This is a genomic window from Litoribacter ruber (genome assembly GCF_018500185.1).
Lineage (GTDB): Bacteria > Bacteroidota > Bacteroidia > Cytophagales > Cyclobacteriaceae > Litoribacter > Litoribacter ruber.
In genome coordinates this window covers 403,700-461,370 of record NZ_JAHBGI010000003.1, presented here as the reverse complement: position 1 = coordinate 461,370, position 57,671 = coordinate 403,700, and the positions used below count along the sequence as shown (strand labels likewise).

Here is a 57,671-nt window from a genome sequence, read left to right as displayed (position 1 = left end):
AACTTCTTAAAGATACTAAACTTTCTATTTACTCTGAACCGCCCGCTGTCTTCCAAGGTGATGTTAGCGAACGTATTCTTTTAGTTCCTTCATATTAAAGGACAAATAAATTGATTCTTCAATAGACCAATACTCTCCTTTAAGAAAATAGACTGGACGGCATGGCAGTTTCATAATGGAATCTTGGAAAAGCTTGTTAGTTGCGGGATGCGTGGAGTGCACGATTTTCACTTCCCTTATTCTTCCTGTTTTATCTGACTTAACATTCACTGAGACTTTTATTGATTCCCCTTTCAAATCTTCTATTTCATTAGGATTAAAATTCTTTAAATCTTCCTTATCTGAATAATCACATTCAAAAGACTCAGTTTTTGTTGAATTGACAACTCTTCCTTCTTTAATGGTAAATTTTATTTCCTGTTTATAAATTGGAGTATAAAATGACTGTTCATAAACTTGGTTTTTCCCTGCCCAATAATCTCCATCAACAAAATCTGCTCTTATTAATCCATCGGTAAATTTTATCCCTAATATTTCTTCTATCAATGGATTTAATTGTTTTTCTGAATGGCAATCAAGTACGTTGGATAAATACAGAACATCGTTAATTATTCTCCATTCTGCTCGAAAGCCCTTCCAACAATCAGAAGAAACTACATATTCATCTTTCCTTAACCTCAGGATTTTATCACTTATTCCTTCAATCTTATCTAGTGGAGAATCATAAAAATTTAAAGTGTCCTTTCCAAAAAATAGGACATCACGAATTTGGGAGGTCGCTTTTGATTGATTTGCAACCATAATCAGAATCAAAAATATGTAGATGGGTTTCATCATATGTTCGCTAACGGTTTACGGCTTTGCGATGTGGCGGCATTTTAGCACAAAAGTTCAATAGAATTACTGATGTTGAATCTTGCACAAATGTTTCATAGTAGCACTTCACCCGCCATATTGCAAAACCGATGTTATGCGGTCGGCTTTCGATTTCAGTCAGTTTTATCATTGTCTTTAACAGCAATTTGTCCCGGCTTGAATGGATGGACATTTCACTGTTCCATAGCTACAAAATACACAACAGTCGCCCTGTTTTGGCTTTAATACCTTTTTGCAGCTTTCGCACTCGTAAAAATATTGGCAAGCGTCTGTCGGCATAGTTTCTTCTTTCTTATGTCCACATTCAGGGCAAGTGATAGTTGATTGCAGGATTATGTTCATTTTATTTCTTTTTTGTCGGTTACGGAATAGCCTGTTTTAGTTATGGCTTTTTCTATCTCTTGAATGTCGGTTTGAGTTCTATCAAATTCTATGATTGCGTTGCCGTTGTCGTAAGAAACATTCGTCTTAATTATTCCTGTCAGTTTATTTACTTCGTGATTTACGTTTTCTTCACAACCTGCACAAGTCATTCCGTTAATTGTAAATTCTGCTGTTTTAATGTTTGATTGGTCGGTTATGATTGTTTGACTTTCTGTCTTTGGAAAGAATATGTGGACATAACTTGGAAACGCAAGCATCAGTCCTGCAAAAACTGTTACGAAACCCAAAAACTTTTTTGTCTGAATAAAGGGTGTTTTTTCAGTTGTGTCGCAGCAGTCAATTTGTTTTTGAGGTTTCAGTTTTTGATACCAAGCAAACGCAAGAACCAAAACTGTCAAGCCAATTAAATATGGTCTGAATGGGTCAAGCCAAGAGAAAGTAGAAGCAAGTCCACTTGTTCCAGCCAACAGAGCCAAAACAGGTGTAATGCAGCATAGTGATGCCGAAATTGCTGTCAAAAGTCCAAGTCCTGCAAGTTTATTATCTGATTTCATTTTCTTACTGTCAATGTCGTTGGTTGTTGTCTTTTAAGCTGCCGCATAACGTTTTGGCGCTTGGCGCAGTGGCGGATTTCGGAGCTCTAAACTGTCAATACACCACAAAAGTTGATGCGAGGTAGAATGTTCAATTAACCACTTCACCCGCCATTGAGCCAAACGCCTGTTACCTGCTGTGCTTTCTATTTCCATATTTCCCACCACTTTTTTTCTGTTTTATTGTCTGTCGATTTAGATTTTGTCAATGAAGAATGAAAGAAGTATAACGTTGTTGATGGCTCGCAGTCAGGTTTTACAATTACTCCACTTTCAACTAACTTATTAAAATCTTCTTCAAGTTTTTCCTTGTCAAGATACTTTTTGTATTTGTCTGGTCGTGAAGATACAAACTCACCAAGACGCCATAAATCAAAACCATCATAGCGTTGCTCTGGAAGAAATGCAAAATCAAAATCTACGGAAGTGTTGTCGTCAAAGTCAACCGCTAAACCAATTCCGTGAAATGCATAACGTTTGATGTGATACTTTTTCAAACTACCTACTTGCGGATAAATTTTGTCGTGTCTGTATGCCGTCAACAAATCTGTTCTGTTGAATTCTTGCTTAAAAGCATTCATTACTCTTTCAACATTTTCTTGGTAGTCAGTTATTAGGTCAACAAGGGTGTAAACCTTAAATGACTTTCTTAACTCTGTCACAAGTGGATGGATTTCGTTAGCTAAATCTTCACCGTCCTTATGAATGAAGTCGTCCCAGTCGCAAGTGGGAGCAAACCACAACCATAAATCATTCAATTGGTCGGTGTCACCTGCTTTAAGTTTGTTTAAACTTTCTCTAAGTGCTGAATGAAATTCTTGTGCAGATAAAAAATTGTTGGAGTATCCACCCGAAAACTGTCCCGCTAACTTCTCTGCCTCGTCAAGAAGTTTTAAAAGTCGTTCAAGTTTTGAGTTGTCTAATGTCATTTATTTTGTCTGTTTACTTTGATGTTATCAGGTCGTTCAGCATTGCAGGTAACGTGATTCAGCTTGGAGACGGCGGGCATTCGGAGACGTTCGCTTCATGCCTACTCCTAACTCCTTAAAGGTACTGATTTTCATAATTACTCGATACCGCCCGCTGGATCCAAGGTGATGTTACCTGCCGTAATTATCGCACTTTCTTTACAAGACTTCCTTTGTTGTCGTAATATTCTTCTGTCATAAGTTGATGGTCTGATGAATATTCAAGCCACTTACCAAGCCTTATGATGTCATAATTACTTCTCTTTCCAAAGGTTGTTACTTCTTTGATTTTTGTTCCGACGTCTTCGCGTTGTTTCCACACATAAGTGTTTACATGGGTTTCCAATAAAGGTGCGTATAAGGGTCGCTCATAAACAACCTCACCTGAATAGTCAGGTCCATACATTTTATAGCACCACAACACAATGTCAATTCCTTCTATTGGTTTGTCAGCATATAAATTTTCATCCAATGGATACCGATTAATTGTTTTGTTCACTTTGAAGTAAAAGTGGATTGTATCGTTGTTGTAGTTCCAATATTCAGAACATTCTCTTGTCCCGTAGTCAAGATTAGGATACATTTTGACTACGCCTTTTAGTTTCAGGTTTTTAATCGAAACAAATTTTCCGTTGGGAAGTCTACCTTCAAAGTCTTTGGTCAAATGAACCTTTGTAACATATTCTGTGCCGTCGTCCTTTTGAACAATTAGCCCTTTTGTTTGAGTTAAACTATAACCCTTGTCATTTTCAAACCTTGAGTCCGAACTAATACAGTTTTTTCCTTGCTCCATGATTTCTACATCAACAGTTTGCAGCGTACTGCTTTTCATTATGTCGGCAAGTGTGGTCTGGCATGGACAAATACTCTCAACTGTAGCTTTTGCAACAAAGGAAGTGTCAACCTTGAAGGTCTTTTGTTCAAATTGATACTCCTGATCCTTTTTTGTCTGTACAGAGCAACTAAAGAAAAGTGTCGGAATGAAAACGGTCAGGAATATTATTTTGTATGGCATCTCTTTTATTATGGCAGGTAACGGAATTCAGCTTGGAGACGGCGGGCATTCGGAGCCGTTCTCTTCCAACCTACTCTTAACTTCTTAAAGATACTGATTTTCATAGTTACTCGATACTGCCCGCTGGATCCAAGGTGATGTTATGGACTGTTTTTTATTAACTGCCTTTCAAAGAAGTAAAAATACTTGACGATATTGTCATATTTTCCTACAAACAATCCATCAACTATTGAAATTTCTATACCATTTGGATATTCCACAACCATATTATATCTTGGGTTACCAGCTGGACTTGATAATTTTTCTTCTGGATAATCCACAATCTTAGCAACTTCTAATAGGTCATTTATTTCGTCAATTATTTTATTATCCAATTTAAAACTCTTTTCTCCTTCTATTTTCGTGTATGCTATTCCATTGTAATTGACTGTTCCATCTGAAAAAATGTATACTTCAAAAATTGGACAAATACCATGACAAGGTTCAACCTCAAAATAAAGCTTTTGAAAATCCATTCTTTGTTTAGGTTCATATTTTAGGAATTGATAATCTACATCATCAATTTTTAATGTCAATTCATTTTCCTTTTTCAGTTTTATATAGCAAGTATCATAGCTATATTCAAAATATTCATCTTTGTTGTCAACGATTAACATTTCATTATTAACAGTGAACTCGAACATGCCTGGAGCATCATAAATTGGATGCAACATTACAGAATCCCTGAATAATAGAATTTTGTCATCGTTAAACCAAAAACCATTTAGTTTTTGAGAAATATGTTCTTCTTCTCTTTTATTGCATGAAAGGAGAGTCAGAAAGAAAAATATGTAGATGGGTTTCTTCATCGTTTTTGAAATAGTCCATAACGTTTTGGCGCTTGGCGCAGTGGCGGATTCCGGAGCACTAAACTGTCAAAACATCACAAAAGTTGATGCGATGTAGAATGTTCAATTAACCACGTCACCCGCCATTGAGCCAAACGCCTGTTAGGTGCTGGCGTTTTAGTCTTTAGTATGTTTTCCGTCTTTGTCAAGCAGATTCTATTTTGTTTCTTCTTTCATTATATTCTTCTTTAAAAAGTGTAGGTGCAACCAAGTCAAGTAATGGAGGTTGTTTCCATAAACTTCGTTTATGGAAATACTTATCAATAAACATTGAGAATGGAACAAGTTTAGACATTCTCATTTGTATGTATTCTTCCAAATACTTGTCATATTCTTCTTGAGATTTGAAGTTTCTCTTTTTTTGTTTCTCTATTTTTTTGTTGTCGTGATAAATGTTTAAGATTTCATGTAGTGCAATGTCGTTGGCTAATCCAACCTGATTGTAGATAAGTGAATCAATATTTACTACAGATAATGGCTTAACATGATGAATAAATAAACCTTCTTCCGCCAACTCTAACAAAGCATCCTGAAACCAAAAATCGATAAGTTCATTAAATCCCGGAGTGTCGTATTGATGGTCGTGTGTAAGCAAAACTGGATAAATGAAAATTTCTTTATAGTGATAATCTGTATCAGCAGAAAATTCATTTTTTAGAACTCTGCGTATGTTGTTTATCAATTGCATAACAGCCTTTGACTTTATTTTTCCATCTGGCAATTCTTCATAGTCCAATACTCTTCCAAACTCTTCTTCATACACATTGAAGTCGAAAGACATTTTTTTATTTGCTGCAATTAAGAAGTCTTTTGATTCAACAAGTAAAATGTTTTTGCCCTTTCTTACATAATAATCAGGTGCAGCGACAATTTTCATATTTTCCAATTCTTTACCTGAAAACCGAATACATTTATCAGGATATATACTTTCCATTACATTGTAGCAAAGTATTTTTTCTGAAAATTCGTCACCGTAGAAACTTTTAATTTCCTTAATCTTTTGAGCTGATGGAAGAGTTTTATTTACATCTCTCAAAAGGAAATAAACACCTTTGAAAATCTTTTCAACCACAAATAAATTGAAGATTATGCGGTAAACGCCATCTTTTACTTTGTAAAACGGCTTTGCTCTAGTTGTAAGAAAATCATTTTGGTCAAGTTCATCATTTTCCTGAATCATTAGCTTTTCAATAAAAGCACAGCCTTGTTTAAAATTGTCTCCTGGTTCTACAACAATGTCGGTATGTGCTTCTCTTTCATTCTTTATTGCAGGAATGGTTAATGGCAAAAGACTTTTTAAATAGTCTTGCCATGTTGGGCAATTAAAATAATTTAAAAATGCAGCTAATAGGGGTTTGGTTTTTTCATGAGATTCAAGAAACTGAAAGAGATAAATAGCCTTAATCATTTGTGTTGTCCAAATCTGATTGATGTCGTAGTTTGATTTATCCGAAACAGGATATTGCATACAAAACAGCATCATTGGAATTTTTAATTCTTCATCACTTTCCTGTGCTGATGGAAAGGCAACAGCTTGTTTTTCGGTAAATTCAGTATTTAAAGCCAAGTAAGCCTTAAACAAATTAACTTCTAACTCAGCTTGTGTTTGGGTTTCAGGCTCTTCAGGCTTTGAAAAGTAATATTCAAAAAGTCTCAAACTAGAATAAGTGTTTATTATTCCTATTCTAACACCTTTCTTTTCAAATTCCTTTATTCTGTCATAAACTTGGTTTGCAAACTCGTTGTTTTCTGTTCGGAAAAACATTCCAAGAAACTCCTTATTGTCGTCAAACTTTGATTTATGATTTTTGAAACCTAAAAAGAAAGCCGCTGCATTTAAAATCATTTCTCTGCTGCTTCCCGCCAAATACTGTTCAAAAGTTAGTCTTTCTTCTGTTGGAAAGGCAACTTCAAATTCTAGGATTTGTTCCATGCTAACTGAGTTGGCAATATATGATTTGTCTGTCGTCAAAATGGGTTGCTTTTTTTTATGTCGGTCATTTTGTTATTACACGGTAGTTCTCTACGCTTGCACCTAACGGGATTCAGCTTGGAGACGGTGGGCTTTCGGAGCCGTATTCTTCAAGCTTACTCCTAACTTCTTAAAGATACTGATTTTTATAGTTACTCGGAACCGCCCGCTGTATCCAAGGTGATGTTAGCGAAATGTTGCTTTTTTCACTTTCTTGCTTGATACATAGCAAATGCTGTATTTTTTACATATTCATTTGGGTCATTTTGCATATTATAAACGATTTCTAATGGGGTTATTTTATTTGATGCAACTGCCATGCGAACCTTAAATTCAGAATCAGTCGAAAGCTTAATTAGTAATTCTTTTGAATTAGTCTTCCAAGCAATATTTCTTCTAACTTCTATATTTTCTGATTCCGACAATCTTTCTTGAAAAGAGCTGGGGAGATTTTGATGAATAGCTATGTTTGAAATAGCTCTGATATCTTCTTTTTTCTTCGCTTTTTCATAAAGCTTGATAACTTCTGTTGAATCCAAAGATTTATCCTCTGTTAATTCGTATAAATTAGAACTTTGGATTTTCCGCAATTCTGTAATTCCTGTTAATAAAACAATTATAAGTCCTGATAAGATATATAGAATCAGTCGTTTTGATTTATGTTTGGAAAATAAAACTACTAAAGAGGTTATGGCCAGGGTAAGTGCAGCAAAAAACAAAAACAAATTAATGAGTAAGCCTGGTAACATGAATAAAATAAACAAATTACTTTCATTTATCTCAAACCCATTAATTTCTAGAAGCAGGATATAAGTCAATACCGCAACTAATCCTATCGCAGCTGAGAATATCAACCGAGTACTTTCTTTGTAAAATTTCATTTAGTCATCACTTTCGTTGGTGTACTACCTTCCTGCAATTTTCGCTAACTTGTTTATACCCCTCACGCTTATGAGGCTTATCCCCCCAATTTCGGGGGGATAAGCCTCATAAAGCAGAGGTTTTTGTCAGGGTATAATGATACTAAACTTTTCTTACAAATCTTCAAACGGTGACCTGATTTTTTGAAGACTTTTTATACTTACGTGCGTATAAATCTCCGTGGTTTTGCTGCTGCTGTGGCCCAACAGCTCCTGTATATACCTTAAGTCTGTGCCGTTTTCAAGATGGTGGGTGGCAAAGGAATGCCTTAACCAGTGCAGGGTTACCGGTTTATTGATCATGCTTTTGGCCAAAGCCTGTTTCAGTACGTTCTCCAGACTTTTTTCGCTGTATTTTTGCCCCTGATTTTGCCCCTCAAAAAGATATTCGACAGGCTTTTCGACCTTGTAATATTCCCTCAGCAATTCTATTATTTTATCAGGCAAAGGCACAAACCTGTCTTTTCGACCTTTGGATTGCCTGACCTTCAGCATTTTTCTTTTAGAGTCTATATCCAGTATCCTTATATTTAATAATTCACTTCTCCTTAATCCACAAGCATATATCAAGGAAAGCATTGCCTTATGCTTGATGTTTTTGTGGGCGTTAAGTATTTCCTTTACCTCCTCTTTACTTATAACGTTTGGAAGCAGTTTGGGCTTTTTCGGCCTATATACGATCTCCGGATCCAACTTCCTCTGCTGCCTGTTGCTGAAAAACAGCTTCACTGCATTGACGACCTGACTTTGGTAGGAAGCCGAGTACTTTCTGGCAAGCACATATTCCTTGTTGAAACGCTCCAAGTCTTGGTTGTCTACATCCTTGAGCGGCTTGTTCTTCAAAAACCTGAAAAAGGTGGTAAGGGCGCCAGAATAGGTTTCGATAGTGGATTCAGCATACCGCTTGTTGCGCAGCCAGTCAATAAAGGCAGCCACTTCTTTTGCTGATTCTGTATCCAACGGTTCGAGCTCTGGAATTAAAGGAGCAGGTTTTGGTATGGCTACTTTCTTCAATTGTGAATAGTCCAGCCAAGCTTTTCCCCGCAAAGCCTTTAAAAGCATGTCAAGCTGATTGTCGGAATATGGTACATACCAAACTTTCTGGAATGTGTCCCAATGACAATCAGGTAACAGTTTTACCGCTTGTTTTAGCTCTTCATCATAGGGGAAAATTAACTGGATAACGGGTGTTTTGTGATTAAACCCATTTTTCAAAAAGATCTTCTTCATATTCAAAAAAATTAGCTACCTAATTTAATAAATCTTTTTGATTATTAGATGAGCTTTCTTCTGTCATCGGTCCTGCCTCTGCCGAGTCAGGCAGGCTTCGGTCTTCCGTCCACTCAACTCAAGGATGATGGCAAGCAGTCCCTAAAAGGCCTTTTAAGCGCTATTCCAAACTGCTTTGCCAAACCCCAGCCTCCACCACATACGCCGCGTCAAACTTCCGTCTCCCCACTTCAAATTCCTCGGGTCCTGAGCAGATCAGGAACTCGACGCCCAGGGCGATTGCGTAAAATGCAAAATCCCCATCGGGCAGTTCGGCTGCCAACTCCAGGTCGATCGGAAGGGATTCCACGGGGATAGTATGGGACTCGGTCAGGTTGCTTGGTGGACTGTCGTTTTCACCCAGTGGGCCAAACTTGGTGGCCAGGAGGAAAAACCTCAGATGGGTGGCCGCACTGGGCAGCTGCAGATCCCCTGCCGCACGGAGCTGTGAAAAACTGACCTTCCAAGTCTGCTCCGTCCTTTCTATCCTTGGTTTGACCTTTACCACGTTGGAGAATTTGGATTTGTCGTTGAACTGGAAGTTTCTCATCAAGTCCCAGCCTCCTTTGAGCAGGGTACGTTCCCCACGGGAGTTTTCGGGGTCTGACTTCAGGATCCGGTTTAGGACACTGGAGAGCCTACTGTGCAGTTTGTTTGGCGCACAGCGCAGACTACCCGGCCATAGGGCCAGCTTGAGCTGGGATACCATGCTGGCAGCGCTCCCAAACTCGGCCATGTTTTCCCTGGTCCGGGCAAAACCGGCCTCCTTGAGGATCCGCTCCCTGCTGGCCCCGCCCTTGGTCTTGGCAAAATACCCGTCTTTGTTCTTGTAAAAAACAACCTCACCCAGCTTGCCGGTGAGCTTGATCAAGCCTTCTTGTTTAGCCATATAAGTTTAAGTTTAAAGGGACACGGAGGTTCCTACGTTGAAAATGGGCCACAAAGTCACACAAAGTTTTAAATAAGTATCACAAAGTCTCAAAATAACTTAGTGCGACTTTTTATTTGAACTTCTTCGACTTCGTGGCTTGTTTTTTTCCGCGATGCAGCTTCTATGTAACTTCTTTTTTAACTCTGTGCAACTCTGTGTCCCTTTTTTCCGCATACGGATTCCGTGTCCCTTTGATGGACGTCATACAGTCCCCAAGTACACGCTGTTGGACAGGTTGTGGGTGATGAGACTGGATTTGCTTCGGCTGTTGCGGCAGCTGAAGGCGATGTAGGCGTGGAGCTTGCCACGCCGCTCCTCCGGTATGGGCACATCCATCAGCAGGCTTTCAGCCGATCGCGGAGGGCCCTCCACCAGGTAGTAGGGCATGCTTTCCTCCAGGTCGTACAGGAGAACCAATACCTGATCCTTTGCCTTAGCATTGCCCGCGCCCACATTGTTTTCCCAGGTGAATTTCACCCTGCCATCCTCCGTCCAGCCCACTTGGGGAGCTTTGGGGCCGGTCAGGTTGCCTGAACTGATCAGTATTTGGTTGGGGGCAAGGGCCAAGCCGGTGTCGTGGTGGACCAGCGCATGGTTCATGATCTGCCCCGAGGCCTCGTGGTACCCTGTCCGGGCGCCCCTGATGCCGTGTTGGTGAGTGAAGTAAACCAGCTGCCGCAAAGGTTCCAAAAACCAGCGGGTGAGCCGAAGCTTTTCCTGTTGGTGCAGTTGGGCAGGGGTTGAAGGCTTTTTTTCGCTTTTGTCTTTTTTAGCGGGAGCCGATCTTACGTAGGTGACCCCGTTGATGGTGTAAAAAATCAGGTTGCCCACTTTACCGTTCAGGCCCTGATACTGTTCTGGTGCTTTCGCCATGAGAAATTTGGATTAAGAAATGGTTATAAAAAAGTACGCTACTCCAGGCTTCCACTCAATTCCGCAACCTTGTTGCCCGATTAAAAAACGCCTAATCCATATCTGAGGTCAAAAGCCAAACGAATATAGCAAAAACATTTGATATTCCAAATATATACGCAAATATATTTCAGATTTTGCAATAATCTGAAACAAAGATTATTCTGCAATGCACTGGCAAAACTAGAAGTTGCTTAGAAGATGGTTAGAACATGCTTAGAGTATGGTCAGAAGAATATATGGATTTAGTCTAGGTTATTACTCATTTTCCAAATAATGTAAAATCAGTTTGAGAGCAGGATTTTCTGGTTTGACAGAGGGAGGATGCGGTACTGGACCAAACCCTTGTTAGGCTTTGTGCCCCATTTTAATTTGAATGGTGTAAAGTAGTTTGGGTCCGAATAGAGGCAAGTCTGCAGTTAAGCAGTTAAGGATTAGTTTTTTGGACGGAAAAGGAAACGGTTTTTTTAATGTAAACATTCTAGGGTTTTAGTTTTCTTAACATCTCTTAGGTTTCATTAAGTCTAATCTGGGAATGGAATCTCTACCTTTGGTCTATAGGAAATTTTAATTACATGATTATGAAGAAATATTTTACTCTTTTTATACTTTCATTCCTGATATTCGACGGTGAGTTGATGGCCCAGCAAACCATTGAATTAGAGCTGTATGGAGGCTCGGCTGTGTCTCATTTTAGTGCGGAGGTGGGTATGCATCGTGAGGAATTTTTCTTTGGGGCAATTAATTTTTATTCGAAATGAGAAGTTTTATAATGTTAATTTTTGCTGTGGCTACCGGCAACGTGTGGGGGCAAGGGCAGGTAAGTGGATATGTGGAGGATAAAGGCAGCGGTGAAAAGCTTTTTGGCGCTACCATTTTGATTGAAGGAACTGGCCGCGGTGCCCATACCAATTTCTACGGCTTTTTTAGCCTTAACCTTCCCGATTCCACTGCTATTTTAAGGGTGTCGCATGTGGGGTACAAAACCCAAACGGTAAACTTGGATATGGCTGCTTCCAGGAAATTGACTGTGGGGCTACAGCCACTGGATGATCTTGACGAGGTGGTAGTGGAGGAAAACAAGGAGCTTTCCTTCGAAAGGCAGGTGCAGCTCTCCTCGATCAATATGCCGGCCCGGCAACTCAAACAGTTGCCTGCAGTAGGCGGTGAAATAGATCTGATCAGGGGGATCCAACTCATGCCGGGGGTGCAGGGCGGAAAAGAGGGACTTACGGGCATGTATGTAAGGGGTGGCGGCCCAGACCAGAACCTGATTCTTCTTGATGGCATCCCCCTTTATAACGTAGGGCATCTGGGAGGGATATTTTCTACCTTCAATCCAGATGTGGTGGCGGATGTCAACCTGATGAAGGGTGGCTTTCCTGCCCGGTATGGGGGGAGACTGTCCTCTGTGCTGAATGTGAAAATGAGGGACGGCAACCGAAATGAAATGCGCACGGAAGGGGCGGTGGGGCTGGTCTCAGCACGGATCAGCAATGAGGGGCCTATCAATAAAGGCAAGGGTTCTTATATCGTGGCTCTTCGGAGATCTTATGTCGATATGTTTACCAGGCCTATAGCCAGAATTGCCTCGGGAGGGAGCCATGGTTTTGGTTACACATTCTATGACTTCAATGGCAAGGCGAGTTATGACCTGTCTCCAAAAGACAAAATTCAGGTGACTGCCTACAGCGGCCACGACAGGGGAGTGGTGAATGCGAGGGATACGAGCAACATCAGGTCAAGTAATTATTTCAAATGGGGAAACCAATTGGCCACTGTAAGGTGGAATAGGGTTATTTCCGACCGGCTTTTCTCTAATACCACGGTGGGCTATACCAATTATATTTTTGATATCGCCACCGATCACAGCAATCCCGAGGAAGAGCATTTCTATCATTTTGGTTACCAATCAGGGATCAGGGACTGGAATCTGAAATATGACCTTGAATATTACCACAGCAAAAGCCACCTGTTTCGGGTAGGAGCCCAGGCCATCCATCACAAATTTACCCCTGGGGTCAATGCCATAAGGAGCACAGATCAGGGTGTCCAAATGGATACTACTTTTGGATCGCAGAATGTGAATGCCTGGGAGCTTTCCTATTATTTGGAAGATGAATGGACGCTCAGCGACCGGTTTAGTGCCAACCTCGGAGTTCATTTCAATAATTACTTCGTGGAAGGTGAACAATATTTTTCGGCACAGCCGAGAATGACTGCGCGATACCAAGTAGGCCCAAGATCGTCTTTAAAAGCCGGGTTTGCCCAGATGCAGCAAAATGTCCACCTATTAAGCAGCACCGGTGTGGGGATCCCGACGGATTTATGGGTGCCTGCCACCTCCCGCACCCGGCCGCAGCAGTCTTGGCAATACACGCTAGGATACCATAGGATGTTGGATAAAGGTTGGGAGTTTTCTGTGGAAGGTTATTACAAAAACATGACAAACCTTATCGCCTACTCCGACGGCGTCAACTGGCTGGAAGGTGCAGCGGACTGGCAGGATCAAATTGAAAGAGAAGGAGAGGGACGGGCCAGGGGCATTGAGGTGCTGCTTCAGAAAAAGGAGGGCCGGTGGAGTGGATGGCTGGGGTATACCTTGGCCCAGTCAGAACGCAGGTTTGACAACATTATGGATGGACAGTTCTTCCCTGACCGTTTTGACCGAAGGCATGATATAGGCTTGACAATGGCTTATCAGGTGAATGACAAAGTGAGCTTTTCAGCCTCTTGGACTTATGGTACAGGGGAGGCCATCACCTTGGCAGAAGGGCGCTACCAGGCCTATACTGAGCCTCCGATTGGGCTGTCAGGTGGATTGACGGGTCCTAATCGATATGTTGAGCATTATGAGGGCAGAAATAATTTTAGAATGCGGTCCTACCACAGGGCAGATTTTGGGATAAGATTCTCCAAGGATAAAAGATGGGGTGAGCGAACCTGGAATTTAGGCTTTTACAATGTATATAATCGTGCAAACCCCTTTTACTATTATTGGTCGGGAGGCACCAATTTCTTTGGCGTAAATGCGGGAGGCACCATGAGGTTGAGGCAGATGGCCCTATTGCCCATCCTTCCAGCATTCAGTTATGAATTCAAATTATATTGATGATGAAAAGATTATTTTGGGGATTGATTCCCATGGCTTTGTCGGGTTGCATGGGATGGATAAATCAGGAGGTGGAAATAGACCTGCCCGGACATGAATCAAAGATTGTGTTGAATGCCCTGCTTAAGGATGGGGATACCCAAGTGAGGTTGGGAATACATAAATCGTATGGTATGATGGATGAGGGCTCAATAAAGGATGGTTTGCCCAATGCCAATGTGCAGATGAGGGTGAATGGGGAATTAATAGAGCGGTTTAGCTTTTTTGGGGGAGAGGATGACTACACGGCTCCCTATCGCATTCACGTAGGGGATAGCGTAGAAGTGGAAATTGACGCCCCAGGATTTGCCTCAGTTAGCAGCTCCACAGTGGTGCCCGTGCCGACCGAGCTGATTTCTGCCAGGTTTGGAGGTGTAGATAGGGGATTGGGAAGTGTGCCACAAAGGGAAGTGTTTTTCAGAGTTGCTCCGCCAGTGGAGGGCAAAAGCTATTATGTGCTTAAGTTTGCCCAGCAAAGAGAGGGTCAGCCGATGAGGACGGCCATACAGTTGACCTCCAACATTCCTTTCATCACGCCCATGCATCCTTTTAATGTTGGCTTTGAGTCTACTCCCACGCAGGGGACCGAAGCTGAGATGGTGGTTTTGGTAAGTGAGCTCTATTATTCAGGGACCCAAGAGGGTTTGGAAAGTTACCTGATATTGGAAACGGTGAGCAAGGAGTATTACGACTATGTGACCACCTATTATTATCACTATACCAACCAGAGCCCCGATATTTTTGGTGGCGAGCCCACCCCCATGCCCAGCAACATTACTAACGGCTACGGCATCTTCGGTGCGGCATCGAGTCATATGGTTAGGATTGAGTGATGGGGGATGTCGGATGTCGGATGACAGATGTCGGATGCCTGATGAAGGGTGTCGGATGTGGGATGAAACACTGCTTCGCGGAAGCAAAAGGGACACCCACCCCGGCGGGCAGGCGGTGTTTCGCAGAGTATTAAATGGGGTTTCACGGAGTTTTCTTTTTCGCAATAATTAGAAGAGACCTTGAAGCACTAAATTTTGCAACCACGCCAGATGAGATGAGATCATGATTTCTCGCAGCGCCGCAGCGAAACCGCAGCGGTCGCGGCGAGAAATTGGTTTCAGATACCTTAATTTTCTTCTTTCCGCATCTTGCTTTCTTGGCGGTGGACATTTTTCTTCGGCTATGAGAGAAACCTTTCCTACGTATTTGGTTTCTTCATGAAGTCAAAGGCTCCTTTTCGTAGGTTGATGTTATGTTCTAAGTAGGCTTTGAGGCAGGCGAGGAAGTTGGCCCAGCCTTCGGTGTTTTCGATTAGCCATTTTAGGTTGGCTTCATTGATATCCTTTTCTTTTTCTTCTACCCGCACAATGACTGATTTGTCCGGTTGTACTTCCAAACTTATTTTTACAGTCGTTTCCTTATCCCAGACAAAACTGATAGAGAGATTCTTCTCGATGGCAACTTGGTTAACAATACATTCATAATCTGGGAATTCCGGGAATTTCCAAATGAGTTCATTTCCCTCCTCAAGCCATCCGGAAGTTTCAGAAAGGAAATACTGGGTAATCTTTTCAGAATTTACAATGCCATCAAAAATCTCTTCAATAGGCTTTTGTATTTGTATAGCGGCTTTTGGAGTTAATTTCATAATTCTATTAGATCAAAGCTTGTAGCTTGAAAAACTATTATCTGGATCTACCTTCAAGAAATACAATAAGATATTAGTGTCCACACACAGCCTATGTCCACTCATTTCTTAACTTTTTCTGATATTCTAATGGGTCGATGTCGATTTTAAGTTTTCCTGCATATTTCCAAATATCTCTCTTTGAAGATTTTGAAACAACTTCATCAACCCGTTTTTTTATTTCTTCTTTAGAAGTCCCTTTTTTTATGATAGTCACAATAATTAATCCTTTTAACCAATATAACAATTCTTTATCAATTTTGATTGGGGTGGGGGTAGAATTCTTCATTGTGCCATTCCTCTTGCATTTCACGCCGAAGAATCTGAAATTGTAGTCTTTACCAACCCTAAAAACCAGTACACATGACACTGACACATGCGCTAAATAAAACCGACTTTGGATCGAAGGAGAATATTGGGAAAGTGATTTCGGAACAGGAAGCCCTTGAGCTGCTTTCCGATTGGGTGAAAAATGACAAATTGGCCTTTCACATGAAGCAGGTGGGCCATCTGATGAAAGCATATGCCTTACAGCAAGGATATGAAGATCAGACTGTCCATATGTGGTACCTAGCTGGGCTCCTTCATGACGCGGATTGGGACCAGTGGCCGGATGAGCACTGCAGCAGGATCATCGAAGAACTGGAGTACAGGGAAGTGGATCCACGGATCATTAAAGCCATTGCCTCTCATGGTCCTAGGTATTTTGGAGTGAAACCCGAGTCTGAAATGGATAAGATGCTTTATGCCTTTGATGAGCTTTCCGGCTTTGTCCACGCCTATTCCCTGATGAGACCCCAAGGTTACGAAGGTATGGAGGTGAAAGGGGTGAAGAAGCGACTTAAGGATAAAAGTTTTGCCGCCCAAGTAAGCCGCGACGACATCGCTGACGCCAGTGAAAGATCCGGAATACCGGTGGAGGAATTGATCAAATTTGTAATTGTGAATCAGCTGAGAGGGGAGTGAAAAAACCTGCCAGTTTTTTTTGAAAATTCGAAAACCTGGCAGGTTTAATCATTAAAATACGCTCTTGACAATACCCCCATCTACCCGCAGGGCGGCGCCGTTGATGCCGGAGGCTTTTGGGCTGCAGACGAAAGTCACCATGTCGGCGATCTCTTCAACTTTCAACAGACGACCCAAAATTGAGGTGGGGCGGTTTTCTTCCATGAATTTCTTCATGCCCTCCTCTATGTCCATGTCCGAAAACTGTTCCTTGATCAGTTCCCTTACACTTTCTGTGTCGGTGGAGCCGGGCATCACGGCATTTACCGTCACGTCTGTGCCGGAAGTGAGTTCTGCAAGGTTTCTGGAAATGGAAAGCATCATGGTTTTAGTGGCCCCATAATGCGCCATATTGGGATCAGGGTTGACGGCCGTTTCGGAGGATACAAAGATAACCCTGCCGTTTCCTTTGTCAATCATCTTTTTGCCATAATGCTGGCTCAGCCTTACCGCGCTCATGATATTGACATCGAAAATGGTCTGCCAGTCCTCTTCTGTTTCTTCAAAAAAAGGCTTGGCCTCATAGAAGCCTACATTGTTGATCAATATGTCTACATCGGGATATTGCTCGATAATTTTATCGCAATCTTCTTTTTTACCCAGGTCACCAATAGCTTTTTTAAATTTGGTGCTGTTGGTTTTTTCCTGCAGTTCGTTGATGGCTTCACTGACTGATTCGTCAGACCGCCCATTGATAATCACTTCTACGCCCTCTTTGGCTAGGGATTCGGCAATCGCAATTCCAATCCCTCCCGATGAGGCTGTGACAAGGGCTGTTTTGTTCTCCAATTGTAAGTCCATAATTTATAAGGTTGTGGTTTAAGTAAATAACTGCTTATATAAAAGGTTAGAGCTGGAATTGTTTAGATGGGAATAGGGCGGGAGACTGGAGGCCGAAGCCTGCCTGACTCGGCAGAGGCAGGACCGAAAGCTGTACGCGGAGAGGATGGGCACCCACTCCGCCAAAAAAAAGCCACCCGAATTGGGTGGCTTGATGTTCTTTGATGGGAAGTATTAAGATTGTCTTTCTTCGTTTTCGGAGTCGATGGAATCTTCGGTTACGGCTTCGAGTTCGGTTTCCTCTTCAGGGTCGGCATCTTTTTCAGCTCTTGCTTTTTCGTTTTCCGAACGCACCTGGTCGCGGCGGGCCTGCTCCTCCTTTACCTCACTCACAGGTCTCAGGTTGGAAGGAGGGGGAGGCAGAAGCTCCTCGTCATCTTTTTCGTATGGGAATACCTCTACAATCGGGCTTTCCACAATGTCAGGCACATTGAAGGAAACCAGCATGTTGCTCATGGATTCGTAGATCCTTTCATAGGCCTCTTTTACATGGTGGGCGGTGATCAGCATGTACTGGGTCACCTTTTTCTCCTTGCCGCTGTCGGCATCGGCCACCACGTAGGTGATTTTACATTTGTGCCAAATGTCGATGTCATCGTAAGGGAAAACATCCACAATATTGCTTTTGCCGATACTGGTCACCTGGAAATCCCCACGGATCACACTGCCCAACATATCGTAAATCCTGGCTTCAGCTTCGGTAAAGGATACCGCATCCACCAAATACTGTTCTGACACATTTTTGAGCAGTCCCTGCTCATTTTCCTTCGCGTATTTTACTTTACACAAAAACCAAGTTCTCATTGAATTCTATCTTAAGATTGACTGGCTAAGGTAAACATGAATTTGAGAAAGCGCAAAAAGATGCGGCGGATTAATTGGCAGAATTTTTTCTGTATAATTGAAAACATCATTTTTATTACTTTATATTAGTCAAAAAAGACACCCTACATGTGGAATAAACTTTTTTACAGTTTCCCGATACAGCTCTTGATTCTGCATCTGCGCAAAAACATCCTGCTGATCGGTATTTGGGTGCTTCTTGCGGTCATCGCACTCGAGGGGTTTGGCAAGGTATTGGGCATTCCATACCTCTTTCTGGATCCCGAATACCTCAACGAAGTCAGCTGGGTGGGTTTTTTCCTTGTGGGGATCGGTTTTGCCATCTATACGATGGCCTTCCATATGACGGTATATATCATGGATGCCTCCAAGTTCAAGTTTCTGGCCATCCTGCCCCGTCCCTTTCTGCAGTTTTGTGTGAACAATGGTATTATCCCGCTGCTCTTTTATGGGGTCTATATTTTCGCAGTCATCCGGTTTCAGCTGGACAATGATCTGGAAAATAACTGGCTGATTGCCCAGTTTTTACTCGGATTTATTGGTGGTACTTTGCTGACTTATATATTGCTTTTCACCTATTTTGGGTTTACCAATAAAGATTTCTTTTTGCTTTTTGCCGATACTCTGGATAAAAAGCTCCGAAAAACTTCCATCCCTCGGGCCAATGTGATCAGCAGGTACAAGGATCGGAAGAAAACCCGTGAAAAGGTGTTGACCTATCTGGATACTTCTTTAAAACTTCGGGAAGTAAGGCAGGATTTGTTCAGGTTTGAGGGAAACCAGTTGCTGCGGGTTTTTGACCAAAACCATCTCAACTTGTTTATTCTGCAGACCTTCCTGGTGATCTTTATCTTATTCCTTGGTTTTTTCAGGGAGGAAAAGTTCTTGCAATTTCCAGCAGCGATGAGCTCCACGCTGCTCTTGGCCATCCTGACCATGGGGGTGGGGGCAATCAGCTTTTGGTTGCGGGGATGGGCCACACCTGTTGCCATAGCCTTTTTCGTGGTGATCAATATGGCATCAAAAACCCCTTTGCTCAACCGGCCCCATACGGCTTTTGGACTGGACTATACCATAGATCCCAAAAAATACAACCTGGCCACGGTAAATGAAATCCTGCACCAGGATACCGTGCAAAAAGACAGGGAAAGAACATTAGAAATCCTTAACCGCTGGAGGTCCAATTTTCCCGAAGGGGAAAATCCCAAAATGGTGATGGTGGCCACCAGTGGAGGAGGGCAGAGGGCCGCGCTGTGGACGGTGAATGTGCTGCAACATGCGCATAAGCACACTAATGGAAAACTGTTTGAGCAAACCCGTCTAATATCCGGTGCCTCAGGCGGAATGATAGGGGCGGGATTTTTCAGGGAGCTATACCTCCGATCCTTGCAGGACCCAATGCTGGATATCACTGATTTCACATATTTGCAGCAAATTTCCTCGGATAACCTGAACCCTATTATTTTCACCTTATTGGTCAATGATCTGTTGATCAGAAACCGCTATTTTGATTATAACGGGAGAAAATATCTCCAAGACAGGGGGTATGCCTTTGAAAGCCAGCTTAACATCAACACAAATGGGATTTTGGACAAACCTATCAGGGAGTATGAAAAACCTGAAGGGGAGGCCCTAATTCCCATGATGCCTATCACCCCGCTGATTATCAATGATGCGCGCAAATTGTTTATCTCGCCGCACTCCATGAGCTACATGGGTATTTCCATGGGAAGGGCGGATGGATTTAGGGAGAAAAGCCAGGGAATTGATTTTAAAAGGTTTTTTGCAGCCCACGATGCTGATAACCTTAGGTTTATCAGTGCATTAAGGATGGGGGCCACCTTTCCCTTTATCACGCCAAATATACAGCTGCCCTCTGAACCTCAGATGGAGATCATGGATGCCGGGCTTTCTGATAATTTCGGGGTGCAGGATGCCATGAGGTTCCTGTATGTTTTCAATGACTGGATCAGTGAAAATACCTCCGGTGTGGTGCTGCTGACCATTAGGGATTCTGAAAAGTTTACCGACATCGAGCCCAAGCTTCCTCCTTCCATTTCCCAAAAGCTGGTAACCCCACTCAAAAATATTTACATCAATTGGGATAATGTGCAGACGCTTCACAACGAGGTGCTGTACAATTATATGAAGGAAATCCTCGCTGTGGAGATGGAAAGAGTTGAATTTGAGTATAGCACCCGCTCCTATTTGGAAGAGCGGGAAGGCTACCTGGACAAACCGGAGGAGCTCAAGCAGGAAGAGGTCGAAATCCAGCGGGCATCGCTCAACTGGCGATTGACCGCCAGGGAAAAGCGCTCTATAATCGAAAGCATCCACAGCCCTTTTAATCAAAAGTCACTCAGGCGACTCGAGGAAATGTTTGGGTCGGATTAATTGACCTCCAGTTCCTCTTCCAGCATTTTGATTTGCTCTGGTTTACCTACCACATAGACGATATCGCCAAGCTTGAACCTGGTGTCTCCGGTGAGATCGGTGAAGGTTCGTCCCTTGCGTTTGATGGCTACAATATTGAGCCCCAGGTCTTCTCTGATATTCATGTCCTTCAGCTTGACACCGATGTAATCCCCGGAATCCTTTTCCACCTTGAGACTGACAAAATTGATCTCCGGCAGGTCAAAACCAAACTCTGATGAAGCCGTGCCGGTGGGGCTGCGGAACATTTCATAATTATGGCTTCGGACTTCCTTGGTGAAATCTTCCACGTCATGCCGGGGCACCAGGTACTTGTTGAGCACCCGGGTAAAGATTTCGATGCTGGTCTCAAACTCCTCCGGGATGACCTCGTCGGCGCCGAGTTTGATATTCTCATCAATTTCATTGACATACCTAGTTCTTACCATTAGGAAGGCATTTTGGTTGAAATGGCGCACATTTGCGATGATCCCTTTGGTGGCATCACTATCCGATATAGCCACCACTACCACTCGAGCGCTATGGATGTTGACATGCTCCAAAACGGATTCATTTGCCGCGTCGCCATAGATAATGGGTTCCCCGTTGGCCGATTCTGTGCGCACGGTTTCGGGGTTCATCTCGATGATGGCATAGGGGATATTTGCCCTTTTGGCTGCGCGGGAAAGGTTCCGGCCATTGAGTCCATATCCTATGATGATCAGATGGTCTTTGAGCTCGTTGTCTTCTGCCAGACCAGGAGCTGGTTCAGAGTTTCCAGTTTTGATTTTCCTTTTCAGTTTGGCCGGCAGAGGTACCCTGCATAGCTTGTAGGCAAAATGCACCCTTTTCTTTAACACAAAAGGGGTGATGGCCATGGTGAGGATAGAAATTGCCAAGAAATATTGGTAAGTGGTATCATCTAGCAGGTTGTACCTAAAGCCCTCTTTTGCCAACAAAAGGGAAAATTCCCCCACTTGAAAAAGGGAAAAGCCTACTATAAAGGCCTCCTCCAGCGAGGCACCTATGGATTTGACGGCTATGGAGGCTATGATAAACTTTACTGCAAATGTTAGCAACACGAGTCCGGCGATGATGAAAAAATGCTCATAGAGGAAGGTGACGTCAAACAACATCCCCACAGACACGAAGAAAAAGCTCAGGAAAATCTCCCTAAAAGGCAAAATTTTACCCGTGGCCTGGTGGCTGTAGTCGGATTCGCTGATGATCAAGCCAGCCAAAAATGCCCCAAGTCCTAGGGAAAGACCAAGTAGTGAAGTCAGGTAAGCTACCGCAAAACAGGTAACAATGATGGTCAAAAGGAAAAGCTCTGCATTCCTTGTTTTGGCTACCCTAAAGAGGAGGTTGGGCATCAGGTATTTGGCGCTCAGGATGGTAAGCAAAATCACCAAGGCTCCCTTGAGGGCCATGTACATCAGGGAAAGGGCGACATTGTCCGACTCTCCAGCCAGCATCGGGGTGAAGAGCATAAAAGGCACGATGATCACATCCTGAAAAATCAGAATGGCCAAGGTGGTACGCCCCGAAATGGTATTCACCTGTCCGGCTTCTTGGAGAAGTTTGAGTACTATAGCGGTACTACTAAGTGCAAACAGGAATCCGAAAAAAACGGCAATGTTCCAGTCGAAGCCCAAAAAGTAAGTGAGTAGGGTAGTGGCAGAGATAGTCAGCCCCACCTGCAGGGCGCCACCAATGAAGACGGCTTTTTTGATGCTCAGGAGGCTCTTGAGGGAAAACTCCATCCCTATGACAAATAGCAGTAAGATGACGCCAATCTCTGAAAGTACTTCCACAGCAGTGGAGGCCGTCACCAAAGAGAGTCCATAAGGGCCCGCAATAGCCCCTGTAAGCAGAAACCCTATAATAGTCGGGATTTTAAACCTGGTAAAGATCAGGATCACCAGCGTGGCCAATCCAAATATTACCACTATATCCGAAAGCAGTGGGAGTTCGACAGATGCTAAAATTGGAGTCATGTAGTGGTGGTCGCAAATTAGGTGAATTACAAAAATAAGCTAAAAGCTCGAAAGTGGCGGGATAAAAGAAAAAAATGGGGGGGGAGGAGGAATTCTGAAATTGGAATTGAAATGGGGCACAAAGGGCACGAAGTTTAAAAGAAGTAACGCAAAGGCTGCTTCGTGAAAACATATTAGAGGGCGAGATTTTAAGCCCTCCTTTTACTAGCCCATAATTTATTAAATGGATGTTGAATTAGAGAATACCATTCCCACTTTTTTAATCTTAGTACATAGTACTTCGTACCTAGTACAATTTTTCAATACGCAAACCCAAACCGCTTATAAATAAAATGCATCAGCCAAGCTGGACCGATCAGGAGGAACTGTACGTCTTTGATGAAGGAGGGTTTTTTGCCCTCTATTTTGTGGCCGTAGAATTGGAAAATCCAAGCCAGGATGAAGATGATCAGACTGACTGCCCACAATGGGACCGGTGAGAGGATGGATATCAGATTGGCTACTGCCAGGCAGATGGCCGAAAATAAAAACATGCCCAGTGCCAGGGGAGGCGAAAGCAGCGCATAATAGATCAGTACAATGGCCAGCACCAATGTCGCCCAGTTGGCGAAGTTGCCCAACAGGGGCTGGAGATTTTCCAATGGACCCTGGGGAATGCTGAAAACCAGACCGACAATGCTGAAAAATATAGCCGGCACACAGACCCAGTGGATAGTTTTGTTGGTAGGGTTCTGGTGGGTCACCCCGTATTCAGCCAGTAATTCATCAATTTTTCTCATATTCCCATGGGTATAAATGTAGCTTGTATTTTAATCCATCCATTAATATACTAAATTGGGCTGAATATTTAGAAACAATTTTATGAATAGATGTCGGATGTCAGATGCACCACAGGTTCGGTCATCCTGCATCTCACATCGAACATCCGACATCGGTCATCTGACATTTAACATCATATGCTAAGCTACTGGGAAAAGAAAAACTTTATCAATTACGATTTCATTGTGGTAGGAGCCGGGATTGTGGGGCTCTCCACGGCCATTCACCTCAAGGTCAAGTTCCCCAAAAAATCGGTTCTGGTGTTGGAAAGGGGGATTTTTCCGAGTGGGGCAAGTTCCAGAAATGCAGGTTTTGCTTGCTTTGGAAGTCTTACCGAAATCTTGGACGACCTCTACCACATGGATGAGGACGAGGTACTGGAACTGGTAGCCAGAAGGTTTAGCGGCCTGTCGGAAATCAGGGAGGTTTTCGGAGACCATGAGTTGGGCTATGAGTCCTTGGGCGGTTATGAGATGTTCAGAGAAGAAGACCATCGCAGCCTGGAAAAAATTTATCTGGTCAACTCCCTGCTGAAGGATCTATTTGGGGAGGATGTTTTTCATATGGAGAAGAACGTAAAGAAATTCGGTTTTTCCCCCGCCGTGAAAGCTGTTGTGAGGAATGACCTGGAAGGGCAACTGGATTCAGGTAAGTTTCTTAAAGCCCTTTGGCGGAAATGCCATTCCTTGGATGTGCAATTACTTACAGGGGCCGAGGTGACAGGTATCGATCGGGAAAATGGGATTGTAAAAGTGGATAACCCAGTTTATAGTTCCCAAATTGAGTTTTTTGGCCAAAAAATTGCCATTTGCACAAATGCATTCACCAAACAGCTTTTGCCTGAAATCGACATGAAGCCCGGCAGGGGTACTGTGCTGGTGTCGGAACCTATACCCGGGCTGGCCTGGAAGGGGGCTTTTCACTTTGATAAGGGTTATACTTATTTCAGAAATGTGGAGGACAGACTTTTGATAGGTGGAGGGAGAAATATGGCCTTTGAAGATGAGGAGACGGATATTTTTGGTGTAAACCAGGTGATCAAAGACTATCTGGTCAAGCTGACCAACGAGGTGATTTTTCCGGGGCAGTCAGTGAAATTCGAGATGGAGTGGTCAGGCATCATGGCCTTTGGCAGCAATAAAACTCCCGTAGTGCAAAAACTTGATGAACGTACAGGGGTTGCCATACGAATGGGCGGAATGGGAGTAGCAATAGGTTGGCAAGCCGCCAAAGAGTTGGTAAACCTGTTTGAAAAGGCATAAAATCCATTATTTTTTATTAATTTCAACGTTTGTAAAATACTGAAGTACACTTGATGTTGACAAAACAGAAGCAGCCAAGCTTATTAGAAGCATTATTCCCGATAGCATTTCTTATAGTTTTATTGGTCATCAATATTGGCATTTTTGGTACCGACGGGCTTTCCGGCTCCAACCAGATGGTCTTGGTGATTTCCTCTGCTGTCGCGGCACTGGTTGCGGTTTTCAGACTAAAAATACAATGGGAAACCCTGCAGGACGGGATCGTCAAAAGCATCAGTGCGGCCATGTCGTCCATCTTGATTTTGCTGCTCATAGGTTCCCTGGCAGGAACTTGGATGCTCAGTGGGATCGTGCCGGCCATGATCTATTACGGCCTTCAGATTCTAAACCCCACCATATTCCTAATTGCCGCCTGTATTGTCAGCGCCATAGTATCCATCGCTACGGGAAGTAGCTGGACGACCGTGGCCACGGTAGGGGTTGCCCTGCTCGGTATTGGAAGGGCGCTGGGTTTTGAGGAGGGCTTGATCGCGGGTGCTATTATCTCTGGCGCTTATTTTGGGGATAAGATGTCTCCCCTTTCAGATACCACCAATTTGGCCCCGGCCATGGCGGGTACGGATCTTTTCACCCACATCAGACACATGGCCAAAACCACCGTGCCTTCCATCATTATTGCCCTGATCATATTTGGAGTGATAGGCTGGATGAGCAGTGCGGAGGGGTCCGTAAGACAGGTGAAACAGATTTCTGAGGTGATCTTGGAAAGGTTTCAAATCTCTGGCTGGCTATTTATTGTACCTGGGGTGGTACTGTTGATGATATTGAAAAAAGTGCCCGCTGTGCCAGCTCTGTTGACAGGAGCTTTGCTTGGCGGGGTGTTTGCCATAATTTTCCAACCCGATATCATTGTGGCGCTTGCCGAGGAGCCTGATAAAGGCTTTGCCTACCAGGCCTTCAAGTCGGTGATGATGGCCCTGTATGGAGAAATCAGCGTGGTCACCTCCAACGAAGTGGTAAATGAACTGCTGATCACAGGAGGAATGGCCGGTATGCTCAATACCATTTGGCTAATTATCTGTGCGATGATTTTTGGGGGAATTATGGAGGAGAGCGGCATGCTAAAGGTTATTGCCGAGGCAGTGATCAGAAAAGTACATTCCTTGGGCTCCCTTATAGCTTCCACAGCCGGTACCTGTATGTTTTTCAACATCACTACTTCCGATCAGTATCTGGCCATTTTGGTGCCGGGAAGGATGTATGCCGATATTTATAAGAAAAGAGGTCTGAAAGGAGAGAACCTCAGTAGAACTTTAGAGGACAGTGCTACTGTTACCTCTGTGCTGGTGCCCTGGAACACCTGCGGGGCGACTCAGGCGTCCGTTTTAGGCGTGGCTACCTTAACCTACCTGCCGTATTGTTTTTTCAACATAATCAGTCCGTTCATGACCATCCTGTTCGGTTACCTGAACATCGGCATCAACTATTACTCGAAAGAGGAGATGGAGGAAATCAAAGAAAAAGAAGAAGTGGCTGTATGATCCCATTAAGAATATCCAAAACAGAAGTAAATGAATTACCGTTGGGTCAGTTTGAGGGCGATATTGTCCTAGTAGACGAACCCAAGGGCTTACCCGAATTGATAAGAGAGCTGGGCCAAGAGAACAGGTTGGGTTTTGATACGGAGACCAGGCCTGCCTTTCGAAAAGGGGTGATGTACGATGTGGCCTTGCTGCAGCTTTCCACCCCAGACAAGGCTTATTTGGTCCGCTTAAACCAGGTTGGATTTTCCGATCCATTGAAAGAACTTCTGGAGGAGCCTTCCATTGTGAAAATAGGAGCCGCAGTGAGAGATGATCTCAAAGCCCTCAAAAAGCTCAACAAATCCTTCCAGCCAGAATCCTTTTTCGACCTCAACGAAGAGCTCAAGAAAATAGGGTTTCACAATGTGGGTGTGCGAAACCTCAGTGCCATGGTTCTCAATATCCGTATTTCCAAATCCGAGCAGGTATCCAATTGGGAAGCCGACCTTCTCACCGAAAAGCAAAAACGCTACGCCGCTACCGATGCCTGGGCCTGCCTGGAAATTTTCCATGAACTGGAGAGGAAGGGGTATTTGGAGGAGTTGTTTAAGAGGGGGTTTTGATGGACTATGTACTAAGTATTATGTACTAAGTATTATGTACTAAGTACTAAGTTAGGGCACGTGGGGGTACCAAGTACCAGGTACCAGGTACCACGTATTCGCGGCGGGGGCATTGGCTGCGCCAATGGTTTGGTGTCATTTCTTGCCTTGATGTTTTATTCACTTTTTCCACGTAGAAGCTCTGTGAAACTCCATTTTAAACCCTGAGAAACTCCGTGACCCATTTCTTACCGCGAAGAGGTTTACGGTCCTGTTAGATCCTAAATTTACTTGACACTTTTTCTCTGGGTTCTCTGAGGCTCCTCTGTGGTTATTTTGCCCCTTCTTCCTTCGTACTTACAAAATCTTAACCGACCCGATATCCCCTAATTTCTCCTTGACTATCTCGTAATTGGCTTCTCTTACTCTGATGGCCATTTTGCAGGTGTTGTCGAAGTCTTGGGATTTGATGGTGAGGTCGTAATCTTTGATCAGGCGCATGACATCGTTCATGTCCAAGTAGTCAAAAGTGAATTTGATGGGGAGAGTGACAATCTCTGTGATGATCTGATTGCTTTCAATGGCTTCCGCCGCTGCAGATTTGTAGGCCGTGATCAGGCCACCCACTCCCAGTTTTGTGCCTCCAAAATAACGTACCACCACAATTAGTACATTAGTGAGGTTGTGCGAGCGGATCTGTCCAAGTATGGGGTCTCCAGCCGAATGGTTGGGCTCCCCGTCATCATTGGCCCGGTATTGATCCTGATCCTTTCCCAACATGTAGGCATAGCAGTGGTGCCGGGCATCGTAGTATTTTTTGCGAAGCGCCTCCAACCTTTCCTTGATTTCATCCTCATCACTCACTGGATAGGCAAAAGCTAAAAATTTGCTGCCCTTTTCTTTATAAAGGCTTTCTGATTCTCCGGCAAGGGTTAAGTAGGTGTCGTCCATAGAAAGTGCAAGTTACTAGATAGCTTTACAGGAATCAATTATTTCCAGCTGATCAGGACCAAAGCAATTAATGACATGGCCACGCCAAGCAGGTTAATGGGCATGAGCCTATCTTTGAACAGTGTAACGGAAACCAAGGTGCCGCTTACGATTATGCCAATATTGACCAAGGGATAAATCAGGGCCCCGTTTCCGCCATAGGCTTCCAGGCTTTTGAGCAGGAAGATCATCGAGAAGTAATTGGGCAAGCCCAACATCAGCCCTCCCAAAATGGCTTTTCGGGTGATTTTAAGTTTTAAATATAAGAGCCTTCCCATTCCCCAGCAAAAGGTAAGTACAAAGATAGAAGTTACGAATACCGCATCTTCGGCGGGGCTCAGATAGCGGATGTTGGCCAAGTTGATGAGCGTGTCCAGCATGCCGCCCAAGAGGAAGATGGAAATGGGGAGCAGCAAAGTCGCTCCTCCTGGAAGGTTGATGTCCCTTTTTTCCTTTTTGATGGATGCCAGCACAATGGCTACCAATGCCAAAGCTATACCCAGATAGTTAAGTGCTGTGAAAGCCGCCTGGCCTTTGGAGAAAATCAAGAGGCTAAAGGATACTGGGATGACTAGGGATAATTTGGACGCTATCGCCCCTACGGTGACTCCGAAAAGCTGGGTCACTCTGGCCATTAGGGTAAAAGTGAGAATGAAGGCAAAGCTCAGAAACATTGCCAGATAACCCCATGCGGGAAAAGCATTTATGTTACTGAAATAGGTTTTCAGGTCCCCAAAGTCGAATAGAAAGCCGGTGAGGACACAGAAGAAATAATTCATGGTGATGGCCGGAAAAGTCGGGATGCCCAGCCTGGGATAAAGGCGGAAAACCACAAAGATGAGCAAGTTGGCCAGGATACAGAGTAATAAATAAATCATGGGCGGTAAATTTTGGAAGAAATAGGCAAATAAAAAAGCTATATTCGTCTCTATGGTGCCATTAGTTACTGTTATCTGTACCTGCTACAACCAGGAAACCTATATCCAGTCCGCCTTGGACAGCGTACTTGCCCAAAAAGGGGTGGACGTAGAACTTTTTATCATTGATAATGGGAGCAGGGATGGCAGCAAGGCAGAAATTGAAAAATGGCTGGCCAAACATCTCTCTTTCCATCCCAAACTGATTTTCCGCAAGGAGTCTATCAATTACTGCAAATCCTTCAATGAAGCCCTTCGGGAATGTCAAGGTGATTATCTGGTGGACCTTTCGGGAGATGACAGGTTGCTTGACGGACATCTGTCCAAGTCCATCCAAAAGCTTGAATTGCATCCTACGGCTGCGGTAAGCTTTTCGGACGCCTTACTGGTGAAGGGGGATACGCGCAATAAATTTTATGAGATAAACCGGTTTGGCCCGCCCATAAAAGAGTTTGGCGACGTGTACCTCCATGTGATCCATCAGTACTGCATATCGACTGTAACTATGGTATTTCGAACGGAAATGCTAAAGAATATCGGCGGATACGATGAGGAGTTGGTGTATGAGGATTTTGATGTGCTTTGCAGACTGGCGAGGCTGCATCCGTTTGTATTCAGTGATTATGTGGGCGTTGAGAAAACCCTCCATGCCAATGCCTATTCCCAGCAGCAATACCGCTTCCGAAACTCTGAAATGCTCTGGAGTACCCTTAAGGTCTGCCATAAGATCCATAAAATGAACCAAAATGATCTTGAGAACCGGAACCTGAAACGTCGAGCCCTGCATGAAGCCAAGCACGCGCTGCTGTCGGCTAATTTTAAGGTGGGGTGGAAGTTTTTAAAGATGGCTTTTAAAAAGAGATTCCCCCAAAAGCGTCAAGGCGCATTGAAAAGTGGAAGGTTCGCACAGATTAAAAAATCCCATATAAGATGAGGGCGGGTTTTGAAATGTATTCCTTATTTTAGACAAAACAAGTCAAAATAATGTTGTCAAAGAAATAACTATTTTGTCATGCTCAGCTTTGGAGAAACTATCAGAAAACTAAGGCAAGAAAGGAATTTGTCATTGAGGACAGTTGCTACAACTTTGGGAATTGATCAGGCAATTTTGAGCAAGGTGGAACGTGGGGTACGGAAGGCAACTCGGGACTTTGTATTGAAGGTTGCTGCATGTTATCAAGTTCCTAAAGAAGATTTACTATTGACCTGGATGGCTGATAAGGTGGTTTATGAACTAGGAAATGAAGATCAAGCCTTGAAAGTGTTGCAGGCAGCTGAAGAAAGGGTGGCGTATATGGCCTTTGAGAAGATTGACCGAAATGAAATTTTGAATAAAATCAAAGAATCCATTAGTAACTTTAAGCAAATTGAAAAGGCATGGATATATGGATCTTTTGCACGGAAAGATGATGGACCAAATAGCGACGTTGACATTGCGCTTCAAGCGGATTCTACTTTCTCATACTTTGATTTGATGGAGGTGCAGCATCAGCTGGAGGAGTGCATCAAACGTAAAGTGGACGTTGGTTTTATCGATTCCTTCAAGCCCTGTATTTTTGAAAATGTTAAATCAGATCTTGAACTGATTTATGAAAGATAGGCACCAAGATAGTCAAACCAGACTAGTACATATTCTAAATGCTATTTATTCCATTGAAAAATACGTAGAGGGATTAGATGAATTCACTTTTTGCGAAAATAATCTTGTTCAAGACGCTGTTTTGATGCAGTTTATCATTATTGGAGAGTCTATCAATTATGTGGAATGTGAAAAGCTGGATAAATACGATTATCCGTGGTATAAAGTGAGTTCATTCAGAAATATGATTGCCCATGAATATTTTAATATTAAGATGATTGCCGTGTGGGAAACCATAAAGAAAGATTTACCGACATTAAAAGAAATGGTCAAATTAATTTTAGAAAGTGAATTTTGAATTTTAAGAATACTCAGATTTCCAACCGAACTAGGGTTTGGGACTAATTATCTTCGTAAAAATCAGACTAATTCCAGGTAGGTTGATCCTACTTTGTAAGCTTGCTTCCATCCGTGTATTTTTAGCCTTAAGTTTACATTTCCCTTGTGAAACTTCTTTAAAACTTGGTGACCCTTTGTGCCCTTATTACCCCACCACCACTTCTAAAATTCCATTTTTGTTGAAATACCGCTGTGCAACCTTCTGCACATCATCTGCCGTGAATTGGCGGATGAAGGCGAGTTGCTCATCGTAGAAGTCGAAGGACAGGCCGGCCTGGTTGACGTTTTTGAAACGGCTGATCAGGTCGAAGGCTGAGCTGAAACTGGACAGGAAGTGGCCGATCATGTAGTTTCTCACCGTTTCCAGTTCATCGGTGCCTACATGGTGCTGTTGCAGCTTGTCAATTTCAGTGTACACCTCATCAATCACCAAGTCGGCGTTGCCTTTCTGCACGTCAGCCATCACTATCCAGTAATCGGAAAGCCTTAAGCTGCCTATTGAGCTGTATATGCCATAGGTATGACCCTTGTCTTCTCGGATGTTTTTGATCAGCCTGCTGCCAAAATATCCCCCCAATATGGTGTTGAACACCGTCAGTGCATGGTAGTCGGGGTGGGTTTTAGAAATGAGGTGCTGTCCTAGGCGTAGGCTGCTCTGCACTGCCTTGTCACGATTTTCCGCAATTCGGCGCTCGGGATAAATGTCATAGTCAGGGAGGGTGCCTTCCATGTCTAGCACGGTCAGGTCCTCAAAGTTTTTGGCTATCGCTTCAACCTGGGCATCGGAAAGATTTCCGGTGATATAGATTTCCGGATTGACCATGAGGGAAGTTTGATAAAAGTCCACCAAATCCTGTCTGAATACATTTTGGACATCCACTTCCTCCCCTACAAAGCCGTAGGGGTGCTCTTTTCCGAATAAAGCCTTTCTATAAAGCTGGTTGGCCCTGGCGCCAGTTTCTTCTCTTTGGATAGAAATGGTCAGCTCCTTTTGGGATTTCCGCTTGGCCAGTTCTTTTTCAGGAAATACGGCTTCGGTAAACAGAGACCTGAAAACCGGCAATACTTCCATGAAATGTTTTTTGGTAGTCAATAACGACATCCCGCTTTGCTCAAAGCCGCTGATAACATTTACCTCTGAGGCATAATGGTCAAAAAAGGAGTCGATTTCGGCCGAACCCATGGTTTTGGTTCCTTCCAGCAACATATGCAGGGTGAAAAATGGAACCAAGGCCTTTCCTGAGGGCAAAAGGTGCTTGTTGGCCTCGGTGATTACTTCCAGCTTGACCGCGTCGATGTGCGGGGTGTGGATGAAGTAAAGGTTGATGCCGTTTTTTAAAGTAAGCTTGTTTGGGTGGGTAAGGGTGATGTTTTGGGGTATCTTAAATTCGGGTGCTTTGCTCCGGTCTAATGTCATTATCTTGGAATGTTATAGGCTAGTGAGAATCTTAACGTCTCAGCTAAAGGATGGTTTTGAACCTGAGGCACTAAATAGGAGAAATCAAACCCAAAGCGCTGATAGTTGAAGCCCACACCCATGGTGAAATATTTTCTGCCGCCTTTGTTGATGTTTTCGTGAAAATAGCCCGTTCTGACCATGAATTTCTGGTCATAGGCATACTCCGCGCCAAAGGAAATCATGAATTCCTGCATCTCCTCTCTGAACCCTCCTGGGGCATCAAAGAAGGATCCGAACATTCCACTGATCAAAGGCCTATTGGGGTCTCGGCCGCTTTCAATGACCAGATTTCCCTGATTATCGGTCACCAAATTCCCTTGCTCATCTCTAGCATAAATTGGAGGTGTTGGCACCATGAGTTTGTTGAGATCCAAAGCCAAAGTTAGCCTGTTCATTTCATCCAAAGGAATGTCTAAAGCTGTACCTATTCTGAAATTGGTAGGAATGTAGTCCAGGTCCTCAATGCTGTTGTAGGTCAATTTCGGGCCGATATTGGAGATATTTACACCCCAAGACCAGAAGGCTTCCTGACCAGCTATCGATACCTCATCGCGATAATAAACACCGATGTCTGTTCCTACACTGACCCCGGGCCGGCCTTCATTCCCGCCTCCCGCACCAACGTTTCCGCTTAGGTTGGAGTGAATAAAACGGGCTGAAATACCCAATGACAATACATCTGATAATTTCCTTGCATATGTACCACCTATGGCAATGTCTCTTGGGGTAAATTCACCAAGTTCATTTCCTCTGCCGTCGGTAAGTTGAATGTCACCCATATTGAAATAGCGCAGGTCTATCCCAAATGCGGAAACATCATCAATTCTTTTATATCCAGTTAGGTAATTCAATGACATATCGGGTACTAACCTTCCTAGCCAGGGGCTGTAAGAAAGTGAAAAGCCCATTTGATCATCAATGAAAGCAAGCTTTGCAGCATTCCAATGCGCGGAATTGGCGTCAGGCGTGGTAGCCACACCCACATCCCCCATGGCGGAATGACGGCTATCCGGGGCAAAATTCAAAAAGGGAACGGCTGTAGTAATAGGTCTACGGTTTCTGTCCTGACCGGAAAGCAAAGCTGAGTTTTGCGCTCGCAGGGAAGTTGCCGTAAGAAGAAGCAAGGATAAAAAAGTAAATCCTTTGAAAGAGATTGAATTTATTTTCATTGAATAATTAGTTTCCCGCTCTTAGAATCAGAAGTTCCGTCGGCTTCTGACCGGAGCTCTAGTTTGTAAATATAAGTCCCTTTTGCCGGATATTTTGTTTTGGTATGCAAAAAAATCCATTCTAGGTCATCAAGCTCCGCATTAGCATGAGGATAACGCTTGGAATAGGTGAAAATTTCACCACCCCATAAATTATAGACTTTCACCTCAACCGAGAGATCCTGTCCTGGGCGGTTGTGCTGCAGCCTGAATTGTGTGCTGCTGCTTGCCGGGTTGGGGTATATCATCTGACTAAGGATTTGGAGGTTCCTGCTGCCTTCTACCACAAATTCCAAGGTAGCCGTGGAGATGTTGCCATGGTTATCATATGCCGAAAATTCCAGCGTATTTACCCCCTCTTTCAGGTTGTCCAGCACTGTTGCGATTACTCCAGTCTTATAGCTGTTGTTTTTGGCCCGGTATTGCTGGGCTAGGACTGTTTCCGATCCCCCGTTAAGGGTCAATCTGGGTTGCCAGGCAGGGTTTTTTTCAGAAATGGAAATCCCGCTTTCGTCTTCCAAATAGATGAAAAGCGGACTTTGAGTGGAAGGGATGATGCTTCTATGGGTTTCAGAATCAAACAGGCTGAAGCGGATTTTGGGCCCTTGGCTGTCGGTTGAAGGAGGCCCTTGGTTTTGGATCAGCAGCTTGTCAGCACTGAAGGCGCTCTCGCCGGTTTCATCATGGGCAAAAATCTTCAATAGGATATCACCAGCCTCACCGACTTCTGGAAGCATGATTTCTGTTTTCATAACACCATTTTCAATTTTCCCCACACCCCGAAATAGGGTCTGGTTTTCATCCAAATAAGTGGTGGCAGTTTCAATATTTCCAAGGGTCTCCTTTCTCTCCGGCTGGCCGTAAATGGAGAGGATAAAGCTGCCGTTGAAATTGGTAAGATGGCTGCCGGTAAGCGGGTCGGTAATGAGTGCTTCAATGGCTGTGTTTTCAAAGGTGCTTAAAGTATCCACTTTTCTTTCAGCAATCGAGAGATCAGGTTTGGAAGCGGTGAGCTCCGGCAGGGCAATGCGCATAGAGGGATCGCCGATGAGGGAAAAGCTCTGGTTATTCTGGTTGGTAGAGGCGGTATTTTTGGTTTCTTTATAAATTTCCCCCAAGGTCAGGTTTTCACCATATGGCTTAAGAAAAGCCGCTTCCAAAAACGCCCTATTAATGGCATAATTGGAGGAACTAAATACGGGTCTGCCGGTGGTGAGTAGGGCTATGGCACCTTTTCCGGGACGGGTGAGCATTTCCTCTGCCCCGGACCTCAAAAACGGACTGTCCTGCCTGCCAAATTCACAGGTGGCCGTTACTAATATGGGAAGGTTTGCCTGTGTAGGCCAGTTGTCCAGCTGGGATACATGGAAAACCTGCTCTGCCGTGAGTACTTCCTCATTACCGTGACCCACAAAGTTTATCAACAAGACACCTTCCCGGACCTTTTCAATCAGGTTTTTTGCCGCCGCGGGGTAGCGGTTGTTTTTTTGGTCCTTTTCAAAATTGTCCAGATAGAGCTTGTCCAATACAAGTTCGGGATGGTTTTCATGTAAAAAGGCCGCGTGACGCTCGGAGTCATTGAGGTGGAGGTGGTTGTCCCCGTCATCGGCAAATAGAAGGACTTTCCTCTGCCATTCACCGCTGTTTTTTTCAACATTATCATAGGCAATCAATTTGTCCACCATATTCACTGCCTCTTGAACATTGATGGCCGGCAATCGGCCAATACCTACTTGAAGGTTTTGGCTGGCAAAATCTAGCTGGGCAAAATAGTCATCCGTGCTGTATGTCGCCAAAGGGTTATGGCTTTCCTTGGAGGTGAAAGTGGGAATTAGATTTGGCCTCCCACCCACAACTCCTTTATAATCAAAGGTGCCTTTGCCCATTAAAAGCACATGTTGCAACTGGCCATTTTGGTGGTATTCCCTGGCTATGAAATTTCTTATGGCCGCTATGTCCCTGTTTCCGTAGCCATAGGCATCGTAAATCGCAGGCAAAACGACCACGTTGGCCTTTATTCCCTGTCTGGATCTATGCTCAGCCAATCGCCTGGCCTGGTTTTGCAAAAGTGGAACAGTTATGATCAGCAGGTTGGCATCCAAAGCTTCATTCTTCAACTGCATATCCGCTGCTTGCACACTTGAGATGGCCTTGACTGAGTTCTGGTCGAAAAGGGCGATTTTGGGAGAAATGAGGGGGTGGAGGCCTGATTCCAGATTTTGGATGTTTCCATCCGCTTCAATTGCCCACGTATATTTTCCCGCAGGGGCAGAAATTTGCTTGCTATTTAACAAATGGTAAATCCCGGTTGATTGATTGCTGAGCACCTCGGGGAGGCCGATGGTCACATAATCTATGTAGCCCATGCCGTTGGAGTTGGAGCTTTGATATAAGAAACTCGCTTTGACACCTGTGGAGGCATTGAAAGAATGGAAACCACTCGATCTGGCTGTTCTGCCCTTGATGCCATAGGTGCTGTTGGGGATGGCCTCAAAAGTCAGCTGCTCCACTTCCTCATCGTTGAGCCTGAATGTATAGCTGTTGCTGCCCACCGATTGCCCCAGGAGGTTGAAATCGTAATAGATGGGGTGGGAGGCGGTGGAGGCGTTGAAGAATAGATTTTGCAACTGACCATTTAGACTGCGATTGCCCCACCATTGCCTGCCGGAGTTGAGCAGGTTGTGGGTTTCCTCTTTTTTTGTGAGAAGTTTGTAAGCAAGTGTATTTACTTCCCCTTGATGATTGGAACCAACCGTTTCGATTTGCCTTTCTGGTGGCAAACCGGTTTGGATCAGATAATAAAGTGTGTCGGAATAGGGGTGATGATGGTATTCAAGGTCCGGCTGGGTGAAATGCGGGCCTGATGCATAAAAATACAGTTCGCCATTGATCTCCATGGCGGGGATTTCATTCAGAGTGGCAAAGCTGCTGTCCAGTTCCGATGGCAGGCTGCCCTGATACCCGAGGATCCTGAGTTGGGAAATATCCCCGCCTAATTGGGAGGCCTGCTGGGAAGTGATTTTGTAGATGCCTTCTTCGGTGATTGGAAATTTAAAATAGCTGCTTTGGGCCATCAGGGAAAATGGCCCGGCCAGACAGGTAATGAGCAGAAATAAAAAGTGGTATGACCTAAATTTTCCCATCGCTTTGCACGAGCCTTTCAATCATCGACAGCACAATGTAGGAAATAATTATGAAAGGTATACCTGCCAGTCCAGCGAATAAAAGACTTGCCACAGCAATAAGGATGACCAAATACCTGAAAACATTTCCTTCAAGGCCAAATGACTTGAATTTTAGGGCAATCAATGGAAGCTCGGCCACCAATAAGTAGGACATGACCAAGGTGAGTACTACCAGAAATACCGGGTTGTAGATTACATTGGACGCTGTTTCTGATTTTTCGGCAAGGAATGGCAACGTGGATAGCAATAGCGCCGTAGCCGGGGTAGGCACGCCAATAAACCTATCGGTCTGACGGGTGTCTATGTTGAATTTTGCCAGGCGGAATGCTGACATCACCCCAATAGCAAAGCCTATAAAAGGCAGATAGGGCTCAGGGGAGGAGCTTTCCAGCATTTTGAAAATGATAAAGCTTGGCAACACCCCAAAAGTGACCAAATCAGCTAGGGAATCCATCTGCTTTCCCATCTCACCGGAAACATTCAGGAGCCTGGCTGCAAAGCCATCAAAGAAATCAAAAAAGGCCGCTGCAAAGATGAAATAAGCGCCAAAGGTTATTTGCCCTTCTAGAACAAAATAAATCCCGGCCATCCCTGAAATCAGGTTCAAAGCTGTCAGGGAGTTGGGAACGTGTTTTTTGATCGTCAAAATCTGGCCCTTTCTCCTACGAATGGATTGTGGATTTTCTCCTGTCCAATGGTGGTCTCAGGGCCGTGACCCGGATATACCACTGTCTCATCAGGAAGGGTAAACATTTGGGTTCTGATCGCATTTAGGAGTGTATCGTGGTCGCCACCAGGCAAGTCGGTACGGCCAATACTTCCTTCAAATAAGGTGTCTCCTCCAATGCAGTTTCCTGATTCTTTGTGATAAAACACCACGTGTCCAGGGGCGTGACCGGGTACCCATATGACTTGTAGGTTGGTGTTTCCAAACCTGACGTCTTCGCCTTCTTTGAGATATTCATCGATGGCAGTGGGCTCAAATTGCTGGAAGCCGTAGTTGGAAGCGTATGACTCCACTGACTTTAGCACCACCTCATCGTCGGGGTGTACGTGCAAATCCACACTGTATTTCCTTTTGACAAATGCATTTCCCAGCACATGGTCAATGTGGCAGTGGGTGTTGAGCAGTTTGACCACCTTTAGTCCTTTGGAAAGAATGAAGTTATGCAGCATTTCTTTTTCCTCCTTTTCGTAACAGCCAGGGTCTACGATGACAGCCTCCTTGGTTTCGTCATATAGGACATAGGTGTTTTCCTGAAAAGGGTTGAAGGTAAAGGTTTTTATTTCTAGCATGTTGGAATCATTTTCATTGAATGCCAAAAATAACAAAGAAAGACTTTAATTTTGGGCATGGAAGTAGATTTTTTACTCATAGGGCAGGGGCTTGCCGGTACAGTTTTGTCACACCGCCTGATTCAGGAAGGAAAAAGCGTTCACTTAATCGATGAGCCTAAAGCCAACCTAAGCACCCGCATTGCAGCTGGTCTTTACAATCCCATTACGGGAAAGAAGATGGTGAAAACGTGGCTTGCTGATTCTCTTTTTCCTGAAATAGGCCCTCTCTACCGGTCTTTGGAAAAGAAACTGGATGCCCATTTTTTCCATCCCAGAAAGATTTATAGACCTTTTTTGTCCATTGAGGAGCTCAATGAGTGGATGGGCAGAAGTGGGGATGAAAATTTTCAGGATTATATCGACCAAGTTATCAGCAAGCCACTGTATGAGGAGGTGGTGAATCCCTACGGTGGGGTGATGTTAAAAAATTCTGGTTATGTGGATCTAAATCGTATGCTGGACAGCTACCAGCAATATTTACTTGGGGAAGGTCTCTTGACCCAGGAAAGATTTGACGAGGAAAAGCTTACAGTATTGGAGGCCTATGTGGAGTACAATGGGATAAAAGCTTCCAAGATTGTTTATTGCAATGGTCTTGGATCACTGGACAGCCGTTTTTTCAACTTTTTGCCATTCGCCCCGGTGAAAGGGGAGGTGCTGGAACTGGAAGAGGGATTCCAGCCTGAGGAGATCATCAATAGGGGTGTTTTTAGAATTACACTTCCGGACGGCAGATTGAAGGTGGGTTCTACTTATAGCAAGCATGATCTGGATACGGGGGTGACCGAAAGGGCCAAGGAGGAGATTTTGGAGAAATATGATAAGTTAATCCGTAATGGGGAGAAAAAAATAATTTCACACAGCTACGGCATCCGGCCTGCCACCAGGGATCGTAAACCATTTTTAGGTAAACATCCTGAATATGAAAGCGTTTATATCTTTAATGGATTTGGGGCAAAGGGCGTTTCGCTGGTGCCTTATTTAAGTAAAATGATGACCAATCTATTACTTTTAAATCAGGAAGTGGATAAAGATGTTAATATAAGTCGTTTTTTTAAGTATATTTAAGAGAGTGTTTACCCTACATACATGAAGCTGAGATTACTGTTAGTATTGAGTTTTGTGCTACTTTTTGGTTTTACTCCTGAAACCAAAGCGCAATTTGACCGGGAGAGGTTCGGAAAAAACCGTGTTCAACATAAGAATATGGAATGGTCGTACTATTCTTCCAATAATTTTGAAGTTTACTATTACGACGGAGGCCAAGCCAAGGCCCGGATGGCGATTGACTATCTGGAATCCCAATTTGACCGGATCACCCAGATGATTGGGTATGTGGCTTACACCAAGCCGAAGGTCTTTATTTACAATTCGCGCGAAGACCTCCTTCAGAGTAATCTCAATCTCAACAAAAATGAATACACCGTAGATGGTCAAACCTATTTCAGCAAGCTTCTGGCTGAAGTCCCCTTCACAGGCCAATATCCCGAATTTAAGGAAGAGTTAATTTATGGGGTGTCCAAGGCCATCATCGAGGAAATGCTTTACGGCTCATCCATTGCCGATGCTTTCCAGTCCAATCTGATCAATAGTTTCCCGGAGTGGTTTGTAGATGGAGCAGCGCTTTATTTGGCAAAAGGTTGGAGCAGGGAGATGGATGATTTTGTCCGCCACTACCTTCACAACAATCCCCGGCCGCGAATGCACAGATTGAGGGATGAGGAAGCTGGATTGGTGGGGCAGTCCATTTGGAACTTCATCGTGGAAAAATACGGACGTAGATATATCTCCAGCATATTAAACCTCAGTAGGATCAACAGAAATGAGGAAAACAGTATTGCCAACACCATAGGGATCAACTACCGCAACTTTTCTGATCAATGGAGAGGGTATTATGTGGGACTGAACGAGCCGGTATTGTCAACTTTTAAAAGTATCAATGAGGATAAGGTAATAACCACCACCAGCCCCAGAAGGCAGGGCAGCATAAACGATGTGAAGTTCAGCCCTGACGGGAAAAACCTTGCCTATGTTCAGAACACCAACGGTAAATACAGGGTAGTGGTGCGTGACCTGAGTTCGGGAAGGGAAAGAGCCGTTTATAGGGGGGGATACAATGTGGACGACCAGCGGCCTAACTTCACTTCCCCAGTAATTGCCTGGAAGGATACCTTGAACTTAGCCATTGCAACTTTTAGAAGGGGAACCTCCACCTTGAGACTTCGCGCTATTGACGGCAGCGGTCAAGATAAAATCTTCCTGAGAAATCTTACCCAGATCTTGGATATAGACTTTAATTCCAATGGCCGCAACATGGTGCTTTCTGCCATTTCAAATGGCAAAACTGAAATCTATACTTTGAACATGAGAGGACAGGGGAGAAGGTTGACCAATGATGTGTTTGACAACATCAGTCCGGTATTTTTAAATGACAGCACGATAGTGTTTTCTTCCAATCGTACCGATTTGCCCGACAGTCTTTTGAATGAACGGATTTTTGATATTTCTAATTTAGCGGATTATTATAACCTTTTCCGAATTGACGTTGGCGATTCGGTGGTCACCACAAGACTGACGAATACCAATACTAAAAACTTTAGGCCAAAGGTACTCAATAGGAATTTTGTTTTGCATTTAAGCGACCAGAGTGGGATCATGAATGTGAGTAGGTATGGGTTGGGATCCTCGGTGTCCAGCCAGGTTTCCGCCTTCAACAAAAGCCTGATAGCATTTGACTATTCTCCCCAAACCAACCAGTGGGCCTATTCGGTACAGGATGGTATCCAAAGTAAGTTGGTGGTGGAGACATTTCCCAACCTAGACCAATTCACGCCTAGCACACCCAGGGTGCAATTGGCTCAGGCCAAGTTGCTAAACGAACGGACAGCTACCAGAAGAGATCGCAGGGAGACACCGGCCGAACGCCGAACCCAGCAAAGGGCGGTTCGACCAGATGAGGTGGTTACGGATACCATAACCCCAGCGCCTACAGTGGATATTAACCTTGACGATTTGCTGATTGGCGGCGGTGGTGTAGCTAGGGATACCGTGCCCACTACTCCACAAACTGGTACTATCAATACCGATAGGCTGCGGTTTGAAGGAAGAGGTGGGATAGATACAGATAATTATGTGTTTGATACGGTACCAGAAATCGATAGGTCAACACGCCTAGCAGGTGCAGGGAGAAGTTCAGCCTTGGATGCCTATAGGCAGCAGACCATGCAAAAAAGAGTGACCGGACCAAACACCTATGTGCCTAGATTTATTGCCAGCAGTCTGAATACCAATTTTGTTGTGGATCCGCTTCGTGGATTTGGGGTTAGCCTCAACGCCGAGATGACAGACCTTTTGGACAACCACGCCTTTAGAGGCGGAATCATGACCACCCTAGATTTCAGGTCTGGATCGGACGTGTTCTTTGAGTATGAATATCTCAAGCAGAGAATTGATGTAAGGGGAAGGTTTGATAGAAGGGCGGTATTGTGGTCTGAAGGAATTGAAACCTATCAGCGCTATGTACTGACCAAAACCGAGTTAGGATTTAGCTATCCTTTCACGGTTCACTCCAGGGTTATGTTGGCTCCTTTTGTGGCAAAAACTCAGTATTTCAATCTAAATCCGGATTCCATTATCAGGGGAGGGGAAGGAATGGAAAACAGGCTTGATATCAACTATGCGGGTGGTAGGGCTGAATTTGTGGTGGATAGAACCAACCAGCTGGGCTTGTATATGCAGCAAGGCTTCAAGGGTAAAATCGGGTTCGTCCACTACCAAGGCCTGAATGAAAGCCAGCGCTCTTTCAGCAATGCTTACCTGGACTTGAGAAATTACCAGAAGGTGTCCAAGAATATCACTTTGGCAACCCGTCTCTTTGCAGGCTCATTTTTTGGGAACAATCCGCAAACCTACATGGTGGGCGGAATGGACAACTGGCTCTTTAACCAGTTTTATGAACCTCCAGCCAATAGGCCAGAAGCCAGTCCAGTGAGGAACCCTACAGGAAGAGAAAATACCAACTTGCTGTTTGCTGAATTTGTGGATCTGAGGGGGTATGATTACGATGAGATCAGGGGGAATAATGTGATCACCTTTTCAGCTGAATTGAGAATCCCTATTTTCTCCTATTTATCAAGAGGGAATATAGCCTCTAATTTCGTGAAGAATTTCCAGCTTGTAGGTTTCTATGATGCGGGTTCATCCTGGAATGAAGCTGCGCCGTGGGAGAGAATCAATGATAGAAACACCGAGGTGATAGATACCGAAGGGTCACCTTTTAATATTACCGTCAACAATTTTAGCAATCCATGGCTGCAGAGTTATGGTGCTGGCTTGAGGACTGTTTTGCTCAATTATTATGTGAAATTTGATGTGGCCAGGCCTGTGAGGGATTATACTGTGGAGAGACCGAGATTTTATGTGACGTTGGGGTATAATTTTTAGAAGACGGAAGACGTAAGAAAAGTAGGCCACAAAGGCCACGAAGGGCACAAAGGGCACAAAATTAAAAAGAAGTAACAAAAGAGCCTCTTCACGGAAATAATTTGCAAAAAGATTAATTGGCCACAAAAGACACTTAGTGGAAAGGAAGTACACAAAGGCTTCATTGCGTAGAATTTGCAGAGTTACCATTTCGGGTATTCTTGACGGAAGACCGAATGATGAGAGAAAACATTAAATATTGAAATAAGAAAGTATGATTAAATCTATGACGGGCTATGGTGTGGCCAATCTTGAAAATGATGACTACATCATAAATGTTGAGGTCAAGACTTTGAACTCCAAGTTTTTGGATTTGTCCTTGAGGAGTCCGCGACAATTTAGCGATAAAGAATTGGAAGTAAGGAATGTCGTAAATGGCATTTTAGAAAGAGGCAAAGTGAATTTGACTATAGAATTTACGGCCAAAAAGAGCAACGAGCTGCCCGTTTCAATCAATGAGGAGCTTTTTGAAGCCTATTTCGAAAAGTATGCCACCATGGCCGGAAAGGTTGGGGTGGACAGTCCTGAGCTGTTTAAAATAGCCCTTCAGTCTCCGAATGTAACCTCAGTGCTAACTGAATCTGCTAGTGGGGACGGGGATTGGGAAGTGGTGAAAAGGGTGATGGTGGAGGCTTTGGAGCACTGCGATGAGTATAGAAAGGACGAAGGGGCAGTGTTGGCCAGAAAGATGGAAGAGAACATCAGCATCATCAGGGATGGACTGAAGAAAGTGGAAGTTGAAGACCCGATCCGAAAAGATAGGATTAAAGAGCGGATTAGAAATAACTTCAAGGAATTCTTGGACGAGAATTCATTTGACGCCAACAGGTTTGAACAGGAACTTATCTATTACTTTGAGAAGATTGATATCACAGAGGAAATCGTGAGGTTGGGCACCCACCTTGATTATTTTGACAAAATCCTATCAAGCGATAAGAGCCAGGGTAAAAAACTTGGTTTTATCAGTCAAGAAATCGGTAGAGAGATTAATACCATTGGATCGAAGGCCAATGATGCTTCAATTCAAAGACATGTGATCATCATGAAGGATGAGCTAGAAAAGATAAAAGAGCAGGCTTTGAATATCCTTTAAGGTAGAATAAGTGGTTGGAGGATTAAGGGGTTAAAATAAAAAAGGGACTTAGAAAAGTCCCTTTTTTATTTTGGTTTTGATTAGCTCAGTTTGAATCTGATCGGTAGTCTCATTTTTACCCTTACTGGTCTACCTCTCTGCTTACCAGGGGTCCATTTAGGTGCTGCTTTTACTACTCGGATAGCTTCCTCATCACAACCGCCCCCGATACCTCTTAGTACGTCAACGTCTTGGATTGATCCATCCGTGTTCACAACGAACACTACGTAAACAGTACCTTCAATACCCATTCTTCTGGCTTGGGTTGGGTATTTAAGGTTGCTGGAAAGATACTTGTTCCAACCTTCCATACCGCCCTGAGGCTGTGGTGGGTTCTCTACCACGTCAAAGATCTCATCAGCTTTCTCTTCAACTGGTGCGTCAGAGATTTCAACTTCCTTAATTACGGTCTCCTCTTTAACATCCACATCGAAGTTTACTTCGATCTTTTCTTCAATTTCAACCTCATCAGGGATCTCCTCGATGATAGGCTGCTCTACCGGTGGTGGCGGTGGAGGTGGCTGTTCCGTAATCGGAATATCTAGTAACTCCTCGAAATCATCGTCAATCGTGCCCAGATCCTTCAATGCTAGATCGTCATAAGACTTCCACTCAAAGGCTAACAGGACAAGACCAACACTGACCATAAGACCCAGATTCAGGAACATGCCCGATTTTCTGGTTAAGTCAGCCTTTTCTGTCTTTTTAGCTTCCATGTTAATTTCCTTATAAAGGTTTAAATAAGTTTACTTTAATGTTAAAGAGATAACAATTGTAACTATTTTATTTCACTTATACAAGCTTACTTTTACGCTTGTGCAAATAATAGAATAGAACGGCGCCAATTGTCACCCCGAGTATATTGAACAGGATATCCCAATAATCAAATGAGCGGCCCGGTACCAATCGCTGTATATACTCCACTAATATAGCAAAAACAACTATAACAACTAAGAAGTTCGGAATGTATTTGCTTTTTTTTATTCTTTTGTCCGTACGATCATTAAATACTCTTGACCAAAGAAAGGCCAAAACCATAAATAAACCAAGATGGACAAGCTTGTCCGCACCGGGAGGCTTGGGGACATCTGGGATAGATGAACCGGGTGTAAGCAACCCTATCAGCAATAGGATAGTCCAAGCCAGCGCCAGTAGCAGTCTGTTTTTCACTTATTGTCCCAATAGTTCTCCGTACTCCTCGGAAGAAAGTAGGTCTGACGGAAGATCGCCATCCATTTTCACTTTGATCATCCAGCCTGCACCATATGGATCTTCGTTGACCATTTCAGGGCTGTTTTCAAGTTCTTCGTTGAATTCTAGGATTTCACCAGATAGGGGCATAAATAAATCCGAAACAGTCTTTACCGCCTCTACTGTACCAAACACCTCACCGTGCTCAATAGTTTCACCGACAGTTTCAACCTCTACATATACAATATCGCCCAATTCTCTCTGCGCAAATTCGGTGATGCCAATTGTAACAGTGTCGCCTTCAATTTTTACCCACTCGTGATCTTTAGTGTACTTTAGTTCTTTTGGGAAGTTCATAAAATTTTGTTTATACCTGTCCAAAAATACAAGCTTTCGTTTAATGAAAAAACCTATTGGGATAAATTAAATCGTAATTGTCCACCAAAGGCGGTGGAGCTTCTACGAAAGGCTGTGGAAACCTTTGGGTCATTGATAGTTTTGTCAAAATACAGGGTTACGCGCAAATTTTGATTTATTAAGTAACCTATGGTAGGTCTAATCTGAAAATTGAGGTTTCCGTTGGTCAAGGTGCTCACTTCTTCGATTTTCCGCTGAATCGTTTGGGTATCCACGATCCTGGTAGATAGCCGGATTTCCAAGTCATTGTCTAGTACTTCCTGCTGCCCTCGGATTTTGAAGGGGATGCGGACACCAGCCTTGGTATAACCTAAGTCAAACCTGAAATCCTTGCTACTCTGCTCCGTCACCTGGGCATTGGAGAAATTAAGGCCTATATTCCGCTCGGTATTGTATTCGAATCCGATATTCATCCTGTCTTTAGTCAAAAGATTGACACCTATTAGCGGTGCAAATCTTTCCGATACCACGATTTGGTTCATGATAAATACGGGAATAAACTCCCCGAATTCGTTGGTCAAGGATGCAGCTGGGAATTGATGGACCGTATTATAAAGTTCCAAACCATTTTGGTAAAGCAAGCTGTTGGAGAAATTGCTGACATCATAGCTTGATGTATAATTATGCGTCAGGTTGATGCTGGAGAAATATTCCTGCAAAGCCGGGATCCTGCCCAGTCCACGGTATTCCACTCTCCAGTTGGGTATAGGAATTTTAGGGAAAGGGGAGAGTCCGATATCGTTAACATCCTGACCAGAATAGGCGGCAAGGAAGGATGGGATCAAAACATCCTGACCGTTGAGTTGGTACTCTCCGGCAGGGTTTTGGGCTGCCAGCCTTTGCTGAATCACAGAGCGGTATTCTTCAAATCTCCTAAACAAAGGACTGTTGTTTTGCCTATCATCACTCGCAAAAGCAGTCCGAATCAAACTGTAACTTATGCTATATGCACCTATTCTGTTTGGATTGATGGATAAATATTCGTTGTCAAAGAGTTCATCCCTTCTGAAAATCTCATTGTATTCACCCATTTCTCTTTTTCTTGCGTCCAGGTTTATTCTAAAATCCCTTATGGGTTCTATTAAGGCATTCACCTGGAGGTTTATCGTTTGACTCTGCCTAAATGTCTGAGTTAACTCAGTACTAGGGGCCAAGAGTCCCTGATTGGCCAAATCATACCTTACCATCGGATTTTGGGAGCCCATCACAAAACCAAGCCCCGGGTTCAAGAAGCTTCTGTCCATGCCGAAAAGCCCCGTGTTTTCCATGTATCCTGGCAGGAATGTGCCTTCCACAATTCCATAGCGGAAATTGACTTCTTTTACCATCATGGCAAATTTGAGCAGGCTGTTCACAGGGCTTTCCGGCGAGGAGGTTTCCTCCTGTCTTTGCCTACCTGGAATGGTAGGCCGCCTGGGTGCGGTTACTTCCCGCAGTCGCTTGTTTTTGCTGTACAGCTTCGCAAAATCCAGTTTCCCGTTGACACTTCGGTCACGGGTGTTTTGGATCACATTTCCCAAGGTATCCCTTTGTCCTATGGCTCCAGTAAACCAAGCGTAGGTGGCCTCATACCGAAGGTCGGCTTTGATCCAGTCTGTGGCAGGTAGTTTATCCAGAGGCACGGCATAATTCAGCGTGGCCTGGTGGTGGTAATTGGTAGTCCTGCCCAGTCTGAATGCATTTAAGCGGACTGAATCCATCTTGGCCTGGGTATTCAAATCCCCTTCAGGTTCATCTACCACGGCATTGATGCGGCTATTAAAGTCGAAGCGGAGATTGTTAGTCAAATCCCAGTTTAGACCATAAAAACGGTTGATGAAAAAGCTTTTTTGGAAGAGTGGATCTACTCCTTCAGTTGTCAGCCTATCATTTCTATACTGGGTGCGCATAAAGCTTCTATCCACATCTAACCTGGCCGTAAGCATTGAAGGGGTGAGGTTTAGATTGAAATCTCGGATGAGCTGCAGGTGCTTGCTGCTTAGAAAACCCATGTTTTTGAACGGTTCAATGACCACCGGGGTGGGCTGGAAGTTGTATAGGATGTTTCCGCGATAGGTTTCCCAATCATAGCTTTCCGTACGGATATTGGTTTGCCTCACTGTTCCGAAAGAGTAGGAAAAAGCCAGGTTTTCCAGGTCATAGAAACGGCTTTTGGAATCCTCGTTCCGTTTGAGTTTCCTGACGTTATTGAAAGAAATGTTTCTTCGCTTGACCTGATCAAGAACCAGCTGCCTATAGGCTTCCCTTTCTTCCTCGGTTTGGAATTTGGAGAGGGCTAGTTCAAAAGGAACATCGGCATTGAGAGGATCAAATTCTGGTGTGGTGGTGGTGTTTTCCATGCTGATGTACATGGGTACACTAATACCCAAGCCTTCCGGCAGTATTTTGTCCACATTCACATTAGCTGAAATGTCATATTGGGTCGTGGATTCCCTTGCCCTTTGGGAAAGTCTAGTTTCCAAGCCGCCAAAGCCAAAAGTATTGTGGCGAATAGAGGAGCTGATCACCGCCACATCGGCAAGTTGGGCGTTCATTCTTGCATTGGCGGCCCAGCCTGAGCTTCTGTTGAAGTCCGTAACCCTCAACTCATTGGCCCAAATACAAATGGAACGGCTGGCACCCCCCGTGGAGCCAGGATTTTTGATACCTATCATCATCCCCTGTACAAAACTCAGTTCTGGACGTCCGATCACAGTCACACGGTATTGTCTTATCTGGGCAGTAAAAGGCAGGTTTTGCGGAACACGCTGTTGGTCACGCTCGGCTTTTACGCCCACTATTTCATTAATGGCAATGTCAATTTCATTTTCCAAAGGCCAAATTTGCCGTGGGTCTCTTGTCCCTCGCGGAGTAAGCATCAGTGGCACCTCAATCTCATAATAGTTGTCAGTGTAGTCGGTTCCCAACCTAAGGAAAGCTGTAATTTCACCGTTTTCAGCATCATCACTGTCAGCATGAAGAAACATTTTCAACCTTCCGTACTGGACAAGGTCCTCATTTACATTTTTGAAAACCGCCCGTGCATCTCTAGCGGCAAGGTTGTCCACGCAAAGCTGCAAGGACTGCTCGTTCAGCTGCCTTTCCACCGTGGAGGTATTGTCCCTGTCCCTCGTGAAACCCGGAGGTAGCACATAGGGGCTCATGTTTTCGCTGCCCTGACCGTTTTCCTCGATATTCACCACGCCAACTCTGAAATTGGACAAGTCCGGCTCAGGAATTTCAGCGAAGCCTCTCTGAAAAAGTGATTCCTCGAAAGTTCTCCACTGGCTGCCCACCAGTTGGAATTTGGTCATTCTCAATACCACAGGTTGCTCGAAATCCGTCAGGTAAGTTCTCATAAACCTGATGGACTTGAACCCTGAAATGTCTCCCTGGGTGCGGTGCGGTTGGCGAACCGGAATACGGAAAAGATACCAGTTAACCGACTCCCCATTTTCGATGTGGGTCACTTCATCCACGATATAATTTCGACCAGGCCGCATTTCGGATGGGCGCAGTTCCAAGCTATATTCGTAGTAGCTTTCTACCTCATTGATGGTGTTGTCATTGTTTAGATCCTCATTGTCTGGCACGTTGCTTCCTGAAGGGGTATACGGCAGGTTTACATTGGAAGTGATGGGGGTATTGCCTTCCATACCGTTAAACTTCTTGTAACGCTCGAGAATTTTGACATCATTTTGGTCAAAGTTGTTATCAAGATAATATTGGAAGTCATCGGCGGATGGATCCTGGATGATTTCCTGCAAAGCCTCTCCAGCCACACTCAATCGGTTGATAAAACGGTCGGCAAAGAATGCGGCTTCTTCTTCACTGCTAAGTCCATCCAGACCCACGTCTTGATTTTCCCGCGCTTCTGGGGAATTGTCAAACGCCGGTGTGAGGAATTGTTGTCTTGTGATCCGACCCCATTCATTTACCACTGTTTGCGATTGATCGCCATCCTCTGGAAGGCCATTTTCGAAGGCATGACGTCCATCACGGATAATGTCTTCTGACACTTCACCAAGGTTGAACACCAATCGGCCACCTGTGGTGTTGTTCTCATTAAAAATACCATCCAGCACTCTACCATTTTCACCCCCAATGAAGGGATCCATCAACCAGAACTCAATATACTCAATATTGGTCCGGTCAAAATCTACCTCTGAGGTAATAGCTCGGGTGATACCCCCATAATTCTGCCTTGGATTGGGCAATAGGCCATCAGGGGTAAGGCTTGTATTGTAATTATACATCCCTCTCTCATGGGGGAAATAGGCCATTTCAAAAAGGGGCTCTGGGGTAATGATAACATCCCTAAATCTCTCCCTAAATATCTCTTGAGGGATTACTCTTCTGACATAATGGTTTTGCCTATCCTGGCGGGTAATATTGGAAGGAACACCAGGGCCTGATTCTCTATAAAAGACGTTATCTATGGTGTACCAAGCCAAGCGGGCTCTTCTGTAGGCATTGCCAAGTCGGTCCTCAGATTGGAAGCTGAGGTCAAACCGGTTGTCGTCAGTGGCAGGAGTGGCTGCCAGGCTCCAGCTTTGGGGGTTGGCTCCCAAGCTGAATGGAGTTACTGCATTTTCAAAATCGTCAATGTATGAAGTCCCTTCACCGTTTACCTGATTGGATGTGCCAGGGAGCAGCTGGGCAAATTCCCCGCTGAATTGGAACAAGGACTTTTCCTTGGTATTAGTAAACGGTAATGCGTCAGTAAGTTTGGTCAAAAACCTAGATTCATCACTATAATTCACATCCAATCCCCACATGCTGTTACGGATAGTCTCGTTGCCGGTGGCGATCCTGGTGATGTTGGGGCGTTCGTTAAGGTATAAAAAGGTACCCCCCAAAGTTAGGTTATCATTGAAAATATAATCAAATCTTGTACCCAGCAAACTTCGTGTCTGGAAGCTTACCAGATCGGCTTTTTCAAAACTGATGGTAATCCTCTTTCCTGAAGCCAAAATGCCTTCATTGATAATGATTACCCGTCCAATATTATAATCAACGGTATAATCCACCCCTTCGGTCAATGGTATATTTCCCGCCTGCACCAATACCGACCCCTCGGAAATATTTAAGCCGGGCAGCATGATTTCAGATGCTGACCCGGCATTTAAGCTGCCGACAATGAAATATTTATTGAGTCTAGTCACCAATTCCGCATCAGCTTGAGTGGTGCGGTACAAGGTGTCAAAAACATATTTGTCAACCAGATTTGCCTCGCCTGGTTCGAAAAAACTCTCCAGCCTCTGGCCAAAAGGTTCCAAAACGGGAAAAGCCATAAGACCCCGTTCGGGCATTATGGTCAGGCCAGGCACAAAGTCAAAGTTGCCATCCGGTTGGGGGTCATTTTGGGGGTTGAGGTTATCCAGTCCGGTTAACCGGATAAGCGGTCTATCCCGCACATTTTGCCCTTCCAGTAAGCTGGGGTTATCCAGACCGGTTCGGTCATCTCGGTAGATTACCTGGAGTTGGAAACCTTCCCGCTGGATTTGGTTGGCGTTCAGGTTATAGATGTTTTTCATCATCAGATCCCACGTAGGCAATCTGGTGTTGATGCTTGCAGGGCGGAGCATCTTTAGGAATAGAACTTCGTTTTCTGGCCTGTTTTGGTAATCTTCACTCAGTTCACCCACCTTATAGGACCTGCCATTATAGGTGTATTCGTAGGATACAGCCACTACCTCATCGTTTTGAAGCTTTCTGAAAAGCGAGAGATATCCCAACTCTCTGTGGAAGGTGAATTCTGTTTGGGCAAGTTTCCTTGCCCCATTGATCTGTACAAAGTCGGTTCCTCTAGTCAACCCAAGACCGCTTTCGATTGCCTGACCGGCATTGTCAAATGAACGGTAGGCACCATTTCGGGTAAGGTTGTTGAAAAGGTTGTTGGCATCATTGGAGTTAGGGGAGGAGGAATTGCCCGTTCCGATGTTTGGATTGTCGGGACGGTGGATCCTTTGACCCTCTGCAAGGTCGGTAAAAGCTATGAAATTCCTCAACGTTTCCGTGTTGTTTGCCCGGTTCATGATGTAAACTTCCACACGGGTGATGTTTACTCCTGAAAGTACCTGAGGTAAACCTCTGAGCCACCTTTCATAATTGTCCCTAAAGAAATGCCCTAGGAAAAAGTGTCTATTTTCATCATAATCTGAAGCTCTCAGTTCAAATGGCCGCCCTTGGTTTCCCCCTTCCAATACAATCTCATCCCTACGTCCCCTTTGGGTAGAGGCTACGGTAGTCATGAAAAGTTTACCGAACTGCAGTTGGGATTTGACGCCAAAAAGGTTTTGTGCACCTTGGATCAAGCTATTTTGAACCGGCATGCTGACATTACCGATTTCGATGGACTTCACAATATCTTCCTCAAAGCCAGTATATTCCACTTTCAGTTGGTTCTGAAAATCAAATGAGTTGTTGGAGTCGAAATTTGCCCCGATTCTCATCTTTTGGCCCAAGGTTCCATTGACCGCCATCTGGATCTGCTGGTCAAAGTTGAAGCCCCCGTTTCTCTGCTGCCGGATGGGGATGGCAGGGTTGTCGATTCTTCTGTAAATCCCGCCAAAGTCCAGGTTGACGTTTCCGTTGGGAACAATGTTGATCTCATTTCCCCCAAACAACCTGTCAAAAGTAGGGCTGACGGTCATAGGAGGGATAAGGCCTCTTCCACTGACGGCACTTTCCCCATCTTGGCCTCGGGAACGGTTTCTCCAATATTCCTGCCTGATCCTTAGCTCCTGCATTTTGGAATAATCATCAAAATCCAAAGTGTATCCTGGACCAACCATTGTTGAATCCACTTGATCCATAATCCGGTACCTCATGGTGGTGTCCATTTCTACCTGCACTTCTCTCTGGGTAGGGGGGGCAAGTAGAAAAGGCGATTGCCTTCTCATCAAGGGATTTTGAGGAGGAAATAGGGGATTGGTATTAAAATTGTTCCATAACAGGAATGACGGCTGTTGTTGCCGTTGAATGAGGCTGTCCAACCTTGAAGGTAAAGTATCCGTAGGAATAGTATCTTGAGGAATAATGACAGGGCCTTGTTGGGCGTGTCCGGAACTTACAGGTAAAAAAAATACGAGCAACAGCAAGATGTACCCTGCTGTTGAAAAATGGATTCGGGTTAAACTCGAAAAATAATATGAGTTATTAAAAATCAATCGTACTCTCCAAGATTATGTGGACTTTAAAGATGCCTTAATTAATTCTTCCAAAGAAATATCTGGGCCGGTTTTTTTTAAGATTTTGTCAATATTTTTTTCGGCGGTCGCTTTCGGAAAACCTAACGTTATCAATGCTTGCAACGCTTCTTTTTTGATTTTATTGCCACTATTTAGGAATCCAGTACCAGTTATTGGCGCATCCCCTAAAGCGTCTCTCTTTATCTTGTCTTTTAGTTCTAATACAATTCTTTGAGCCGTTTTGGCACCGACACCTTTAACCCGTTGGATGGTTTGATGGTCGCCATTGGCTATCGCATATTCAAGTTCTTCAGAATGAAGAGAAGACAGAATCATCAGGCCGGTATTGGGGCCGACGCCACTGATCGATATTAGCAGAAGAAACAGCTTCTTTTCTGCCTCTTCCTTAAAACCATACAGAACTTGGGCGTCCTCTTTGACATGCAAATAAGTGAGGAGCAAAATTTGCTCCTCATCTTTAATTTTTGAATATGTAGTAAGGCTAATCTTTACCTCGTAGCCGATCCCGTTGACATCTATGATGACAAACGTGGGATCCTTGTAGGCAAGTTTGCCTTTCAAATATGCAATCATGATTGATTTTGTGTTTGGGCATCCACTACTGCTATTGCCACCATGTTTACGATATCACGGATAGAGCTTCCCAGCTGAAGGATGTGTACAGGTTTGTTCATACCCAAAAGGATTGGTCCGATTGCTTCAGCATTTCCGAGTTCGGAAAGTAGCTTGTAAGCAATGTTACCAGCACTTAGGTCAGGAAACACCAGGGTGTTAGCCTTTTTCTGTGCCATTGCACTGAAGGGATAGTTTTCCTGTTGGATTTCCTCGTTGATGGCTACGTTGGCCTGCATTTCACCCTCGATGATCAAGTCTGGGAACTGCTCCTTAGCCATTTTGGTGGCCAGTGCAGTTTTGGTAGGCACATCACCTTTGGCAGAACCAAAGTTAGAATAGGATAGCACCGCAACTCTTGGCTCAATATCGAAGAATCTAACCGCATTGGCGGTCAAACCGATGATTTCTACAAGTTCATGTGCAGATGGATTTACATTTACCGTAGTGTCAGCAAAGAAGTAAGGACCTTTGTTGGTGTTCATAATGTACATGCCCGCTACCCTGTCCACGCCTTCTTTTACTCCAATTACATGAAGGGCAGGAAGGATGGTTTTTGGATAGTCTTTGGTAAGACCTGAGATCAAAGCATCAGCTTCTCCCATTTCCACCATCATGGCCCCGAAGTAATTCCTCTCCCTCATCAGCTTTTTGGCCTCATGGGGGGTGATGCCTTTTCGCTTACGTTTTTCATAAAGAATTCTGCTGAAATGGTCGATTTTGGCATCATCCTCAAATGGATCGATAATCATGGCATTTTGTAAGTCCAGTGAATGCTCCTCAATCAGCTGCTTGATTGTTGTACTGTTACCCAAAAGTACTGGGATGGCAATATTCTCATCTTGAATAATTTGGGCAGCCTTAAGGATCTTGATGTTATCAGCTTCGGCAAATACAATGCGTTTAGGGTTTTTCCGCGCCCTAGAGATAACTCTTGACATCAATCGTTGGTCGATACCGATTCTTTCCTGAAGTTCAAGTTCGTAAGCTGTCCAATCCTTAATTGGGTTTTTGGCTACACCTGAATCCATAGCGGCTTTGGCTACGGCAGGGGCGATGGTGGTGATCAACCTTGGGTCAAGCGGCTTGGGAATGAGGTACATAGTACCAAAGCTAATTTTGCTGTCACCATAGGCCTTATTTACAATATCCGGAACAGGCTCCTTGGCTAATTTAGCGATAGCTTTAGCTGCAGCCAATTTCATTTCTTCATTGATTGCAGTGGCTCTCACGTCCAGTGCCCCACGGAAAATGTAAGGGAAGCCCAATACATTGTTCACTTGGTTAGGGTGGTCGGATCGGCCTGTAGCCATGATGATGTCCTCGCGTGCCTCGATGGCCAATTCGTAGGGAATCTCCGGGTTAGGATTGGCTAATGCAAATACAATGGGATTTGGTGCCATTTGGCGAATCTGATCTTGAGAAACAATGTTTCCGGCGGAAAGACCAAGGAATACGTCCGCATCATTCAATGCATCTGTCAAAGTATTTATGTCCCTGCCAGTGCTGAATTCCTGCTTGATGGTATCCAATCCCTGACGGTCGTTACGGATCACACCTTCTTTGTCACACATGACCACGTTTTCTCTCTTCACGCCCAGTGACATGTAAAAACGGGTACAAGAAACAGCGGATGCTCCTGCACCGTTTACGACCAATTTGATATCTTCGATTTTCTTGCCTACCAGTTCAAGGGCGTTCAATAAGGCTGCTCCTGAGATGATGGCTGTGCCGTGCTGGTCATCATGCATCACAGGAATCTTCATCTGCTCCTTGAGGGTTTGCTCAATCACAAAACATTCCGGTGCTTTGATGTCTTCAAGGTTTACCCCACCAAAAGTGGGCTCAAGGGACTTGATGATCTGGATAAGTTTTTGAGGATCTTTTTCGTCGATTTCAATATCGAATACATCGATACCGGCAAATTTCTTGAACAAGACGCCTTTACCCTCCATTACAGGCTTGGATGCTTCGGGACCTATATCCCCCAGACCTAGTACTGCGGTACCGTTGGAAATTACGGCAACCAGGTTGCCTTTGGCAGTATATTTATATACGTTTTCTTTATCTTCAGCAATTTCGTTGCAAGGTTCCGCCACGCCGGGGGAGTAAGCTAAAGCCAGATCCAACTGGCTTGATAGGGGTTTGGTGGGGATTACTTCAATTTTGCCTGCCTTACCCTGGGTGTGGTAATTAAGGGCATCTTCTTTTCTGATTTTAATAGCCATAAAAGGTTTGTTGGTTTGTGCTGCTTAATCGGCCTCTTCCTCATTGGGAAATTCAGTGGCCAACAATATGGTTTCGATCTCTCTCAACGACTCCCTGTGGGCTTCGTTGGGATAATAGACAAAACCCTCCATATAATAGATCTTCCCTTTTTTCTCATCCACCACAATGTAGCTCAAAAATGAGCCACCCATGCTGTAGGTGTTGGTTCGCCAAGAGCCTCTCATTTCCACAGCATAATTGCCTTGGATGTTGAAATTGTTGAACAGCGGTGGTTCCTCACGGCGCTCGGTGACCAAATAGGATTCCCTGTTATTTGGGTCCCCAAAGATATGGTTTCTAGTAATGCTATTCCTAAATTCGACCAGATTTTCTGGGAATAATTGGTCTTCTGACTTATAATCCGTCTGGTAGAAAAACAGACTGATGTCAGGCCTGTCAGCTGTAGGGGTGGGTTGCCTGGCCCATATAAAATTGTTCTCATCCTTTACCAACTGGTAGGATGCCGGGATGTTGAGGTTGATGTCAAACTTGTCCTGCCCCAGTCTCGAAAGCTCCCCGCTTTTTCTCTTTAATATTGTTCTACCTAGTCTTTCCCTTTCTCTTACCTGAAAAAGGTTCTGCAGCTTGGATTTGTTTTCCCGCAAATTTCTTATCAAATCATTCTCAGTGGTTCCAAATAGATAAAGCACTTCCTGACCCACTGCAAACTCATCCTTACTTCTAAGCATGAACATGGTTGGATCATCGGCTACCATTTGCCTGGATTCCTCATTGAACTGTTGGTTGATTTTTTGGCTACCACCGCTTCTATCATCAAAAGAAGTTACATACACGATGTTATTGGCCAATTTGAGCATCCTGGTGATGGATCTGGGGTCCACTCTTCGGACTGAAAACAGTCTTTCAGACCTCATGATACCTTTTATGTCTTCTTGGAAAACTTCTCTTACTGCTTCCCCGGCAGGGCCCTGCCATTTGGTGGAGTCAATTACGACTAGTATTTCTCCTATGGCACCACGGGCTTTTGGTTTATTGGATGAGCCGTTGCCCCCTTCGTCATCTCCTTCACATGAAAATATAAACAAAGCAGATGCAATGAGCGAAAGGCTCAGGATTATTCTTCTTAATATCATTTTGAGTATAAATGGATGATTAACCCTACAATTTAAGCAAATTTTAAATTAAGGGAAAATGGCAGGCTTAATAAATTAGTTAAATGATCTTAATTAACCAATGATAAGCTTTTGGCCCGGTTTGATAGAATTGTTGTTCAGATTGTTGAGCTTCTTGATCTGGTCAATGGTGACCCCATCAAGCTTGCGGGAAATCAGCCATAATGAGTCCCCAGGCTGTACGGTGTAGGTTTTGGAGGAAGCGTCAAAAGCATTGCTCGAGGAGCTGCTCGTTGGCGTTTCGCTGCTTGCCAGATTTCGGCTGAAGGCAGTATTGCCTTTTGGATAAATATAAAGCACCTGGCCTATTCGTATTGTGTTGGAAGAAAGGTTGTTCCAGTTTTTCAGATTGGTAACGGTTACACCATGGTTCTGTGCTATTTTTCCTAAAGCATCCCCAGATTTCACACGGTAGGCTACTCTGTCGTTGGTCAGAGAGGATTGTGGGGTGTAATCAGATTCCTTGATGGCTACAAGCCTGGCAGTGGGGATATTTAGGCTATCACTGATCCAGTGTTGGTTTTCGGCGATGTACTGGGCCTTTGCCTTTGGAACTTTTAAAGCAAAATGCTTGTGGCTTTCTGGGATTCTTCGATCAAGAATGGATGGATTCAGATGGTCCAAATCTTCAATACAAATGCCTGTGATTCCGGCAAATTGTTCCAAATCCATGGACTTCTCAAATTTGATGCGCTCAAAGGCAATAGGGAATGCAGCATCTTCCAAAATCAAATTATGGTCATCTGCATGGCGAAGGACATACATCATGGCTTGGAATTGGGGTACATACCCACGGGTTTCTTTCGGAAGGAAGTCATATACACCCCAGAAGGTGGTTTTTCCTCCTGATTTTCTGATGGCTTTTCTTACATTTCCAGGGCCACAGTTATAGGCAGCAAGGGCAAGCTCCCAGTTGCCAAACATTTTGTGTAGTGATTTTAAATACTTTGCGGCCGCTTCGGTGGACAGCTCGGGATCCATGCGTTCATCGATATCTTGCGTAGCATGCATGTTGAACATTCTGCCGGTGGCTGGCATAAACTGCCATAAACCCATTGCGCCAACTCTGGAGCGGGCTTTTGGGTTGAGCCCGGACTCGATGATAGCCAAAAACTTGATGTCGTCAGGCATATTGTGACGGGCAAGGGCTTCTTCAAAAAGGGGGAAATAGGTGTCCTTTCTCTCAAGGACCATTTTGGTGTAAGAACGGTTTCTTACCGTAAAGTAATCAATGAACCCATAAATCCTTTCGTTCAACTCGAAGGGCATATCCGTGTCCATTTTCTTGATTTTTTGTTTTACCTGA

The 57,671-nt window shown here is 44.2% G+C and carries 46 protein-coding genes (1 of these 46 cut by a window edge); 14 read left to right on the top strand and 32 right to left on the bottom strand.

The features are described 5' to 3' along the window. Positions 1-63: 63 nt before the first annotated feature. The 11 genes from KIH41_RS06435 to KIH41_RS06390 all read right to left on the bottom strand — a co-directional run bounded on the left by KIH41_RS06435 (position 64) and on the right by KIH41_RS06390 (position 10,688). Positions 64-837, bottom strand: a complete 774-nt coding sequence (locus KIH41_RS06435) for a hypothetical protein (RefSeq protein WP_214161903.1) — start codon at positions 835-837, stop codon at positions 64-66. Positions 838-1,011: 174 nt separating this feature from the next. Further along, on the bottom strand, positions 1,012-1,218 hold the full coding sequence (locus KIH41_RS18125; RefSeq protein ID WP_013631656.1) for a GDCCVxC domain-containing (seleno)protein: 207 nt from the start codon (positions 1,216-1,218) through the stop codon (positions 1,012-1,014). Next, complete coding sequence (gene merTP / locus KIH41_RS06430; RefSeq protein WP_013631655.1) at positions 1,215-1,814, bottom strand: mercuric transport protein MerTP; 600 nt, start codon at positions 1,812-1,814, stop codon at positions 1,215-1,217. Before merTP ends, KIH41_RS18125 begins: the two co-directional genes overlap by 4 nt. A gap of 185 nt (positions 1,815-1,999) precedes the next feature. Next, entirely contained in the window at positions 2,000-2,782 is a 783-nt protein-coding gene (locus KIH41_RS06425) for a DUF6896 domain-containing protein (RefSeq protein WP_214161902.1), read from the bottom strand. Positions 2,783-2,966: 184 nt separating this feature from the next. After that, positions 2,967-3,836, bottom strand: a complete 870-nt coding sequence (locus KIH41_RS06420; RefSeq protein ID WP_214161901.1) for a hypothetical protein — start codon at positions 3,834-3,836, stop codon at positions 2,967-2,969. 140 nt (positions 3,837-3,976) lie between these two features. Next, positions 3,977-4,684 carry a DUF6438 domain-containing protein gene (locus tag KIH41_RS06415; RefSeq protein ID WP_214161900.1) on the bottom strand — a complete coding sequence of 236 codons (708 nt, stop codon included), beginning with the start codon at positions 4,682-4,684 and terminating at the stop codon, positions 3,977-3,979. A 184-nt stretch (positions 4,685-4,868) separates the two neighbouring features. After that, positions 4,869-6,656 carry a hypothetical protein gene (locus KIH41_RS06410; RefSeq protein WP_214161899.1) on the bottom strand — a complete coding sequence of 596 codons (1,788 nt, stop codon included), beginning with the start codon at positions 6,654-6,656 and terminating at the stop codon, positions 4,869-4,871. 245 nt (positions 6,657-6,901) lie between these two features. After that, entirely contained in the window at positions 6,902-7,576 is a 675-nt protein-coding gene (locus KIH41_RS06405) for a hypothetical protein (RefSeq protein ID WP_214161898.1), read from the bottom strand. Between the two features lie 153 nt (positions 7,577-7,729). Continuing rightward, complete coding sequence (xerA, locus tag KIH41_RS06400; protein ID WP_214161897.1) at positions 7,730-8,845, bottom strand: site-specific tyrosine recombinase/integron integrase; 1,116 nt, start codon at positions 8,843-8,845, stop codon at positions 7,730-7,732. A 160-nt stretch (positions 8,846-9,005) separates the two neighbouring features. Continuing rightward, on the bottom strand, positions 9,006-9,773 hold the full coding sequence (locus KIH41_RS06395) for a hypothetical protein (RefSeq protein WP_214161896.1): 768 nt from the start codon (positions 9,771-9,773) through the stop codon (positions 9,006-9,008). Between the two features lie 243 nt (positions 9,774-10,016). Beyond that, complete coding sequence (locus KIH41_RS06390; RefSeq protein ID WP_214161895.1) at positions 10,017-10,688, bottom strand: DUF6266 family protein; 672 nt, start codon at positions 10,686-10,688, stop codon at positions 10,017-10,019. A 620-nt stretch (positions 10,689-11,308) separates the two neighbouring features. Between KIH41_RS06390 and KIH41_RS06385 the strand changes: the two genes are divergently transcribed. From KIH41_RS06385 to KIH41_RS06375, 3 genes are read left to right on the top strand one after another with little or no spacing between them, the layout of a single operon-like run. After that, entirely contained in the window at positions 11,309-11,488 is a 180-nt protein-coding gene (locus KIH41_RS06385) for a hypothetical protein (protein ID WP_214161894.1), read from the top strand. After that, a complete protein-coding gene (locus KIH41_RS06380) occupies positions 11,485-13,839 on the top strand; it encodes a TonB-dependent receptor (RefSeq protein WP_214161893.1) in 2,355 nt (784 codons plus the stop codon). The genes KIH41_RS06385 and KIH41_RS06380 overlap by 4 nt, the downstream gene beginning before the upstream one ends. Beyond that, on the top strand, positions 13,839-14,711 hold the full coding sequence (locus KIH41_RS06375; protein WP_214161892.1) for a DUF4249 family protein: 873 nt from the start codon (positions 13,839-13,841) through the stop codon (positions 14,709-14,711). The genes KIH41_RS06380 and KIH41_RS06375 overlap by 1 nt, the downstream gene beginning before the upstream one ends. A 359-nt stretch (positions 14,712-15,070) precedes the next feature. Here KIH41_RS06375 and KIH41_RS06370 read toward each other — a convergent pair whose 3' ends face one another. Both KIH41_RS06370 and KIH41_RS06365 read right to left on the bottom strand, forming a co-directional pair. After that, positions 15,071-15,520, bottom strand: coding sequence for an SRPBCC domain-containing protein (locus tag KIH41_RS06370; protein ID WP_246538990.1), 450 nt, complete (start codon positions 15,518-15,520; stop codon positions 15,071-15,073). Between the two features lie 91 nt (positions 15,521-15,611). Next, positions 15,612-15,848 (bottom strand): hypothetical protein, encoded by a 237-nt coding sequence (locus KIH41_RS06365; protein ID WP_214161891.1) that lies wholly within the window; start codon positions 15,846-15,848, stop codon positions 15,612-15,614. Between the two features lie 74 nt (positions 15,849-15,922). Between KIH41_RS06365 and KIH41_RS06360 the strand changes: the two genes are divergently transcribed. Further along, positions 15,923-16,525, top strand: coding sequence for a hydrolase (locus KIH41_RS06360; protein ID WP_214161890.1), 603 nt, complete (start codon positions 15,923-15,925; stop codon positions 16,523-16,525). A 51-nt stretch (positions 16,526-16,576) separates the two neighbouring features. Here the strand turns inward: KIH41_RS06360 and KIH41_RS06355 are convergent, their stop codons facing one another. Together KIH41_RS06355 and KIH41_RS06350 are read right to left on the bottom strand one after the other, a co-directional pair. Beyond that, complete coding sequence (locus tag KIH41_RS06355) at positions 16,577-17,365, bottom strand: SDR family NAD(P)-dependent oxidoreductase (protein WP_213943807.1); 789 nt, start codon at positions 17,363-17,365, stop codon at positions 16,577-16,579. Between the two features lie 213 nt (positions 17,366-17,578). Then, positions 17,579-18,208 (bottom strand): DUF4494 domain-containing protein, encoded by a 630-nt coding sequence (locus KIH41_RS06350; RefSeq protein WP_214161889.1) that lies wholly within the window; start codon positions 18,206-18,208, stop codon positions 17,579-17,581. Positions 18,209-18,355: 147 nt separating this feature from the next. On the opposite strand from KIH41_RS06350, the gene KIH41_RS06345 reads away from it, so the two are divergent. Next, entirely contained in the window at positions 18,356-20,641 is a 2,286-nt protein-coding gene (locus KIH41_RS06345) for a patatin-like phospholipase family protein (protein ID WP_214161888.1), read from the top strand. Here the strand turns inward: KIH41_RS06345 and KIH41_RS06340 are convergent. Together KIH41_RS06340 and KIH41_RS06335 are read right to left on the bottom strand one after the other, a co-directional pair. Beyond that, positions 20,638-22,656 (bottom strand): cation:proton antiporter, encoded by a 2,019-nt coding sequence (locus tag KIH41_RS06340; RefSeq protein WP_214161887.1) that lies wholly within the window; start codon positions 22,654-22,656, stop codon positions 20,638-20,640. The two genes, KIH41_RS06345 and KIH41_RS06340, sit on opposite strands and share 4 nt — an antisense overlap. A gap of 299 nt (positions 22,657-22,955) precedes the next feature. Further along, a complete protein-coding gene (locus KIH41_RS06335; RefSeq protein ID WP_214161886.1) occupies positions 22,956-23,435 on the bottom strand; it encodes an Mpo1 family 2-hydroxy fatty acid dioxygenase in 480 nt (159 codons plus the stop codon). Between the two features lie 177 nt (positions 23,436-23,612). On the opposite strand from KIH41_RS06335, the gene KIH41_RS06330 reads away from it, so the two are divergent. Genes KIH41_RS06330 through KIH41_RS06320 form a run of 3 tightly spaced genes read left to right on the top strand, consistent with a single transcriptional unit; the run spans position 23,613 to position 26,883 of the window. After that, positions 23,613-24,737: an NAD(P)/FAD-dependent oxidoreductase gene (locus KIH41_RS06330; RefSeq protein ID WP_214161885.1), complete on the top strand. Its 1,125-nt coding sequence runs from the start codon at positions 23,613-23,615 to the stop codon at positions 24,735-24,737. 53 nt (positions 24,738-24,790) lie between these two features. Then, on the top strand, positions 24,791-26,278 hold the full coding sequence (gene nhaC, locus KIH41_RS06325; protein ID WP_214161884.1) for a Na+/H+ antiporter NhaC: 1,488 nt from the start codon (positions 24,791-24,793) through the stop codon (positions 26,276-26,278). After that, positions 26,275-26,883: a 3'-5' exonuclease gene (locus KIH41_RS06320; RefSeq protein ID WP_213943814.1), complete on the top strand. Its 609-nt coding sequence runs from the start codon at positions 26,275-26,277 to the stop codon at positions 26,881-26,883. Before nhaC ends, KIH41_RS06320 begins: the two co-directional genes overlap by 4 nt. A 336-nt stretch (positions 26,884-27,219) precedes the next feature. On the opposite strand, the gene KIH41_RS06315 is transcribed toward KIH41_RS06320, so the two are convergent. Together KIH41_RS06315 and KIH41_RS06310 are read right to left on the bottom strand one after the other, a co-directional pair. Then, a complete protein-coding gene (locus tag KIH41_RS06315; RefSeq protein WP_213943815.1) occupies positions 27,220-27,813 on the bottom strand; it encodes an IMPACT family protein in 594 nt (197 codons plus the stop codon). Between the two features lie 38 nt (positions 27,814-27,851). Next, complete coding sequence (locus KIH41_RS06310; RefSeq protein WP_214161883.1) at positions 27,852-28,730, bottom strand: hypothetical protein; 879 nt, start codon at positions 28,728-28,730, stop codon at positions 27,852-27,854. 52 nt (positions 28,731-28,782) lie between these two features. Between KIH41_RS06310 and KIH41_RS06305 the strand changes: the two genes are divergently transcribed. The 3 genes from KIH41_RS06305 (at position 28,783) to KIH41_RS06295 (ending at position 30,706) form a co-directional block, all read left to right on the top strand. Beyond that, entirely contained in the window at positions 28,783-29,703 is a 921-nt protein-coding gene (locus KIH41_RS06305) for a glycosyltransferase (protein WP_214161882.1), read from the top strand. Between the two features lie 78 nt (positions 29,704-29,781). Then, a complete protein-coding gene (locus tag KIH41_RS06300) occupies positions 29,782-30,369 on the top strand; it encodes a helix-turn-helix domain-containing protein (protein WP_214161881.1) in 588 nt (195 codons plus the stop codon). Further along, positions 30,359-30,706 carry a HepT-like ribonuclease domain-containing protein gene (locus KIH41_RS06295; protein ID WP_214161880.1) on the top strand — a complete coding sequence of 116 codons (348 nt, stop codon included), beginning with the start codon at positions 30,359-30,361 and terminating at the stop codon, positions 30,704-30,706. Before KIH41_RS06300 ends, KIH41_RS06295 begins: the two co-directional genes overlap by 11 nt. A 186-nt stretch (positions 30,707-30,892) precedes the next feature. Here the strand turns inward: KIH41_RS06295 and KIH41_RS06290 are convergent, their stop codons facing one another. From KIH41_RS06290 to KIH41_RS06270, 5 genes are read right to left on the bottom strand one after another with little or no spacing between them, the layout of a single operon-like run. After that, the gene (locus tag KIH41_RS06290) at positions 30,893-32,164 is read right to left on the bottom strand and encodes a M16 family metallopeptidase (protein ID WP_214161879.1); all 1,272 of its coding nucleotides are present in this window, start codon (positions 32,162-32,164) and stop codon (positions 30,893-30,895) included. Next, positions 32,164-33,375 carry a type IX secretion system outer membrane channel protein PorV gene (porV, locus tag KIH41_RS06285; protein ID WP_214161878.1) on the bottom strand — a complete coding sequence of 404 codons (1,212 nt, stop codon included), beginning with the start codon at positions 33,373-33,375 and terminating at the stop codon, positions 32,164-32,166. The genes KIH41_RS06290 and porV overlap by 1 nt, the downstream gene beginning before the upstream one ends. After that, positions 33,372-36,557 (bottom strand): type IX secretion system sortase PorU, encoded by a 3,186-nt coding sequence (gene porU / locus KIH41_RS06280; RefSeq protein ID WP_214161877.1) that lies wholly within the window; start codon positions 36,555-36,557, stop codon positions 33,372-33,374. The genes porV and porU overlap by 4 nt, the downstream gene beginning before the upstream one ends. After that, complete coding sequence (pssA, locus tag KIH41_RS06275) at positions 36,544-37,245, bottom strand: CDP-diacylglycerol--serine O-phosphatidyltransferase (RefSeq protein ID WP_214161876.1); 702 nt, start codon at positions 37,243-37,245, stop codon at positions 36,544-36,546. Before pssA ends, porU begins: the two co-directional genes overlap by 14 nt. Then, complete coding sequence (locus tag KIH41_RS06270) at positions 37,242-37,895, bottom strand: MBL fold metallo-hydrolase (protein ID WP_213943824.1); 654 nt, start codon at positions 37,893-37,895, stop codon at positions 37,242-37,244. Before KIH41_RS06270 ends, pssA begins: the two co-directional genes overlap by 4 nt. A 57-nt stretch (positions 37,896-37,952) precedes the next feature. On the opposite strand from KIH41_RS06270, the gene KIH41_RS06265 reads away from it, so the two are divergent. The 3 genes from KIH41_RS06265 (at position 37,953) to KIH41_RS06255 (ending at position 43,512) form a co-directional block, all read left to right on the top strand. Continuing rightward, positions 37,953-39,005, top strand: a complete 1,053-nt coding sequence (locus KIH41_RS06265; RefSeq protein ID WP_214161875.1) for an NAD(P)/FAD-dependent oxidoreductase — start codon at positions 37,953-37,955, stop codon at positions 39,003-39,005. Positions 39,006-39,026: 21 nt separating this feature from the next. Next, the gene (locus KIH41_RS06260; RefSeq protein WP_214161874.1) at positions 39,027-42,380 is read left to right on the top strand and encodes a PD40 domain-containing protein; all 3,354 of its coding nucleotides are present in this window, start codon (positions 39,027-39,029) and stop codon (positions 42,378-42,380) included. 253 nt (positions 42,381-42,633) lie between these two features. Continuing rightward, the gene (locus KIH41_RS06255; RefSeq protein WP_214161873.1) at positions 42,634-43,512 is read left to right on the top strand and encodes a YicC/YloC family endoribonuclease; all 879 of its coding nucleotides are present in this window, start codon (positions 42,634-42,636) and stop codon (positions 43,510-43,512) included. Between the two features lie 80 nt (positions 43,513-43,592). Here the strand turns inward: KIH41_RS06255 and KIH41_RS06250 are convergent, their stop codons facing one another. From KIH41_RS06250 to KIH41_RS06215, 8 genes are all read right to left on the bottom strand, one after another. After that, a complete protein-coding gene (locus KIH41_RS06250; RefSeq protein WP_213943828.1) occupies positions 43,593-44,267 on the bottom strand; it encodes an energy transducer TonB in 675 nt (224 codons plus the stop codon). 76 nt (positions 44,268-44,343) lie between these two features. After that, a complete protein-coding gene (locus tag KIH41_RS06245; RefSeq protein WP_317194926.1) occupies positions 44,344-44,721 on the bottom strand; it encodes a VanZ family protein in 378 nt (125 codons plus the stop codon). After that, positions 44,722-45,099: a glycine cleavage system protein GcvH gene (gene gcvH, locus KIH41_RS06240; protein WP_213943829.1), complete on the bottom strand. Its 378-nt coding sequence runs from the start codon at positions 45,097-45,099 to the stop codon at positions 44,722-44,724. Positions 45,100-45,152: 53 nt separating this feature from the next. Continuing rightward, positions 45,153-52,043: a T9SS outer membrane translocon Sov/SprA gene (sov, locus tag KIH41_RS06235; RefSeq protein WP_246538988.1), complete on the bottom strand. Its 6,891-nt coding sequence runs from the start codon at positions 52,041-52,043 to the stop codon at positions 45,153-45,155. A 282-nt stretch (positions 52,044-52,325) separates the two neighbouring features. Then, entirely contained in the window at positions 52,326-52,925 is a 600-nt protein-coding gene (ruvA, locus tag KIH41_RS06230) for a Holliday junction branch migration protein RuvA (RefSeq protein WP_213943830.1), read from the bottom strand. After that, positions 52,922-55,192 (bottom strand): NADP-dependent malic enzyme, encoded by a 2,271-nt coding sequence (locus tag KIH41_RS06225; RefSeq protein ID WP_214161872.1) that lies wholly within the window; start codon positions 55,190-55,192, stop codon positions 52,922-52,924. Before KIH41_RS06225 ends, ruvA begins: the two co-directional genes overlap by 4 nt. 24 nt (positions 55,193-55,216) lie before the next feature. After that, positions 55,217-56,326: a DUF4837 family protein gene (locus KIH41_RS06220; RefSeq protein ID WP_214161871.1), complete on the bottom strand. Its 1,110-nt coding sequence runs from the start codon at positions 56,324-56,326 to the stop codon at positions 55,217-55,219. A 93-nt stretch (positions 56,327-56,419) separates the two neighbouring features. After that, positions 56,420-57,671 carry the 3' portion of a lytic transglycosylase domain-containing protein gene (locus KIH41_RS06215; RefSeq protein ID WP_213943833.1) on the bottom strand. 173 nt of this gene lie beyond the right edge of the window, so the window shows 1,252 of its 1,425 coding nt (coding positions 174-1,425); its start codon lies off the right edge, out of view — the gene reads right to left on this strand; it ends in the stop codon at positions 56,420-56,422.

What these genes read in the sequence shown, in the direction of transcription:
- KIH41_RS06435 (WP_214161903.1), bottom strand. Translation starts at nt 837, where the DNA reads ATGATGAAACCCATCTACATATTTTTGATTCTGATTATGGTTGCAAAT.
- KIH41_RS18125 (WP_013631656.1), bottom strand. Translation starts at nt 1,218, where the DNA reads ATGAACATAATCCTGCAATCAACTATCACTTGCCCTGAATGTGGACAT.
- merTP (WP_013631655.1), bottom strand. Translation starts at nt 1,814, where the DNA reads ATGAAATCAGATAATAAACTTGCAGGACTTGGACTTTTGACAGCAATT.
- KIH41_RS06425 (WP_214161902.1), bottom strand. Translation starts at nt 2,782, where the DNA reads ATGACATTAGACAACTCAAAACTTGAACGACTTTTAAAACTTCTTGAC.
- KIH41_RS06420 (WP_214161901.1), bottom strand. Translation starts at nt 3,836, where the DNA reads ATGCCATACAAAATAATATTCCTGACCGTTTTCATTCCGACACTTTTC.
- KIH41_RS06415 (WP_214161900.1), bottom strand. Translation starts at nt 4,684, where the DNA reads ATGAAGAAACCCATCTACATATTTTTCTTTCTGACTCTCCTTTCATGC.
- KIH41_RS06410 (WP_214161899.1), bottom strand. Translation starts at nt 6,656, where the DNA reads ATGGAACAAATCCTAGAATTTGAAGTTGCCTTTCCAACAGAAGAAAGA.
- KIH41_RS06405 (WP_214161898.1), bottom strand. Translation starts at nt 7,576, where the DNA reads ATGAAATTTTACAAAGAAAGTACTCGGTTGATATTCTCAGCTGCGATA.
- xerA (WP_214161897.1), bottom strand. Translation starts at nt 8,845, where the DNA reads ATGAAGAAGATCTTTTTGAAAAATGGGTTTAATCACAAAACACCCGTT.
- KIH41_RS06395 (WP_214161896.1), bottom strand. Translation starts at nt 9,773, where the DNA reads ATGGCTAAACAAGAAGGCTTGATCAAGCTCACCGGCAAGCTGGGTGAG.
- KIH41_RS06390 (WP_214161895.1), bottom strand. Translation starts at nt 10,688, where the DNA reads ATGGCGAAAGCACCAGAACAGTATCAGGGCCTGAACGGTAAAGTGGGC.
- KIH41_RS06385 (WP_214161894.1), top strand. Translation starts at nt 11,309, where the DNA reads ATGAAGAAATATTTTACTCTTTTTATACTTTCATTCCTGATATTCGAC.
- KIH41_RS06380 (WP_214161893.1), top strand. Translation starts at nt 11,485, where the DNA reads ATGAGAAGTTTTATAATGTTAATTTTTGCTGTGGCTACCGGCAACGTG.
- KIH41_RS06375 (WP_214161892.1), top strand. Translation starts at nt 13,839, where the DNA reads ATGATGAAAAGATTATTTTGGGGATTGATTCCCATGGCTTTGTCGGGT.
- KIH41_RS06370 (WP_246538990.1), bottom strand. Translation starts at nt 15,520, where the DNA reads ATGAAATTAACTCCAAAAGCCGCTATACAAATACAAAAGCCTATTGAA.
- KIH41_RS06365 (WP_214161891.1), bottom strand. Translation starts at nt 15,848, where the DNA reads ATGAAGAATTCTACCCCCACCCCAATCAAAATTGATAAAGAATTGTTA.
- KIH41_RS06360 (WP_214161890.1), top strand. Translation starts at nt 15,923, where the DNA reads ATGACACTGACACATGCGCTAAATAAAACCGACTTTGGATCGAAGGAG.
- KIH41_RS06355 (WP_213943807.1), bottom strand. Translation starts at nt 17,365, where the DNA reads ATGGACTTACAATTGGAGAACAAAACAGCCCTTGTCACAGCCTCATCG.
- KIH41_RS06350 (WP_214161889.1), bottom strand. Translation starts at nt 18,208, where the DNA reads ATGAGAACTTGGTTTTTGTGTAAAGTAAAATACGCGAAGGAAAATGAG.
- KIH41_RS06345 (WP_214161888.1), top strand. Translation starts at nt 18,356, where the DNA reads ATGTGGAATAAACTTTTTTACAGTTTCCCGATACAGCTCTTGATTCTG.
- KIH41_RS06340 (WP_214161887.1), bottom strand. Translation starts at nt 22,656, where the DNA reads ATGACTCCAATTTTAGCATCTGTCGAACTCCCACTGCTTTCGGATATA.
- KIH41_RS06335 (WP_214161886.1), bottom strand. Translation starts at nt 23,435, where the DNA reads ATGAGAAAAATTGATGAATTACTGGCTGAATACGGGGTGACCCACCAG.
- KIH41_RS06330 (WP_214161885.1), top strand. Translation starts at nt 23,613, where the DNA reads ATGCTAAGCTACTGGGAAAAGAAAAACTTTATCAATTACGATTTCATT.
- nhaC (WP_214161884.1), top strand. Translation starts at nt 24,791, where the DNA reads ATGTTGACAAAACAGAAGCAGCCAAGCTTATTAGAAGCATTATTCCCG.
- KIH41_RS06320 (WP_213943814.1), top strand. Translation starts at nt 26,275, where the DNA reads ATGATCCCATTAAGAATATCCAAAACAGAAGTAAATGAATTACCGTTG.
- KIH41_RS06315 (WP_213943815.1), bottom strand. Translation starts at nt 27,813, where the DNA reads ATGGACGACACCTACTTAACCCTTGCCGGAGAATCAGAAAGCCTTTAT.
- KIH41_RS06310 (WP_214161883.1), bottom strand. Translation starts at nt 28,730, where the DNA reads ATGATTTATTTATTACTCTGTATCCTGGCCAACTTGCTCATCTTTGTG.
- KIH41_RS06305 (WP_214161882.1), top strand. Translation starts at nt 28,783, where the DNA reads ATGGTGCCATTAGTTACTGTTATCTGTACCTGCTACAACCAGGAAACC.
- KIH41_RS06300 (WP_214161881.1), top strand. Translation starts at nt 29,782, where the DNA reads ATGCTCAGCTTTGGAGAAACTATCAGAAAACTAAGGCAAGAAAGGAAT.
- KIH41_RS06295 (WP_214161880.1), top strand. Translation starts at nt 30,359, where the DNA reads ATGAAAGATAGGCACCAAGATAGTCAAACCAGACTAGTACATATTCTA.
- KIH41_RS06290 (WP_214161879.1), bottom strand. Translation starts at nt 32,164, where the DNA reads ATGACATTAGACCGGAGCAAAGCACCCGAATTTAAGATACCCCAAAAC.
- porV (WP_214161878.1), bottom strand. Translation starts at nt 33,375, where the DNA reads ATGAAAATAAATTCAATCTCTTTCAAAGGATTTACTTTTTTATCCTTG.
- porU (WP_214161877.1), bottom strand. Translation starts at nt 36,557, where the DNA reads ATGGGAAAATTTAGGTCATACCACTTTTTATTTCTGCTCATTACCTGT.
- KIH41_RS06270 (WP_213943824.1), bottom strand. Translation starts at nt 37,895, where the DNA reads ATGCTAGAAATAAAAACCTTTACCTTCAACCCTTTTCAGGAAAACACC.
- KIH41_RS06265 (WP_214161875.1), top strand. Translation starts at nt 37,953, where the DNA reads ATGGAAGTAGATTTTTTACTCATAGGGCAGGGGCTTGCCGGTACAGTT.
- KIH41_RS06260 (WP_214161874.1), top strand. Translation starts at nt 39,027, where the DNA reads ATGAAGCTGAGATTACTGTTAGTATTGAGTTTTGTGCTACTTTTTGGT.
- KIH41_RS06255 (WP_214161873.1), top strand. Translation starts at nt 42,634, where the DNA reads ATGATTAAATCTATGACGGGCTATGGTGTGGCCAATCTTGAAAATGAT.
- KIH41_RS06250 (WP_213943828.1), bottom strand. Translation starts at nt 44,267, where the DNA reads ATGGAAGCTAAAAAGACAGAAAAGGCTGACTTAACCAGAAAATCGGGC.
- gcvH (WP_213943829.1), bottom strand. Translation starts at nt 45,099, where the DNA reads ATGAACTTCCCAAAAGAACTAAAGTACACTAAAGATCACGAGTGGGTA.
- sov (WP_246538988.1), bottom strand. Translation starts at nt 52,043, where the DNA reads ATGAGAAGGCAATCGCCTTTTCTACTTGCCCCCCCTACCCAGAGAGAA.
- ruvA (WP_213943830.1), bottom strand. Translation starts at nt 52,925, where the DNA reads ATGATTGCATATTTGAAAGGCAAACTTGCCTACAAGGATCCCACGTTT.
- KIH41_RS06225 (WP_214161872.1), bottom strand. Translation starts at nt 55,192, where the DNA reads ATGGCTATTAAAATCAGAAAAGAAGATGCCCTTAATTACCACACCCAG.
- KIH41_RS06220 (WP_214161871.1), bottom strand. Translation starts at nt 56,326, where the DNA reads ATGATATTAAGAAGAATAATCCTGAGCCTTTCGCTCATTGCATCTGCT.